This window comes from Stenotrophomonas sp. (genome assembly GCF_059505245.1).
Map to the genome: position 1 here is coordinate 1 of NZ_JCACKF010000016.1, position 56,686 is coordinate 56,686.

Sequence of the window (56,686 nt, forward strand, 5' to 3'; positions counted from 1 at the left end):
CGCGGCATCCATGCCGCGGACACCCCCGCAACCGGACCCACCCCGCCTTCGACAGGCTCCTGCGATCTGTCGGGACGGCGTTCTCCGCTGCTGCTGGTAGGTGTCGACCTTGGTCGACACGATGGATCCAAGCCATGCGTGGCTGAAGCGATCTCTGTAGAGTCAAGCCGACGCCCGGATCTTTTCGTCCGGGATTGCAGCTAGGCTGTGGCGATGAAGATCACTTCCATTGCGCTGGACAAAGCCGTGTCGGACGGCCCCATCGATGCCTTCAGCCATGCGTTGCTGGGCGATTCACCCACGCTGGATGAGGTGCTGGAATACCTGGCCTCGCGGCACGCGGCTGATCCCCGGTATCGCTACCTGTGCACGCTCGATGATGCCGGCCAGTGCCGCTACACCAGCATGCACGCGTCAGACGACGCGCGCATCGCGCTCTACGAGGACGAAGACCCGGCAACCCCCGACGATGCGTTGGCGGCACGCGGGCGGTTGCTGGCGCATGTGGTCGCGCAGCTCGAGCATTCCTCTCATCGGCTGGAATGGAGCGCGCTGGCGGGCACGCTGATGTGCAATGACGCAGACATCGAGGCATTGGTCGCGGCCAATGCCGCACCGGACCCCATCGTCGACGAGGTGGTCTGCGTGCAACAGGTGCCCGTGGATCGTGACGACCTGCTGATCGCCGCCCTGCCCAACGGCTACTTCAGCGCGGACTGGAACATCTTCCAGAACCACGCCCTGATCCGGCACCTGCAAAAGCACCACGACTACCGCCTGTTCGGGCTTGGCGCATCGTGGCTGGGCTTCCAGCGTGACAGCGCGCCGTCGCCTGCGGAAGCGGACGCTCTGGTCGCGGACCTGCAGCGCGTCTACGCTGCCGGAACGCACGACACCTGGTCACAACTGGCTGCAACGCTGTCCTCCCGCACCACGCTTCTATTGGGATACACCGAAGGCTTCAGCGAACAGCTGCCCTGAGCGCGGTTCTACACGCGCTCGCGCAGCGAGCGGCCCGCTTCCGCTCCTGATCTGTTTTCCGTGGTGGCCGCACCCGGCCAACCCCACTGAACCGTGCTTCCCGCGAACCACCACGAGGGGCACCGCCGTTGGCCGCGATCTCCGGCACAATCGAAATCCTGATTCCCCAGAACACGGTGAACGTGCAATGCGCATCCTGATCCTCGGCGCCGGCGGTACCGGCGGTTACTTCGGTGGTCGCCTGGCCCAGGCCGGTGTGGACGTGACCTTCCTCGTGCGCCCCGCGCGTGCCGCCCAGCTGGATCGCGACGGCCTGGTCATCCGCAGCCCGCTCGGCGATGCCAGCTTCCCCGTGCAGCATGTCACCGCTGATGCACTGCCCGCATTGGCCGCGCAGAAGCCGTTCGACCTGGTCATCCTCAGCTGCAAGGCCTACGACCTGGACAGCTCGATCGACGCCATTGCCCCGGCCGTGGGCGCAGGCACCACCGTGCTGCCGATCCTCAACGGCCTGCATCACTACAACGCACTGGACGCGCGCTTCGGCCGCGACGCCGTGCTTGGCGGCCTGTGCTTCATCAGCGCCACCAAGGCCCCCGACGGTGCGGTGCTGCACCTGGGCAAACCGGCCAAGCTCACCTTCGGCGAGCGCGACGGCGGCCTGGCTTCGACGCGCGTGCGCGCCTTCGCTGCGGTCTGCGCGCAGGCCCATCTTGATCACCTGGCCAGCGAACACATCGGCCAGGAACAATGGATCAAGTACACCTTCCTGACCGCGCTGGCGGCGGCGACCTGCCTGCTGCGCGCCGACATCGGCACCATCGTTGCCACCGATGATGGCGAGGCGATCGTGCGCGGCCTGTACGACGAATGCCTGGCCGTGGCCGAAGCCGCCGGTGAACCGGTTCCCGAGGCCGCGCAGGACACCGCGCGCGGCACCCTGACCCAGGCCGGCTCGGCACTGAAGGCATCGATGCTGCGTGACCTGGAAGCCGGCCAACAGGTGGAGGCCGAACAGATCGTCGGCGACATGCTGGCCCGCGCGCGCAAGGCCGACCAGGAAGCCCTGCTGCTGCAGGTCGCCTACAGCAGCCTGCAGGCCTACCAGGCACTGCGCGGCGCGTGAGCATCATCTCCGCCGCCAGTGCATCGCCCTCGCGGGTGCTGATCCTCGGGCTGGGCTGGAGTGGCTGTGCGCTGGCCCGACATCTGCAGGCATTGGGCGCACACGTCGCCGGCACGGTACGCGATCCCGCATCGGCACCACGCGATGGTCTGCGTCGCCATCCGCTGGGTGCCGATGCCACGCCATCGCCCGCCCTGCTCGATGAGATCGCGCAGGCCGAGGCCGTACTGTGCAGCGTGCCACCCGACGCCGATGGCGATCCTGCACTGCGCCTGCTGTTGCCCGCGCTGCGGGCCAGCCCGGCATTGCGCTGGGTGGGCTATCTGTCGTCCACCTCGGTGTATGCCGACCGCGCCGGCGGCTGGGTCGACGAGCGCAGCGCAGCCGATGCCACTGAAGCAGCCGGCGTGCAGCGCCTGCGGGCCGAAGCGCAATGGCGTGCGCTTGCAGGAGAACGCGGCATCGCATCGGCAGTGTTCCGCCTGCCCGGCCTGTACGGGCCGGGGCGCAATGCGCTGCTGCAGCTGGCGCAGGGACGTGCCCGCCACGTAGTGCGTCCCGGGCTGCTATTCAACCGGCTGCACGTGGATGACCTGGTGACGGTCGTTATCGCGTCGATGCAGCGGCCGTGCGTGGATGGCCTGTATCTGCCGGCCGATGACGAGCCGGCACCGCCGCAGGAGGTACTGGCCTTCGCCGCGCAGCTGGGCGGGTTTGCGATGCCACCTGCCGTGGCATGGGACGACCCTGCACTCAGCCCGACCCTGCGACGCTTCTACCAGAGCAACAAGCGCATCGACAGCCGTGGCACGCGTGAAGCACTGGCGTGGGCGCCGCGGTTCCCCAGCTACCGTGAGGGCCTGCGCGACCTGCTCCGGTAGTGCCGGCCGCTGGCCGGCAATCAACCGTGTTGCCGGCCAGCGGCCGGCAGTACCATCAACCTGCGCCGGGCAGGCGGAAGAACGTACGCGTCGCGGCCGTTGCATTCGCGGCGGTCACTGCCACGTCCTCGCCACGGTCACGCGCCAGTTCTTCCACGATGTGCGAGAGAAACATCGGTTCGTTGCGGCGGTCCTTCGGCATCGGCTTCAGCGTGCGCGGCAGCAGGTACGGTGCGTCGGTCTCGATCATCAGGCGGTTGGCCGGGATGTTCTTCACCAGTTCGCGCAGGTGCGCGCCACGGCGCTCGTCGCACAGCCAGCCGGTGATGCCGATGTACCAGTCCTGGTCCAGGTAGTCGAACAGCTCGTCACGCTCACCGGTGAAGCAATGCACCACCGCCGGGCCGATGCGGCCTTCGACGTTCTTCATCTGTGCCATGAAATCGGCATGCGCATCGCGCTGGTGCAGGAACAGGGGCTTGCCATTGTCCGCGGCCAGCTGCAGCTGGCGTTCGAACGCGCGGTGCTGGGCCGGGCGCGGCGAGAAATCGCGGAAGTAGTCCAGCCCGCACTCCCCCACCGCCACTACTTCCGGGTGGGCATGCAGCGCGCGCATTTCGGCATCGCATTCCTCGGTGTATTCCACCGCGTGGTGCGGGTGCACGCCGGCGGTGGCGTACAGGAAGCCGGGGTGCTGCTGGGCCAACTGCAGGGCCAGTGGCGAGTGCTCGCGGCTGGCACCGGTGATGACCATCTGCACCACGCCGGCCTGGCGCGCGCGGTCCAGCACGGCATCGCGGTCGCGGTCGAAGGAGTCGTGGGTCAGGTTGGCGCCGATATCGATCAGGTGCATGGTCATCGCGGGGGAAAAGTGCCCGCGCATTGTACCTGCGCCTGCCGTGGCCCCTTATCCTTTGCATATGAACGCCCCGCTCTTCCCGATTTCCCCGCTGCTGCCGCAGATCCAGCAGCAGCTGGCCGTGCAACCACGGCTGGTGCTGGAGGCCCCGCCCGGTGCCGGCAAGACCACCCAGGTGCCGCTGGCGCTGCTCGACGCGCCGTGGCTGCAGGGCCGCAGGATCATCCTGCTGGAACCACGCCGGGTCGCCGCGCGCAGCGCGGCGCTGTTCATGGCACGGCAGCTGGGTGAGGAGGTCGGCGGCACGGTCGGCTACCGCATCCGCTTCGAGAACAAGGTATCCGCGCGCACCCGCATCGAGGTGGTCACCGAGGGCATCCTGACCCGGATGCTGCAGGACGACCCGATGCTGGAAACCGTCGGCGCGATCCTGTTCGATGAATTCCACGAGCGCCATCTCAGTGGGGATCTGGGCCTGGCGCTGGCGCTGGACGTGCAGGCGCAGCTGCGCGACGACCTGCGCCTGGTGGTGATGTCGGCCACGCTGGACGGCGAGCGGCTGGCACGCTTCCTCGATGCGCCGCGGCTGAGCAGCGAGGGCCGCAGTTATCCGGTGGCGATCAGCCACTTCCCGGCGCGCCGCGATGAAGCCCTGGAACTGCAGGTGCGCCGCGCGGTGCAGCAGGCACTGGCCGAGCATCCGGGTGACCTGCTGGTGTTCCTGCCCGGCCAGCGCGAGATCGCGCGCGTCCAGGCCGGCCTGCAGGAGTCACTCGATGGCAACGTCGAGGTGCTGGCGCTGCATGGCGAGCTGCCGGTGGAACAACAGGCGCGCGTGCTGCAGATGGCCAGCGATGGCCGCCGTCGCGTGGTGCTGGCGACCAACGTGGCCGAGTCGTCGGTGACCCTGCCCGGCGTGCGCGTGGTGATCGACAGCGGCCAGGCGCGCGAGCCGCGTTATGACCCCAACAGCGGCTTTACCCGGCTGGACGTGGTGGCCATCGCGCAGGCGTCGGCCGACCAGCGCGCGGGCCGTGCCGGTCGCGTGGCCGAGGGCGTGGCCTGGCGGCTGTGGCCGCAGTCGCAGCGGCTGGAGCCGCAGCGCCGCGCGGAGATTGACCAGGTGGAACTGGCCGGACTGGCGCTGGAACTGGCCGCGTGGGGCAGCAGCGACCTGCGCTTCCTCGACCCGCCACCGGCCGGCCCGATGGCTGCGGCGCGCGAACTGCTGCAACGCCTGGGTGCACTGTCGGACTCGGGCGCGATCACCGCACTCGGGCGCCGTGTACTGGCGCTGGGTACGCACCCGCGGATGGCGGCGATGCTGCTGGCAGCGCCCGATGCCCGCGCGCAGGCGCTGGCCGCCGATCTGGCCGCCCTGCTGGAAGCGCGCGACCCGCTGCGCCAGGGCGGTGACGCGCTGGCGGCCCGCTGGCGCGCACTGGCCGCGTTCCGCACTGGCCGCGCGCCGGGCGATGCCAACCGCAGCGGGCTGGCCGCCATTGATGCCGCCGCCAAGCAGTGGCGTCGCCGCCTGCGCTGCGAGGCTACGCCGCCGGCCAGCATCGAGGCGCACGAACTAGGCGATCTGCTTGCACACGCTTTTCCCGACCGGATCGGTTTCCAGCATCCCGGCGATCCGCTGCGCTACCTGCTGGCCAATGGCCGCAGCGCGCGCCTGCACGAACTGAGTGACCTGCGCGGTGAGCCGTGGCTGGTGGCCAGCGAACTGCGCTTCGAGGCGCGCGATGCGCTGCTGCTGCGTGCCGCACCGGTGGATGAAGGCCAGCTGCGCAAGGCATGGCCGGAGCGCTTCGTCACCGAAGACGTGGTGCGCTGGGACAGCGAGCGACGCGCCCTGGTGGCGCTGCGCGAGACCCGTTTCGACCGGATCGTGCTGGACAGCCGCTCGGCTGGCCGGGTCGATCCGCAGCACGCCGCGCAGGCGCTGACCGATGCGGTGGCCGAGCTCGGCCTGCAGGCGCTGCCGTGGACCGAGGGCCTGCGCCAGTGGCAGGCACGGGTGGAATCGCTGCGGCGCTGGATGCCCGAGCTCGGCCTGCCCGACTGCAGCGACGATGCCCTGCTGGCCACGCGCGCACAATGGCTGCAGCCCGCGTTCGCCGGCAGGACGCGACTGGATGCGCTGGATGAATCCAGCTTCGGCGAGGCGCTGAAATCGCCACTGGAGTGGTCACAACGGCAGTTGGTCGAGCGTCATGCGCCGACCCGCATCACCGTGCCGTCCGGACTGGAGCGGCCGATCACCTATGCGCTGGACAGCGAGAGCGGCGATCCGCTGCCGCCGGTGCTGGCGGTGAAGCTGCAGGAACTGTTCGGCCTGGCCGACACGCCGCGCATCGCCGATGGCCGCGTGCCGCTGACCCTGCACCTGCTCTCCCCCGGCGGCCGCCCGCTGCAGGTCACCCAGGATCTGCGCAACTTCTGGGAAAGCACCTACGCCGAAGTGAAAAAGGAGATGAAGGGCCGTTACCCGCGCCACCCATGGCCGGATGATCCGTGGACGGCGACGGCCACGCACCGGGCCAAGCCGCGCGGAACCTGAAGCCCCCTGGCACCAGGCGGAGAGCATTGCCGGCCAGCGGCCGGCACTACCGGGTGCGGAGCCTGCCTGATCCTGAATGGCTACGCTAAAGTCACACCACGTGCGTCCCCGACTGACATACCGTTTACGGGCAACACGCGACACTGGACTTCGACCCGAGGCAAAGGACCCCCGCATGAGCAAGCTGACCGTAATCACCGACCGCGCTCTGGAGCGCGCCCTGGAGCTGGCCCACACCGCCGGCGATGGCCTGAAGAGCGCCGGTGGCAGCCTGCGCAACGCGGACTGGATCAAGACCGGCGCCGCCCTCGGCGCAGTGAAGACCGGCGGCAAGGTCGCCACCAAGTTCGCCCGCCGCAACCCGGCCGTGACCATTGCCGCGGCTGCCGTCGGCGTCGGCCTGCTGGGCTATGCGCTGTACCGCAAGCAGCAGAAGAAGAAGGCTGCCAATGGCCACGTGGTGAATGGGCAGGCGCAGCGCATCCACGCACGCGACCGCCGCAACGACACCGTGGTGGACGAGCACAGCGATATCGGCAGCGACGCGTGAAGCTGCCCGGGTCAGACCCCTTCCGCAGGAAGGGCTCTGACCCTACCAGCTACGAGGGCCGGATGCCGCGAGGTATCCGGCCCTTTCTGTTTCAACCGATCTGCCGCCACTGCCCCGGCTGCAGGTCGTCCAGCCGGTAGGGCCCCATCGCCACCCGCACCAGCCGCAGCGTTGGCAGGTTCACTGCCGCGGTCATCCGCCGCACCTGGCGGTTGCGGCCCTCGCGGATCGTGATCGCCAGCCAGGCATCGGGCACGGTCTTGCGGAAGCGCACCGGCGGATCGCGTGTCCACAGCGACGGCGCCGGATCGAGGCGCTCGATCTTCGCCGGCAAGGTCGGCCCGTCATTCAGCTCCACCCCATCGCGCAACCGTTGCAGCTGCTCATCGCTGGGCGTGCCTTCCACCTGCACCCAGTAGGTCTTGTCGGCCTTGTGCTTCGGGTCGGTCAACGTGTGCGCCAGCGTGCCGTTATCCGTCAGCAGCAGCAGGCCTTCGCTGTCATGGTCCAGGCGACCGGCGGCATACACGCGCGGCGGCAGGCCGAACCCGGCCAGCGTCGGCCGCGGCGGTACGCTGCGGTCGGTGAACTGGCAGAGCACGTTGAAGGGCTTGTTGAAGGCGATCAGCATTGCGGGCACGGCAGTCGGCGGGTGGCGCATTGTCCCATGCCGCGCCACGTGCCACTCGGCTGTAGAGCCGAGCCCATGCTCGGCTCATCGCGCACAGCACGGCGGAACGCAACAGCAGCCGAGCATGGGCTCGGCTCTACAGAGTCAGCATGCGCCAGCCCGGCACCCCTCTTACGGCTTGATGAAGCGCAGGGTCATGCGGTCGCTTTCGCCGATCGTCTGGTACTTCGCATCATCGGCCTTGTCGTGCTGGTTGGTCGGCGGCAGCGTCCACACGCCGTTCGGGTGGTCCTTGGTGTCGCGCGGGTTGGCGTTGACCTCGCTGCGCGCGTCCAACCTGAAGCCGGCGGCCTCGGCCATCGCGATCACCTGCTGCTGGCCGACATAGCCGGTGTCATCGTCGTCGGCCACGTCGGCCTTGGCGCGGTGCTCGACCACGCCCAGCACGCCGCCCGGCTTGAGCACGTTGAAGAAGCCCTGGAACATGCCCTGCGCCTGGCCGGCCTTGCGCCAGTTGTGCACGTTGCGGAAGGTCAGCACCACATCGGCTGAACCGGCCGGGCCGAACACCGGCTTGGCCGGATCGTAGGCCACCACGGCAGTCTTGCCGAACTGTGCCGGTGCAGCGGCGTACTTCTTTTCCAGGCTGTCGCGGCTGCGCTGCTGGTAGTCACGGCCGCGGCCTTCGGGCACCGCCATCGGATCGACCACCGCAGCAACGTAGTGGCCCTTGTCGTGCAGCAGCGGCGCCAGGATCTCCGAGTACCAGCCGTTGCCGGGGGTGATCTCGATGACGGTCTTTTCCGGCGTCACCTTGAAGAACGACAGCGTCTGCGCCGGGTGGCGGAAACCGTCGCGCTTGACGTTGTTGGCATCGCGGGTGGGCGCCTTCACCGCCGCGTCGATGGCCGGCGACACCTGGATCTTCGCCGGCGCGACCGTGGCCGGTGCGGCAAACGCGGGAACAGCGGCAAGCAGGGCCGAAGCAAGCAGCAGGCGGCAACCACGCAGGGACGAAGCAGGCATCATCGGAGCGACTCCAGCGGAAGATGCGGCGAGACTAGCAGCCGCGGCGCCCCAGGTGTTCACAAAACGTTAGCCGCGTGCGTATCGCGGAACACTGTTTTGTGGTCGCCGCCGCAGCACGGTCACACTACGCGTTTTATTCTGGAGCACTTCCCCCAAGGAGTCCGTGCCCATGACGGCAACCCGCGAACTGGGCCGTTCCGGCCTGCATGTACGTCCGCTCGCCTTCGGTGGCAACGTGTTCGGCTGGAGCGCCGATGAGAAGGCCAGCTTCGCCCTGCTCGATGCCTTCGTCGACGCCGGCTTCAACCTGGTCGACACCGCCGATGTGTATTCGGCCTGGGTGCCGGGCAACACCGGCGGCGAATCGGAAACGCTGATCGGCAAATGGTTCGCGCGCAGCGGAAAGCGCGACAAGGTGGTGCTGGCGACCAAGGTGGCCAAATGGGCCGAACGCCCCGGCCTGACCCCGGACAACATCAATGCGGCGGTCGAGGATTCGCTGCGCCGCCTGCAGACCGACGTGATCGATCTGTACCAGGCCCACGAGGATGATGAGTCGACGCCACTGGAAGCGACCCTGGCCGCGTTCGGCCGCCTGATCGAAGCCGGCAAGGTGCGCGCCATCGGTGCCTCCAACTACAGCGCCACGCGCCTGGCCGATGCGCTGAAGGTGTCCACCGACTACAAGCTGCCGCGTTACGAAACCCTGCAGCCGGAGTACAACCTGTACGACCGTGCCGGCTACGAGAAGGAGCTGGAACCGCTGGTGCAGCGCGAACAGATCGGCGTGATCGGCTACTACGCCCTGGCCAGTGGCTTCCTCAGCGGCAAGTACCGCACACCGGCCGATGCGGCCAAGAGCCCGGCACGTGGCGAAACGGTGGTGAAGCGCTATCTGAACCCGCGCGGCCTGCGCATCCTGCAGGCGCTGGATGACGTGGCCAGCAAGCACAACGCCAGCGCCGCACAGATCGCACTGGCATGGCAGATCGCGCGGCCGTCGATCACCGCGCCGATCGTCAGCGCCACCAGCGTCGAACAACTGCACGATCTGCTGGCGGCGGCCAACGTGTCGCTGAGCGTGCACGATGTCGCGCAGCTGGATGCCGCCAGCGCCGAAGCGTGAGGCCCGGTAGTGCCGGCCGCTGGCCGGCATTGCACACATACCGCAGAAAATAATTGAACAAAATGGTTGCGCACGACTAAATCGTGGTTTATCGTGCGCACCTCGTTTCAACAACCACTGGAAACTTCCCTTGAACGCGCATTCCGTCGCCATTGCCAAACTGCTGCCATGCCTGCGCATGGACGGGCTGGCGCGCGCGTTCGGCAAGGAAGACCAGCTGACAACGGCCTGATACCCGCCCTGCGGAGATCGGCCACCCCGATCTCCGAGGCCTGACGACGCCCTCGGAACGCAAGTCCCGGGGGCGTTTTCGTTTGCGTCGGCACAAGGACCCGCGATGCCAGAACTGCACCCCGCGCGGCAACCCGCCGCTCACTGACCCAGGTTTCTCCCGCCCCGCCGAAGGATTTACTTCGCGCGATCGGCTGCGCCTGGACATTATCTGCATCGCATCAAAACATTATCGCTCGTCGATAATGTCGGTGGCCTGCACCCTCGATTCTCCAACGGTCCCGTTTCCATCACGGGCTGGTGCGCGCGGCGTTGCCGTGGCGTATGCCGGAGGTCGCGGACATGCCATCGCCTGGATCGCCTGCTGGAGGCAGGCGCCGGTTCGCCGGTACGCGGTTCGATTCCGCGCGGTCCCCAACTGGATAGCTCAGTAGGGTAGAGCAACGGATCCTGATTCCGTCTGTCGTGGGTTCGACTCCCACTCCAAACCACATGACCTGTCACGTCATGACTTGAAGCAACACCCGGGGCGCGAGCCCCAGCGGCCATCGTCGCCGTCCACCGCCATCGCCTTCGGGCAGGAACGTGGAAGGCAACGGACCGCACGCCGGGCCCCGGCCCGCCGCCACTGCCAGCCACGTTCCGCCCCGGTGCTGCCTGCCGGGAACGGCGATGGCAGCACTGCCGGCGCACCGAAGGCTCCGCGCGCGGACCGTCCGCCGATGGCCGCCCTCTTCCGCTGCCTGCACGTGGTGTGCAGGCGGCCGCGCCACGACCTGATCGACCCGGGTCATGGCGATTCATCCGCAACGGGTCGAACCACCAGAGCCATACAAGGAGAGACTCCCATGTTCTGGACCATCAAGGTCGTGATCGGCGACGGCGAGCGCGGCCTGGTGTATCGCAACCGTCGTTTCCAGCAGATCCTGCTGCCGGGCGTGCACCGCCTGTCGCCGTTCGGCGGCCGGCCGCACGTGGACATCCACACTGCATCGAAGGGCGCGGCCTACACCGGCAGCGACCAGGACAGCCTGATCGAAGCGCTGGGCGCACAGCTGGACACGCACTTCGTGCTGGCCAACGTCGGCGCCAGCGAGGTCGGCCTGTTGCTGCGCAACGGCCGCATCGATGAAGTGCTGCCGCCGGGCAGCCGCCGTCTGTACTGGCGCGGTTCGGTCGATACCCAGGTGCAGGTAATGGCGTTGGGTGACGAGCCGCGCATTCCGGCCGACGTGCAGCAGCGGCTGGGTCAATTGGGCGTGCTGCCGCGTGTGGCGGTGATCAGCACGGTGCCAAGCGAGTCGGTCGGCCTGCTGTTCATCGATGGCACGCTGCGGCAGACGCTGGACGCCGGCCTGCACGCGTTCTGGAACTTCAACGGCAACGTGTCGGTGGAGCGTGTGGAACTGCGCGCACGTTCACTGGACGTGTCCGGCCAGGAACTGCTCAGCCGCGACAAGGTGACCCTGCGGGTGAACCTGGCCGCGACCGTGCAGGTGGTCGACCCGGTGCGTGCGCACCGCACGCTCAGCAATGCCGATGAGTTCGTCTACCGGCAGCTGCAGTTCGGCCTGCGCCAGGCAATTGCCGCGCGCAGCCTGGACGAGCTGCTGGGTGACAAGGCGGCACTGGACGGCGAGATCGCTGCGCATGTGCAGGCGGCGATCGAAGGCCACGGCGTGCGGTTGCTCGGCGTCGGCATCAAGGACGTGATCCTGCCGGGCGAGATGAAGGAGATCCTCAACGGCGTGGTGCTGGCCGAAAAGCAGGCCCAGGCCAGCGTGATCCGTCGCCGCGAGGAGGCCAACGCCACGCGTTCGCAGCTCAACACCGCAAAGCTGATCGAGGACAACCCGGTGCTGATGCGCTTGAAGGAGCTGGAGGCACTGGAGAAGGTCACCGAGAAGATCGACACGCTCACCGTGTTCGGCGGCCTGGATGGCGTGCTGAAGCAGCTGGTGACGATCAGGTAGGGGGTAGCGGTGGCGCAGGGACGCGCCGCCGGCCCATCAAGGACATTCAGGAAGACATGGACACTCAACAGAACTATCAATGGCTGCATGCCGAGGGCACCACGCCGATCAAGGGCTGGGTCAACGGTGTGCCGCTGGAAGCGCAGGCGCATGAGCAGCTGCGCAACATCGCCGCGATCCCGTTCGTCGGGCCGTGGGTGGCCGTGATGCCGGACGTCCACTTGGGCAAGGGCGCGACCGTCGGCTCGGTGATCCCGACCCGCGGTGCGATCATCCCGGCCGCGGTCGGCGTCGACATCGGCTGCGGCATGGCGGCGGTACGCACCACGCTGCGCGCCAACGACCTGCCCGATGACCTGCGGCAGCTGCGCAACAGCATCGAGCGCAGCATTCCGGTGGGCAACGGGCGCGGCGGCGAGCATCACCGCATGCCCGACAGCATCCACACCCGGCTGGTGCAGTCCGGGCTGGCCGCCGGCCTGGAGAAGATCAAGGACAAGCACCGCCGCATCCGCACCGACAAGCTGGACCGCCAGCTGGGTACGCTGGGCGGCGGCAATCACTTCATCGAACTGTGCCTGGACGAGACGGACACGGTGTGGGTGATGCTGCACAGCGGATCGCGCGGCACCGGCAACCTGATCGGCACCTACTTCATCGAGAAGGCGCGCGAGGAACTGGCCCGGCGCGTGCTCGGCTTCCACCTGCCGGACAAGGACCTGGCGTTCTTCATGGAAGGCGAGCCGCTGTTCGATGAATACGTCGAAGCCGTGTCGTGGGCGCAGGACTACGCCCGGCAGAACCGCGAGGCGATGATGTCGCGCGTGCTGGCCGAGATGCGCCACCGCTTGCCGAAGTTCCAGCTGGCAGCGATGGCGGTGAACTGCCACCACAACTACGTGCAGAAGGAGACGCACCACGGCCAGGAACTGCTGGTGACCCGGAAGGGGGCGGTGAGTGCGCGCGAAGGCGAGCTGGGCATCATTCCCGGCAGCATGGGCACGCGCAGCTACATCGTGCGCGGCAAGGGCAACGCCGACAGCTTCCACAGCTGCAGCCACGGTGCCGGCCGGGTGATGAGCCGTGGCACGGCGCGCCAGCAGATCACGCTGGCCCAGCACCGCGAGGCCACCGCGCACGTGGAATGCCGCAAGGACAGCGGCGTGCTGGACGAGTCACCGGCCGCGTACAAGTCGATCGACGATGTGATGGCAGCGCAGCTGGACCTGGTCGAGGTGGTGCACACCCTGCGCCAGGTGCTGTGCGTGAAGGGGTAACGGAGCGGTGCCGGCCAAGGCCGGCCTCTACCAGAGCAGCACGTCGCGTCGGGGGTCAGATCGCTTTCTGCGAAAGGGATCTGACCCCGGCACATTCAGCGCGGCACGCTGTCTTCGGCCACCAGCGCATGATGCACGCCGATGCCCGCGCGCACGCCTTCGGCCATGGCCAGGGTGATGTTGCCGACCGTCGTCGCATCGCCTGCGGCGTACACGTTGGGCACCGAGGTCTGCTTCATCATGTCGACCTCGATCAGCACCCCCAGCGGGCTCTCGACCAAGGCGCAGCCAAGCTGCTGCACCAATGGCGTGGCCATCGCCTGGGTGGCCGGTACGAACAGCGCACGCTGGGCGATGCGGCGGCCGTCGGCCAGCTCCACCTCCAGCCAGGTCGGCTGGTCGCCCTGCACGCCCAGCACCGGCGAGGTCTCGATCTGCACGCCGCGCTGCTGCATGGCAGCGCGTTCCTCATCAGTGATGTCCCGTCCCATGCTGAAGAAGGTGACATTGCCCCAGTCGGCAAACAGCGGCGCCTTGCCGGCGGACATCGGATGGCCGCCAAGCAGGCCGATGGCGCCGCCACCCACTTCGTAACCATGGCAGTAGGGGCAGTGCAGCACGGTGCTGCCCCAGCGCTCGGCCAGCCCGGGCAGTTCCGGCAGCTGGTCGGCGATACCGCTGGCCAGCAGCAGCTTGCGCGCGGCCAGCACCTGGCCATCGGCGGTACGTACTTCCACGCCCTCTGCGCTGGTGTTGGCCTGCACGGCCTCGGCATGCACCCAGCGCACCGTGGGGTAGTCCAGCAGCTGCTGGCGCGCGGTCTTCAGCAGCTCGGCACCACTGATGCCATCCAGCCCTGGCACCCCGTGCGAATGGCTGGCGAAGCGGTTGCGTGGTGAACCGGCATCGATGACGGTGACCGGCCGCCGGGCACGGGCCAGGATCAGGCCGGCGGCAATGCCGGCGTAGCTGCCGCCGACGATGAGCACATCAGGATTCATGGTGACCTTCCAGGGAACGGTGATGGGCGAGATGGCGTGCGAAGTCGGCGCCGAGCTGGTCCAGCGTGGTCGCCCGCAGGCGCGCCTCCAGCAACCGCTGTGCCTCGCGTGCCCCCTCCAGCAGCGCGCTGTTGACCAGCTGCTGGATCGGGCAGCCGCCGCCGGCGTCGCGGGCGCCGACCTGCACCAGCGGCGGTGCGCCCACGGCCAGATAGATGTCATGCAGGGTGATCGTTGCAGCGTCGCGGGCCAGCTGGCTGCCACCGCCATGACCGCGGGTGCTGCGTACCAGGCCGGCCTTGTGCAGCTGCGCCAGCAGACGGCGGATCACCACCGGATGGGTCGGCAGGCAGGACGCCAGCTGCCCGGAGGTGCGCGGGCCATCCTGGCCGACCAGATGCGCCATCACATGCAGGGCGTCAGAGAGCGGGTTCGCGGATTTCATGTAACTACATTAGTTACATTTATATCCCCTGTCCAGGGTCCGCATTTGTTCCATATGGACACATTTGTCCTATGAAACACTTCCTTCACATCACTAAACGAAACGCTAATGTGATGTTCGTCGCACTTCAGCGGAAGCGTAGCGGGTCGATACCGCATTGCCCCTTCCCGAGAGTGCTTCCCGATGAATGCGTCTGTCCGTGCTCCGCGCCTGCAGTCCAAGCTGCTCGGCGCGGTCTCTGTTGGCTTGGCCGTGGTCCTGCTGTGCGCGCTGGCAGGCCTGGCCTCCGCCTGGTTGAAGTTGTCCACCGAGGTCCCGCCCGAAGTCGCGCACAGCCGCGATGCCGAACGCCTGCAGCGTGAGTTCCGTGGCCAGGTGCAGGAATGGAAGAACGTGCTGCTGCGCGGGCACGACGATGCGCTGCGCCAACGCCACCTGGATGGCTTCGACAGCGAAGGCCGCCTGGTCGGGCAGCTGGCCAAGGGTCTGGCCACCAGCCCGGACCCGCGCACGCGTGAGCTGGCGCAGGCGTTCGTTGGCCTGCACGCGCAGCTGCAGCAGGACTATCACGCGGCGCTGCAGGCATTTGCCGCAGCCGGCTACGATCCCGCGGCCGGCGACAACCTGGTGCGCGGCAAGGATCGCCCGGTGGCGATGGCTCTGGATGCGCTGAGCACGCACGCCGCGCAGGTGGCTGAAGCGGCGGTGGCGTCCCGTTCGCAGCAGGCCCGGCAGACCCTGCTGCTGTGCGCGGCGCTGACCGTGCTGGCCGCCGTGCTGCTGCTGATCGGTCTGGCCTGGTGGCTGCGGCGTGCGGTGGTGCAGCCGGTGCTGGCAGTGGAAGCAGCGGCGCGCGCGGTGGCCGCCGGTGACCTGCAGCACGCAGTACAGGTGCGCAGCCGCGACGAGATCGGTCGCCTCGCGCAGGCCATGCAGGCGGTGCAATCCACGCTGCGCAGCGTGCTGGATGCACAGGCCGCGATGGCGCAGGCGCACGAAGCCGGCACCATCAGCCATCGCATGGACGCCGCTGCCTTCCCCGGCGCGTTCGGCACCATGGTGGCCGACTGCAACGCACTGGTCGATGCGCACATCCGGGTGAAGATGCGCGCGATCTCGATCATGGGCCGCTACGCGGTCGGCGACCTCAGCCAGGACATGGAACGCCTGCCCGGCGAGAAGGCGGTGATCACCGAAGCGCTGGACATGGCCAAGCACAACCTCGGCCTGATCAATGGCGAGATCCGCCGCCTGGCCGAAGCTGCCGGCGCAGGAGACTTCAGCCAGCGCGGCGACAGTGCCCGCTTCGAGCATGATTTCCGTGCAATGGTCGAAGGCCTGAACCGCCTGATGCAGACGACGGAGCTGAACCTGGGCGAGGTCTCCAGCATGCTGCGCGCGATCGCCGATGGCCGCCTCGGTGCACGCATGCACGGTGATTTCCAGGGGGTGTTCGCGCGTATCGCCGGCGATGCCAACACCACCGCCACGCAGCTGGCGACCATCGTCACCGACATCAAGCACGCCTCCGGCAACATCCACACCGCCGCCGCGGAGATCGCCGCCGGCAACAATGACCTGTCGCGCCGCACCGAGCAGCAGGCGGCCAACCTGGAGGAGACGGCGGCATCGATGGAGGAGCTGACCTCCACCGTGCGCCAGAACGCCGAACATGCGCGCCAGGCCAACCAGCTGGCGATCGGCGCCCATACGGTCGCCTCGCACGGTGGCAGCGTGGTCGGCCAGGTGGTGGCGACGATGGGCGCGATCGAGACCTCGTCGCGGCAGATCGCCGAGATCATCAGCGTCATCGATGGCATCGCGTTCCAGACCAACATCCTGGCGCTGAATGCTGCGGTGGAAGCGGCACGCGCCGGCGAACAGGGCCGCGGCTTCGCGGTGGTCGCCAGCGAAGTGCGTACGCTGGCGCAGCGCTCGGCGGCAGCCGCGAAGGAGATCAAGTCACTGATCGAAGCCTCGGTGGAACAGGTTGGCCATGGCGCACAGCGCGTGCGCGAGGCAGGCGACACCATGGCCGAGATCGTTGCATCGGTGCAGCGCGTGACCGACATCATGGCCGAGATCTCCGCGGCCTCGCAGGAGCAGAGCGCGGGCATCGAACAGGTCAGCCAGACCGTGATCCAGATGGACGGCACGACCCAGCAGAACGCCGCGCTGGTGGAAGAAGCCAGCGCCGCCGCGCGCAGCCTGGAGCAGCAGGCCAACCGCCTGATCGATGCGGTGGATGTGTTCGACCTGTCGACCACGGCGGCGGCGAAGGGCGGGCTGGCACGCGCGGCTTGATTGATCCGGTTGCCGGCCAGCGGCCGGCACTACCGTCGAGCGCAGACAGGGGGAGTGCCGGCCGCTGGCCGGCAGCGTCCAACGCTGCATGGGTGGCGGCATGAACAGTGCGGACCAACGGTCCGCACCCACCACTACCTGCCGTCGTACACGTCGATGCAATGCACCGTTGCCGGCATGCACACGGCCGCTGGCCTACCCTTTCGTGGACATTCCCGCCTCCCTCCCCCTCTGCTGGAGCCCCCATGACTGTCCCCGCCTTCGGTCTCGGCACCTTCCGCCTGAAAGACCAGACCGTGATCGACTCCGTGCGCAACGCGCTGGTGGTCGGCTACCGCGCCATCGATACCGCGCAGATCTACGGCAACGAAGCCGAGGTCGGCCAGGCCATCGCCGATTCCGGCGTGCCGCGCGACGACATCTACCTGACCACCAAGGTCTGGATCACCGCGTTCAAGCGCGATGCGCTGCTGGCCAGCCTGCGCACCAGCCTGGAAAAGCTGCGAACCGAGTACGTCGACCTGGCGCTGATCCACTGGCCATCGCCGAACGACAAGGTCGACGTGCCGATGGAGGAGTACCTGGCCGCACTGGCTGAAGCCAAGGCGCAGGGCCTGACCCGCGAGATCGGCATCTCCAACTTCACCATCGCGCAGACCCGCAAGGCGATCGGCATCCTCGGCGCCGGTGCCATTGCCACCAACCAGATCGAAATCCACCCCTACCTGCAGAATCGCCTGCTGGTGAAGTTCCTGCAGGACAACGGCATCCACATCACCGCCTACATGAGCCTGGCCTACGGCGAGGTGATCAAGGACCCGGTGATCCAGGCCATTGCCGGACGCCACCAGGCCACGCCGGCGCAGGTCGCGCTGGCCTGGGCGCTGCAGCAGGGTTTCTCGGTCATTCCGTCCTCGACCAAGCGCGAGAACCTGGCGAGCAACCTGGAAGCGGCAGCGATCCGCCTGACCGACGAAGACATGGCACAGATCGCCAAGCTCGACCGCGGCCATCGCCTGGCCAACCCGGAAGGCATCGCCCCGGCCTGGGATTGATTCCAACGACGGCGCGCGACTGCTCTGGTAGACGCCGACCTTGGTCGGCGCAGACGTCTGATCGATCGATGAAACACCGTGCCGACCAAGGTCGGCACCTGCCGGACGGTCAGCGCTCGGCAACACCGCGCAACATATCCAGCACGTCGTGGATGTCCAGTGGCTTGCATAGAAAACCGGCAGCTCCCAGCGCGCGGGCTCTTTCAATCACCTGTACCCGCGTATCCGCGCTCATTACAAGAACCGGTGGCGCGCCGGGGTCCCTGGCTAGCGACTCCAGCACCTCCCATCCGCTGCAGCCGGGCATGTGCAGATCCAGCAGCACCACATCAGGCTCGACTGCCGCGATTACTGCGCGCGCGTCGTGACCATCGTGGCGGGAGCTGAGGCGATGACCGGCGCTCTGCAGCAGGCGCTCTACCACGTCACGGTTGGTTTCCACGTCCTCGAACAGCAGGCAGTGCAGCGGTCGCACCGACGCTGCGTGTGACTGAAGAAGTTCTTCAAGGGAAGGAAGAGGGTCCACCTCCGTGGTTGAGGCCACCGTGAAGCGCCACGCGAATGAGGCACCGCCTGCTTCATTGCGGCTCACGCTGATCGTCCCACCCATGGCATCGGAAATCAGCCGCACGATGTACAGCCCCAGCCCGACACCCTGCTCGCAGCGTGCCTCACCTTGGCTGAGCTGTACGAACGGCGAGAAGATCATCTCCAGGTCCGCGGCTTCGATCCCCGTGCCGGAATCGCAGACCTCGATCTGAACCTGCCAGTCGTCACCCGATCGGACCGCAACGATGGATACCGACACCTCGCCCGCCATCGGGGTGAACTTGATGGCATTGCAGACAAGATTGGTCACCACCTGTTCGATACGGCCGCCGTCTGCCAGCATCCAGACATCGGGCTCACTCCCATCCAGCTGCAGAAGTACGCCCTTGTCGGCGGCAGCCGGCATGCAGGTCGCCTGCACGCTTTCAATGATCGACCGCAGCGAACAAGGATGAAGCCGCAACTGCAGCCGGCCACCATCGATGCTGGCTGCGTCCAGTACATCATCGATGCGGTGCCTGAGCGCCTGCGCCTGCGTTGCGACCGTCGCCAGTGCATGCCGTTGGGCCGTACTTGCCGTCCCCACTTCCAGCAGCTGGATCCCACTGATGATGGCGTTCAGCGGCGTCCGCAGCTCGTGGCTCATCGTACTGACGAATCGGCCCTGCGCCTCACGCGAAGCAATGGCACGCAGCGCTATGTCACGCATCGCGGCTACCAGCAACGCCGCTACCAGCGGCAACAGGATCGTCAATGCCAGCGCGTAGGCGAGGTAGGCGGGCCGAGAGACCCAGTAGCCTTCAGGCGCGGCCCACAGCAATGCCAGCGCAGTCGATGCAATCGCGGGAGCAATTGCCCTGCGGCCATACACCGCGGTCGCGGAGATCACGAGGAAAGGCAGGGCTGCATTGAGCGTCATCAGCAGGATGAACGCCGCGTCCACCTGGATCGCAACCATTGCCAGGCTGAGCAGAAGGCCTACCCCATCGCACCAGCGGTGGCAGCGCTCCATGCAGAGCCTTGCAACAAGTGCCCATGTCCCGGATACCGCGAGCAGTGCAACGGCCACCGGCAGCACGCGGGCCGCCTCATTGGCCAGAACCGGCTGCGGGCCATCCACCCACTGCCAGCACCACAGCACCACCAGTACCTGCAGCAGGACCCGGAACCCGCTGGCGCGTGGCTCCTGAAGGCACGACAGAAGCCAGGCCAGGCGGTGCATCTCCAGCGCACGGGCTGCCTGCAGCAATGCTGCCGGTGCGGAAGCCTGCGAGCACACACGGGGCTGGTGCACGTCAGCCTCCTTCCATCCGGAAATACGTCGTCGCACGATGCAGAAGACGCTGCGCGGACAGTGCCAACGCGCATGCCCGCCGCCGCACAGCGTACGCTTCTGTACCCGAGCGGAGACAGTCACTCAATGCGTCGCAGGCCAGCGTTACCTCGGCGCTGCCCAACGCCGAGGTCACGCTCTTCAAGGCATGCAGACGCGCCAGCTCCTGCTCCAAGCCACCGAAGCATTCGTCCTTCGCCTTGCTCATCCACTGCGATATCGCCGCGTCCAACGCTGCGGTGAATGAAGGCAGCTGGTGGGGCGACGTTGCCGCAATGAGACCTAGCATCGAGCGTTCCCCAAGCTCAGGCCGGTCCATGGCGTGTGGACCTGCGTTCAGCCCAAACCGGGACTTCAAGCTTTGCATCGCCTTCCTCCATCTGTCGCATTTAACACCTGAACGGATGTATTCCAGCGTCCTGTTACGCCTGACTGGAGACCTCAGGCGTCAGCATGCAGGACCCGCGAGCTATTGCATCCGCTGATGGATCTGTACGAAGAACTGCGGAAAGCAGCCACCCAGCAGATGCCCTGCAGCCACCGCGAGCATGATTCCGCCTACGATGGCAGCACATCGGGCCGGGAGTGACAGTCGCTTCAGATCCATGGCATCCAGCATGTAGGCAACGAATGCGCTACGCCATCGGAATTCTTTCAAACTTTCCTCATGGACCACCATGCTGACACTGACACTTCTCCTGCTGCTTTCATGCAGCGTGCTGGTCTGGAAACGCCGTCTGCACAGTGCTGCGTTTCTGGCGACGCTTCCGCTGGCCATGGCAGCCAGTGCCAGCGCCCCGGTCACGCAATGGTTGCTGGATCGCGCGCAGGGCACCCCTTCTGTCACTGAACATGCGCACCATCCACGTACTGTGATCGTAGTGCTGGGTGCCGGCATCGACCACGATGCCCAGGGCTCCAGGCCCGGGCTGGCCGGTTACAGCCGCCTGATGAGGGCAGCACAGCGTTACCACGAATGCGATCGCACGCGGGAGGTCTGTACGGTGCTTGCCAGCGGAGGCGTCACTGCCAAGGGCGATGTCGCTGAGGCCGATGTCTACGCACGCGAACTGATTGCGCTGGGCGTGCCCACCGAGAGGATTGTCCGCGAGCGTGCCAGCAGGAACACCTGGCAGAACGCCCGAAACAGCAGTGCGATCATCGGGCGCAACAGCCCGCGGGTGGTGCTGGTGACCTCGGGCCTGCATCTCACGCGGAGCCTGATCTACTTCCGACACTTCGGCGTCGTGGCCGAGGGCCTGCCCAGCGACCGCCTCCGTGCCACCCCGGGGTGGCTGCCCTCCACATTCAATCTATTGCTGGTCGAAGTGATGTTGCATGAGCGTATCGGCGTTCTGCGCTACCACCTCTACAACCGGATGGGCTGGAACGACGCCCCCATCGAGCCGGTCAGTGTCGCGCCTGCAGCAACCACCCACGCATCGCCGCACTGACCTCGTCCGGTTTCTCCATCGGTGCCAGGTGCCCGCAGTCAGGCACCACCACCAGCTGCGAGTGCGGCACCATCGCGTGCATTTCCTCGCTCACCGCCAGCGGCGTGATGCGATCGTTCGCGCCGCACACGATCAGCAGCGGATCGCGGTAACCGGCCAGCACATCATGGCCATCGCGGCGTTCCAGCGCGCTCTGGCGCAGGAACACGTCCGCGCCCAGGCGGGCGGTCATGTCGCGCACGCGCTGCACCAGCACGTAGTCATCCAGCCGCGACGCATCGATGTAGCTGCGCATCAGCACATCGCCGAAGCCGTGGAACTTCCCCGGCAGGCGCACGCTGGCGCGTTGGCTGCGGCGCTGCTCGGCACGTTCCGGTGAATCGGCGTGGATCGAGGTATCGATCAGCGCCAGCTGCAGCACGCGCTCCGGCGCAATGCGCAGGATCTGCTGGGCGACGAAGCCGCCCAATGAGAAACCGGCCAGCGCAAAGCGCTCCGGTGCCTGTGCGAGCACGTCCTCGGCCACCGCCTGCAGGGTCTCGCCACGGGTCTGGTCGCCTACTGTGCAGTCGGCGATGTCGGCCAGGTCGGCCAGCTGCGCGCGCCACAGCTCGGCATCGTTGAGCAGGCCGGGCAGCAGCAGCAGGGGAATACGGTCGGTCATGGGGGTATTGTCGCGCCAGCACGGTGACGGAACCATGCCGCAACAGGCGGTTGCGTTGTAGAGTCGCGCCATGCTCGACTACTGCACAGCCCGTCGAGCATGGCTCGACTCTACAGAAGGCGGCGATACGGACGCGACCATGGCAGACCCCTACAACAGCGGCACCCCCACCCCACCCGCGCTCCGCTTCGATGATGCGCTGGTCACCACCGCCTTCGAGCTGCCTGGGCACCGCGTCGTGCGCAACCTCGGTGTGGTGCGCGGCATCACCGTGCGCTCGCGCTCGATCGTCGGCAACTTCCTCGGCGGTATCCAGACGCTCTTCGGTGGCAACATCACCATCTATACCGAACTGTGCGAACAGGCCCGCGAGGAAACCTACCGCGACATGGTCAAGCATGCGCGGCAGCTGGGTGCCAACGCGATCATCGGCATGCGCTACGACGCCACCGATGTGATGACCGGGCTGACCGAAGTGCTGTGCTATGGCACGGCGGTGGTGGTGGAGCCGATGCGTTGAAGCTGTAGAGCCAAGCCCATGCCCGGCTCAGGCGTGCCCGTGTGATGCAAGGCAGCCGAGCGTGGGCTCGGCTCTACAGGAATCAGGCCACCGGCGGGACGTCGGGTACCTCGACCTGCTGCACCGGCAGGGTCACCATCATCACCGTCGGGTCGTCCGGGTCCAGCTTCGTCTTGAAGCCCAAGCTCTGGCACATCGCCAGCATGGTGCTGTTCTCGCGCAGCACCTGGCCTTCGACCACGTCCAGGCCCAGCCACTTGGCGTACTCGATCATGATCGCCATCAGCCGCCAGCCGATGCCGTGGCCCTTCAGGTCCGAGCGGATCAGGATGCCGTACTCGCCACGGTGGTAATCCGCATCGGCATGCAGGCGCACCGCGCCCAGCATCTCGCCGCTGCGCGGTTCGATCGCCACCAGCGCAATCGAGCGCGCGTAGTCGAGCTGGGTCAGGCGCGCGATGAACTCGTGGCTGAAGTGCTTCACCGACTGGAAGAAGCGCAGGCGCAGGTCCTCGTCGCTGACGCGGGCGAAGAACGCACGGAACAGCGCGTCGTCCTCCGGCCGCACCGGGCGCACGAAGGCGCGGCCGCCATCGGACAGTTCGATGGTGCGCTCCCACTCCTTCGGGTACGGGAACACCGAGAAACGTGGATGGCCGCGGCCCTTGTGCAGGATGCGCGACGGCGCCACCGCCACGCGGGCGTCGAGGGCGAGGATGCCCTTGCCGTCGACCAGCAACGGGTTGATGTCCAGCGTACGCACTTCGGGAATGTCGGCGGCCAGTTGTGCAAGCTTCACCAGCGCCAGCGCCAGTGCGCGCTCGTCAGCCGCCGGCACGTCACCGTAGGCCTTGAGGATGCGCGAGGCGCGGGTCTGGCCAATCAGCTCGTGGGCCAGGCGCAGGTCCAGCGGCGGCAGCGCCAGTGCCTTGTCGTTGATCACTTCGACGGCAGTGCCGCCGCGACCGACCACGATCACCGGGCCGAACGTCGCGTCATCGGCGATGCCGACAATCAACTCGCGCGCCTTCGGACGCACGATGGTCGGCTGCACCAGCAGGCCATCGACACGCGCATCCGGCCGCAGCTGGCGTGCGCGCGACAGGATCGCGTTGGCCGCGCTCTGCACCGCCGGCAGCGTGGACAGGTTCAGGCGCACACCATCCACTTCCGACTTGTGCGGAATATCCGGCGAGAGAATCTTCAGCGCGACCGTGGCACCGCGTTCCAGCAGCGGCTGCGCCAGGTCCATCGCCTCGTGCGCATCACGCGCATGCATCACCGGCGCGGAGGGAATGCCGTAGGCCTTGAGCAGTTCATGCGTAGCCAGCGGGTCCAGCCACTGCTGGCCGTTGGCCAGCGCGGCATCGACCAGTGCGCGCGCGGCGGTCGTGTCGACGCTGAAGTCCTGCGGCAGGCTGGGCGGCGTTTCCATCAACGCGTTCTGCGCTTCGCGGTAGCGCACCAGATGCTGGAAGCCACGTACGGCTTCGGCCTCGGTCGGATAGGTCGGCACCCGCGCCGCGTTGAGCGTGGCGGTGGCCTGGTCGTCGTTGCCCAGCCACACCGCGAACACCGGCTTGTCGCGGTGGTGGCGTGGGCGCAGGCCAAGCGTGCGGGTGAGTGCCTGCGCGGCGTCCGCCGATGAGGTGAACGCGGTCGGCACGTTGACCACCATCACCGCGTCATTCTCGTTGTCGGCCAGCAGCGCTTCGATGGCCGCGGCATAGCGGTCACCATCGGCGTCGACCACGATGTCGACCGGATTGCTGCGCGACCAGCCCTGTGGCAATACCGCATCGAGCTTCTGCACCGTGCTGTCGGACAGGGTGGCCAGCGTGCCACGCAGCGCGATCAGCTGGTCCACGGCAAGGCGGCCGACGCCGCCACCATTGCTGAGAATGGCCAGGCGGCGGCCAGGGAAGGTGCCCAGCCGCCCCAGTGATTCGGCGGCGGTGAACAGCTCGTCCAGCGCACCGACGCGCAGCAGCCCGGCGCGGTTGAAGGCCGCACCGTACACATCATCGGCGCGGGCCAGGGCCTGCACATGGGTATCGCGGCTGCCCGGCTGCACGCGCTCGGCGCGGCCGGACTTCACCACCACCACCGGCTTGGCGCGGGCGGCGGCACGCGCGGCCGACATGAACTTGCGCGCGTCCTTGATCTGCTCGACGTAGAGCAGGATGGCGCGGGTACGGTAGTCGGTGGCGAAGTAGTCGAGCAGGTCGCCGAAGTCGACGTCCATCGTATCGCCCAGCGAGACCACGGCGGAGAACCCGACCGAGCGCGCCACGCCCCATTCCACCAGCGCGGCGGCAATGGCCGAGGATTCGGAGATCAGCGCGAGGTCGCCCGCCTGCGGAAAATGTGCGGCGATGCTGGCATTGAGCCGCGCGTGCGGCGCGATCACGCCCAGGCAATGCGGCCCGAGGATGCGCAGGCCATGCTTGCGCGCCACCGCCTCTACCTGTGCAGACAACGAACCGGGGCCTTCGCCCAGGTGCGCGGTGAGGATGATCGCCGCCTGCACGCCACGTTCGGCGGCAGTGCGCACCACCTGCGGCACGATTGCCGCTGGTGCGGTGATCACCACCAGGTCGGGCACCCAGTCCAGGTCCTTCAGCCGCTTGACCGTGCGGATGCCATCGATCTCGGCATGCCGCGGATTGATCCACGCCACCTTGCCGGGGAAGCCGGTGCCACGCAGGTTGCGCATCACCGCGCGCCCGGCCGAACGCTCGCGCGGGCTGCCGCCAATCACCGCGACCGACTGCGGACGGAACACGGACTGCAGGTGGTAGGTACTCATGCGCCTACGGTACCCAAATTCCGTGGCGATGGGGTCGGAGGCGGGGTCGGATCCCTTTTCGCAGGAAAGGGCTCCGACCCCTGCTGCGGATATCCGGGGTCAGAGCCCTTCGCTGCGCGAAGGGATCCGACCCCGGCGTGCACGTTTTGTTACAGCAGCGTGCCGTGCAGGATCATCGCGGCGATGCTGAAGTAGATCACCAGGCCGGTCACATCCACCAGGGTGGCCACGAACGGGGCCGAGGCGCTGGCCGGGTCGAAGCCGAGCCGCTTCAGGATGAAGGGCAGCATCGAGCCGGACAGCGAACCGAAGGTGACGATGCCGACGAGCGCGGCGCCGATGGTGATCGCCAGCAGGATCCAGTGCTCGCCGTAGTCGTGCAGGCCGCCCAGCTGCCAGATCACGATGCGCACGATGGCCAGGCAGCCGAGGATGGCGCCCAGCACCATGCCGGTCGGCACTTCGCGCAGGGCCACCTTCCACCAGTCGCGCAGGCGCAGTTCGCGCAGTGCCAGGCTGCGGATCAGCAGCGAGGTGGCCTGCGAGCCGGAATTGCCACCCGAACTCATGATCAATGGGATGAACAGGGTCAGCACCACCGCGCGCGCCAGTTCGTCCTCGTAGTGCTGCATCGCGCTGGCCGTCAGCATCTCGCCCAGGAACAGCACGCTCAGCCAGCCGGCGCGCTTGCGCAGCATCTCGAAGAAGCCGATCTGCATGTACGGCTTGTCCAGCGCTTCCATGCCGCCGAACTTGTGCGCGTCCTCGGTGGATTCCTCGATCAGCGCATCGAGCACGTCGTCCACGGTGACGATGCCGAGCATCTGCTGCTGCGCGTCGACCACCGGAATCGCCAGCAGGTCGTGGCGGCGGATCAGCCGTGCCACCTCTTCCTGGTCCATCAGCGCATCCACGGTTACCGGCGGATTGACCTGGGCCACGTCCAGGATCGATTCCTCGGGCAGGCCGGTGATCAGCCGGCGCATGGTCACCACCTGCTGCAGCTGCTGGCTGGCCGGCTCCAGCACGTAGATCGCGTACACCGTCTCGCGGGTGCGCTCGACCTGGCGGATGTGCTGCAGGGTCTGCGCCACGGTCCAGCTGGCGGGCACCGCCACGTACTCGGTGGTCATCAGTGCGCCGGCGGTGTTCGGCGGGTAGCTGAGCAGCTTCTGGATGACCTGGCGGGCGTCGGTGCCCAGCAGCGGGATCAACCGCGCGCGCTCTTCCTCATCCAGCTCGTGGACGATGTCGGTGGCGCGGTCGTCGGCCATCAGGCCCAGCAGCGCCGCAGCCCGCGCGGGTGGCAGTGCGGCCACCAGCTCACCGCTGCGGTGCAGCTCCGGCGCTTCGAGCATCTTCACTGCACGCGGCAACGGCAGCGCAGCCAGCGTTTCCGCGGCGCGGGTCAGGTCCAGCGTGTTGAGGAATTCCACCGCGTCGGCGGTGTTGTAGTTCGCCAGCGGTGCGGCCAGTGCGGCGGCATCGGCCACCGGGCGCAGCAATTGCTTCTGGTTCATCGGTTTTGCCTTGTGGGGATGCGACCTCGCGCAACGCCAACGCAGGCAAACCGTCCCGGTGTCAGGCGGTGGCCATCGCTGGCGTCGAACGAGGTCGACTTCTACTGTCGCTGGACATGGGTTGGGGACTCCGGGATGCGTATGCCAACGGACGCGCCGCCAGCGGCGGGCAGTCTGGACCCGTGCGCCATGCAGGTCAACCTGGCCGCCCCGCGCTGGGCGCCCATCCGGTCGGTTGTTCTCGTGCATACACAGGCCGGCGCGCATAATGTCGTGGTGGCGCTCGCCACGCCCTCCCCCATCCGAACGGACGCACAGCGGGCTCCCCCGATGACCAGGTATTCCCATGCATAGCGGTGGTCTGGAACTGGCCCTGGTGCTGCTGCTGGCGGCGGTCATCGCCGTGCCGGTGTTCAAGAAGTTCGGCTTCGGCGCGGTACTGGGCTACCTGGCGGCCGGCGTGGTGCTGGGCCCGGACGGGCTGGGCTTCGTGCAGGACGCCGACCGCATCCTCGGTGCCGCCGAGATCGGTGTGGTGATGCTGCTGTTCGTGATCGGCCTGGAGCTGTCACCGGCACGCCTGAAGGTGATGCGGCGCTCGGTGTTCGGCGCCGGCGCGGCGCAGGTGGCGTTGTCCGGGCTGGTGCTGGGCGGCCTGCTGCTGCTCGATCACTTCCAGTGGAAGAGCGCGCTGGTGGTCGGCGTGGCGCTGGCGCTGTCATCCACCGCGGTCGGCCTGCAGCTGCTGTCCGAGCACAAGGCGATCAACAGCGACCATGGCCGGCTCGGGTTCGCCATCCTGCTGTTCCAGGACCTGATCGCGATCCCGCTGCTGGCGGCCATCCCCCTGCTGGGCGGAGTGAAGAACGAGACCCTGCGCTGGGAAGATGCGGCCGTGGCGCTGGGTGCGCTGGCGGTGGTGATCCTGTGCGGACGACCGGTGCTGCGCAAGGTGTTCAGCATCATTGCGCGCACCCGCAGCCCGGAAGTATTCACTGCCACCGCCCTGCTGGTGGTGCTGGGCACCGCCTGGTTCATGCAGGAAGCCGGCCTCAGCCCCAGCCTCGGCGCGTTCCTGGCCGGCGTGCTGCTGTCCGATTCGGAGTTCCGGCATGAGCTGGAAGCGCAGATCGAACCGTTCAAGGGGCTGCTGCTGGGCCTGTTTTTCATCGCAGTGGGCATGGGCATCGACCTGGACCGCATCGCCGCCGAGCCGTGGCTGATCGCCGCGGGTGTCGGCATCCTGCTGGTGGTCAAGTTCAGCCTGCTCTACGCGGTTGGACGTGTCGCCCGGCTCAGCTCGCGGCAATCGCTGCTGCTGGGCAGCGTGCTGTGGCTGGGCGGCGAGTTTGCCTTCGTGGTATTCAACGAGGCACAGCGCGCGCACCTGCTGGGCAACGCCAACCACGACCGGCTGGTGGCGATCGTCGGCCTGTCGATGGCGATCACGCCGCTGCTGATGATCGCGCTGCTCAAGCTGCTCGGCCAGGAAAAAGCCGCACCACGCGCGGCGGCCGAGGCCGACAAGGTGGCGCCGGACAACCGGCCCAAGGTGCTGATCGCCGGCATGGGACGCTTCGGCCAGGTGATCGCGCGCCTGCTGACCGCGCAGAAGGTGCCGTTCGTGGCGCTGGAAGCGAACCCGGACACCGTTGCCGACCTGCGCCGCTTCGGCAACCAGCTGTACTACGGCGATCCGACCCGGCCGGAGATGCTGCGTGCGGCGGGGGGCGAGCACATCGATGTGTTCGTGATCACCGTGGATGACCCGGAGACCAACCTGCGCGCGGTACGCATGGTGCGCCGGCTGTACCCGGACGCGACGGTGCTGGCGCGTGCGCGCAACCGCCAGCATGCGTGGCGCCTGATGGACATGTCGGCCGAGCCGTTCCGCGAAGTGTTCGGCACCAGCCTTGAGATGAGCGGGCGAGTGCTGACCGCGCTGGGCGTGGCACCGGACGTGGCCGAACGCCATGTGCAGCGCTTCCGCGAGCACGATGAGCAGCTGCTGCGCGACCAGTATCTGGTGTACGACGACGAGGCAGCGGTGATCCAGACCTCGCGCGACGCACGCAACGACCTGATGCATCTGTTCGAGGCCGACGCGGAAAGCGACGGCGACAAGGAGCGCTGACGGCGCCCACCCGATCGATGGTGGACCCGGTAGTGCCGGCCGCTGGCCGGCAGCCTCGGGATCCCGGAGGTCTCAGCAGGTTGCCGGCCAGCGGCCGGCACTACCCACTGCAGATTCCGGCAGCGCGGTGTTGGGGTCAGAGCCCTTTCCGTTGGAAAGGGATCCGACCCCGGCCTGTCAACCGTTGTCGCGCAGGAACCGCGCCATCGACGAAACGCCCGGCACGCGCGGTTCGAACTCTCCAGCGACGTCGATGAAGCCGCGCATCACCGCGATCTCGCGCGGGCTGCGGTTGAGGCTGTCGCGCACTTCCGGATCGGCACCGGCGCGCAACAGGCGCTGCACCAGCAGCGGCAGTCCATGCAGGGCGGCCAGATGCAGCGGGCCGAAGCCGCGCGGATCGCGCACGTCCAGGCTGACGTCCTCATCCAGCAGGCGCTCCACCGCCGCCATCACCACCTGCTCGTCGCAGGCGGTACCCGGCTCGGCGCGTGCGCCCAGCAGCAGCAGCAGCGGCGTGACCGAACCGGCGGCGGCCTGGTCCGGCTCGGCGCCCGCCAACAGCAGGGTGTCGAGCAGGGCCAGCAGGCGCGAGCGGTCGCGGGCACTGAAACCGTACAGCGCGGCACAGTGCAGCGGGCCCAGCTGCTGCGCGTCACCGGCATGCACGTCGGCACCGGCAGTGAGCAGGCGCGCGACGATGTCCGGCAGGCCCAGCGCCGAGGCCAGCATCAGCACGGTCACCCCGCCCGGCAGGCGATGTTCCAGCTTGGCGCCGGCATCGAGCAGGGCCGAAACGATGTCGACCTGGCGCATGCTGACCGCCGCCGACAGCGGCGTCGCACCGCTTGCAGCGGCGTGCTGCGGATCGGCACCGCGCGCCAGCAGCAGGTCGGTCACGGCCAGGTGGCCACCACCGGCCGCACGCAGCAGCGCGGTGCAGCCCTGTGCGTCGACCGCGTCGACGGCAAATCCCAGATCGATCAGGCGGCGCACGGCGTCCACATCACCGGCCATCGCAGCGGCCGGCAGATCGGCCTCGCGCAGGGTACGGCGTGGCAGCGGCCACACCCGCCAGTCCAGCCAGTCGGCCAGGTCACGGCGACCGATCGACAGCGCCACGCCCAGTGGCGTCTGACCGTCGGCGGCACGTGCTTCCGGCGAGGCACCGTGCTGCACCAGCAGCTTCAGCGCGCCTTCGCGGGCCAGTGCGGTGGCCAGGTGCAGTGCGGTCATGCCATGGCTGTCGCGCGCTTCGCGATCGACACCGGCCTTGAGCAGGGCCTGCTGCAGGCGCAGCCAGCCCAGGCGTACCGCCAGCGACAGCGGTGGGTCACCGGCCGGCGAAGCGGCGAACGGATCGGCGCCACGCTCCAGCAGTTCCAGCGCCAGTTGTTCCAGGCCGCGGGCGGCCTGGTCGTGCTGTGCGCAGGCGGCCAGGAAGCGTGCCAGCCCACCGCGCCCAGCCGGCGACAGGCCGCGCTGCAGCATGACCTGCAGCGCCGGCACCGCGTCGATGCCGCGCGACAGCAGCGCGAACATCGGCGTATCGGCGCAGGCGTCGCGCACATAGGGATCGGCACCGTGGGCCAGCAGCCAATCGACCGCGCGCGGCTCCAGGGCCAGCTCCGGATCGAGCAGCAGGCCGCCCAGTTCTTCCGGCTGGCACAGCCTGGCCAGCGCGGCCATGCCATCGGTGTTGCCGAAGCCCAGCGCTTCGCGCAGCAGGGTCAGCGGCGGACGGTCCGGCAACAGGCCGCTGGCGCTGGCCGCTTCACCGCGCTCGGCCAGGCCATCACTGACGGCTGCCGGCAGCGGATAGGACGGGTCCAGCAGGGCCACGATCGCCCAGCGGCCCGCTTCGGCCGCATAGTCCACCGCGCGGCGGCCAACCGGGTCGGTGGCGTCGGCGGCGATGCCCAGTTCCACCAGGCGCTTGATCAGCAGCGGCGAGACATCCTCGGCCATCACTGCCAGCTGCACCGCATTGCGGCCTTCGCCGTCCACCGCGACCAGGTCCGGCTTGTGCGGCAGCAGGTGCTCGACCACGGCGGCACGGCCGGCACGGGCGGCTTCCAGCCACGGCGTGCGGCCCAGTGCATCGCGCGCTTCCAGGTTGGCGCCGGCGCCCAGCAGCACGCCGATGATCTCCACGTGGCCGGCCAGCGCTGCCTCGTGCAGCGCGCTGCGGCGCTGGCGATCACGCGCGTCGGCGCGTGCCTTGTGCTTGAGCAGCAGCTGCACGCCGGCCGGATCGTCGTCCTCGGTGGCGGCGGCGGCCAGCAGCACCGGGGTGCCATCGGCCGGTTCGCTGCGTGCACCGCGCTCGAGCAGGAAGCGGGCCAGGCGCCAGTTGCCGACCTGGCAGGCCACCGCCAGCGGCGACCAGCCCTCGCGGTTCAGCGCATCGACTTCGGCAGCGGCATCGCGCAGCAGCGCGGCCACGCCCGGGTCGGAACTGCGTGCGGCATGGTGCAGCGGGGTGTTGCCATCGCTGTCGGTGGCACGTGAATCGGCGCCGTTGGCGAGCAGGGTCATCACCGCTTCGGGGCGGCCATGCCAGCTGTCGCGGGTGGCGGCCAGCAGCGGGGTCATGCCCCGGTGCGGCGCGTTCACATCTACGCCGCGGGCAATCAGCTCGCGCAGCAGGCGCAGGTCCGGCAGCACCGCCGCCAGCACCGCCAGGCTGCGCTGGTCACGCCAGTTCGGGTCCGGCAGCGCATACGGATCAGCACCGGCCTGCAGCAGCTGCAGGCCGCGGTCGACGCGGCCCTGGCGCGCGGCCTCATACAGGGCCGGTGTCAGTTCCTGCGGCGCCATCGCCTCCAGCGGCGCGGTTTCGGCCGCAGCGGGGAACATCGGTTCCTGTTCGCTGCTGGCAGCGGCGAACGGGCTGGGGCGCAGCGACACCAGCGGCGCGGGCGCAACCCGCTGCAGCAGCAGGTGCAGCGCCGGCGACAGCAGCACGACCGCCAGTGCGGCGGGCCAGCGTGCGCCGTCCGGCAACAGGCCCGGCCAGGCCGGCAGCACCACCAGTGCGGCCAAGGCGATCACCAGCGCGGCCACGCCAAGACCACGCCAGGCGGTCAGGTCGCGGCCGGCCAGCGCCTGCCAGTGCTGGGCCAGGCTGCCATCCAGGCGTTCGACATCGTTCCACAGCGGCCAGGTGCGCCAAGCCGCCAGCAGGCCGGCACTGACCAGCACGCTCAGGCCCAGCACCGCCGCCAGGCTGCCGCTGTCACGCAGGGCCGCCAGCGGCCAGGCCAGCAGCAGCGCCAGCAGCAATGGCGCGGCAGCCCACAGCGCCAGCAGTGCGGGCAGGTCCTGGCGTGCGACCACCTTCAGCGGCAGCAGCGCACGGCTGCGACGCCACCACGACACGCCCAGCGCGAACGCCGGCTGCGCCAGTGCGGCAAGGATGGCACCCGGCACACCGCCCACCGCGGCGCCCAACGCCAGCATGGCACCCACGGCGAAGGCGATCGACAGGGCACGCGGACGGGAGGTGTCAGTCATAGTGTCGCGGCATCAGGCTGGCCACCGACGGCGGTACCTGCAGGTAGAACCCGCGTTCGCTCATTTCGCTGCGGACCTTTTCAGGATCGGCCTGGGCCAGGCGGCGCTGGACATCCAGGGCCACCTCCAGGACGAAGGTGAGCGTCCCCAGCGAGGTGAGCAGCGGCGCGGGCAGCGCGCTGAAATCATCGCGTCGGGGAACGTAGACGTAGGTGTCCGGCTTGAGTTGGCTTTTATAGACGTAGGCGTGCATGTCCGCGGGACGATAACCCGGGAAGAGCCATGATTGTGTCGGAAAGCCGACACCGGGGAAAGCCGTCAGCCGACGATGGCGGCGCGATCGGCGGCGTTTCCCTTGCGAGGTTCAGCAATGTGGCGGCGACGTTCAGCCAACGCCGCCGCCACGCGGGCGCTTACTTGACCTTGGCGTAGGTGCCCTTCAGCGCGACACCGGCGAGGATGGTGCCGGCGTAGCACTCGTAATTGGTGCTGCTCTTGAACTCGTTCTTCTTGTAGTAGCTGACGATGTCGACCACGGCGTTGGCGCCGCGCGACCTGGCGCCGTCCTGCAGCGCGCGCAGCGCCGACAGCGCGACCCAGCGGCAGGCCTCGGCATCGCTCTTGTTGGCGGCGTTGGTCTTCTTGTTGGTCACGTCTTCACCCAGGCGCTGCTGCACGCTGACCGGCTGGCCGGCCAGGTAGAAGCGCACGCTGCCGTCGATGCCGGCGTCCTTGGCAGCCTGCGAGCTGACCAGCTCCTGCAGGGACTGCTCGACGCGGGTATCGCGGGCAGAGGCGGTGGAGGTCAGGGCCAGCAGCGCGGTGGCAGTGGCGATCATGAGAGTGCGGCGCATCGAAACTTCTCCTTGTCAGGGGTGCGGGTGGATGGCGGAAACAGTGCGGTGGGGCGGTGGATCACTCGCTCCAGCGGCGGAACACCAGTGAGGTGTTGATGCCGCCGAAGGCGAAGTTGTTGCTCATCACGTACTCGGCCTGCAGTTCGCGGCCCTGCCCGGTGATGAAGTCGAGCTGGCCACAGCGCGGGTCGACCTCGGCCAGGTTCAGGGTCGGCGCGAACCAGCCGGCGCGCATCATCTGGATGCTCAGCCAGGCCTCGAACGCGCCACAGGCACCCAGCATGTGGCCGACATAGCTCTTCAGCGAGCTGATCGGCACGCGGTTGCCGAACACCTGCGCGGTCGCCTGGGTTTCGGCGATGTCACCGTGGTCGGTGGCGGTGCCGTGGGCGTTGACATAGTCGATCTGCGCCGCGTCCAGGCCGGCATCCTCCAGCGCCAGGCGCATGGCCTGGGCCATGGTGTCGGCGCTGGGCTGGGTGACGTGCTGGCCATCGCTGTTGGTGCCGTAGCCGACCACCTCGGCAAGGATGGTGGCGCCGCGCGCCTGCGCGTGCTCCAGGTCTTCCAGGATCAGCGTGCAGGCGCCCTCGCCCAACACCAGGCCATCACGGCCGGCATCGAACGGGCGCGGGGTGGTCTGCGGCGCATCGTTGCGCACGCTGGTGGCGAACAGGGTGTCGAACACCGCCGCTGCGGTGGCATCGAGCTGCTCGGCACCGCCGGCCACCATCACCGTCTGCTTGCCACTGCGGATCGCTTCATAGGCCGCACCCACGCCCTGGCTGCCGGAGGTGCAGGCACTGGACGTGGTGTACACGCGCCCGGACAGTCCGAAGAACACGCCGATGTTGACCGGCGCGGTGTGGCTCATCATCTTCAGGTAGGTGGTGGCACTGATGCCATCGGTGGTGAACTCGTTGAGCATGCGCCCGAATTCACCGGTGGCCTCGTGGCTGCCCGAGGACGAGCCGTAGGCCACGCCGGTACGGCCGCTGCGCAGCACCGGATGCTCGTGCAGGCCGGCTTCACGCAGTGCCACCTCAGTGGCGCGCACCGACATGATCGCGACCTTGCCCATCGAGCGGGTGGTCTTGCGGTTGTAGTTCGGCGGCAGCTCGAAATCCTGCGCCGGCGCGGCCAGCTTGGTGTTCAGCCCGGCATAGACATCCCACTCGGGCATCGCACGCACCGCATTGCGGCAGCTGCGCAGGTGTGCCTCGATGGTCGGCCAGTCGTGGCCGAGCGGACTGATGGCGGCGGCACCGGTGACCACCACGCGACGATCGGCGGCCATCAGATCATGCCTCCGTTCACCGAGATCACCTGGCGGGTGATGTAGCCGGCCGGCTCGGACAGCAGGAACGCCACCGTGGCCGCCACTTCGTCGGGACGACCGACGCGGCCGGCGGGAATCAGCTTGAGCGCGTGTTCAACCACTTCATCGTTGAGCATTTCGGTCTCGATCAGGCCCGGGGCCACGCAGTTGACGGTGATCTGGCGGCTGGCCAGTTCCAGCGCCAGGGCCTTGGTGGCACCGATGATGCCGGCCTTGGCGGCACTGTAATTGACCTGCCCGCGGTTGCCGGCCAGTCCGGACACCGACGACAGGGTGATGATGCGGCCAGGCTTGCGCCGGCGCACCATCGGCATGATCAGCGGATGCAGTACGTTGTAGAAACCGTCCAGGTTGGTGTGGATGACCTGGTCCCAATCCTCCGCTGACAGTGCCGGGAAGGCACCGTCACGGGCGATGCCGGCGTTGCAGACCACGCCGTAGTACGCGCCGTGCGCTTCGACATCGGCCTCCAGCACAGCGCGTGCGGCCTCGCGATCAGCCACGTCGAACATCAGTACGCGGGCCTGCTGGCCCAACGCGTGGATCTCGGCCATCACGGCCTGTGCCTCATCCAGGCGGCTGCGGCAATGCACCACCACGTCGAAGCCGTCACGCGCGATGCGCAGCGCGATGGCCCGGCCGATGCCCCGGCTGGCGCCGGTCACCAGCACGCTTCGATTCCCTGTCATGCCTGTCCACTCTCCAGATAGGCCATCGCATCGGCCGGTTCGAACACCGACACGTTGGCTGTCGCCCATTCGTCCTCGCCTGCCAGGATGCGGCAGGCGAACATCCCCAATCCATTGTCACCCAACAGCTCGCAGCGCGCCTGTACGCGCAGCCGCGATCCGCTGGGAAAGCTGCTGCGCGGGCTGCTGTAGCGGCGGCTGCCAAGCAGGAAGCCCAACTGCGGCGGCTTGCCCGTCGCACGCGCACGGCAACCGGCCCAGGCCGCGATGGCCTGCGCCATGTATTCGATGCCGACCCACGCCGGCACCTGGCCCTCCTCGACGAACAGGCCCGCGTCGGGCACCACCAGTTCGGCCTCGATGGTGTCCTGGTCCCAGTGCGTGATGCGCTCCAGCAGGCACATGTCCTGGCGGTGCGGCACCACCTCTTCGATCGCGTACAGCGTGTTCATCGACGCTCCAGCGCCAGCACGGCATTGCTGCCGCCGAAGGCGAACGAATTGCTCAGCACCCGCCGCGGTGCCTGTGCCAGGCGGGTGGCCGGTGCGACCAGCGGCAGTGCCGGCAGCGCGGGGTCTGCCACGCCGTCCCACCAGTGCGGTGGCAGCTGCTGCTGCGGGTTCCCGGCCAGCACGATCCAGCACAGTGCAGCTTCGATCGCGCCTGAAGCACCCAGCGTATGGCCGGTCAGCGGCTTGGTCGAACTGGCCGGCACCTGGTTGCCCAGCACCTGCGACACCGCCAGGCTTTCCATCGCATCGTTGTGGCCGGTGGCGGTGCCATGCAGGTTCACGTAGTCCACTTCATCGGCCGCCCAGCCGGCGCGCTGCAGCGCCTGCTGCAGGGCATCGATGGCACCCAGGCCCTGCGGATCGGGGGCGGACATATGGTGCGCGTCGGCCGATTCGCCCCAGCCGGCCAGGCATACCGGGCCGGGTTCGCGGGTGAGCAGGAACAGCGCGGCACCCTCGCCGATGTTGATGCCGGCACGGTGCTGCGAGAATGGATTGCAGCGCAGGGCCGACACCGATTCCAGCGCGCTGAAGCCGGCCACGGTGAAGCGGCACAGCGAGTCCGCGCCACCTGCGATCACGGCGTCGACGATACCGGCCCGCAGCATGCGTGCAGCCGACATCAGTGCCTTGGCACTGGACGAGCAGGCGGTGGACAGGGTCCACGCCGGCCCCTGAGCGCCGCTGCGCTGGCGCACGAACTGCGCGGCAGTACCCATTTCCTGCTGGGCGTAATCGAACCCGGGCGGCCATTGGCCCTGTTCGGCATGGGTGCGAAGGGCCTGCTCGGATTCACCGATGCCCGAGGTACTGGTGCCCAGCACGACCGCCACGCGTTCGGCGCCGTGGCGGGCGATCGCGGCGGCCACCGCCGGTGCGATCTGCGCCAGTGCCACGTCCAGCAGGGCGTTGTTGCGCCCGCGCAGGGCGGCCGGCAGTTCTTCCAGCGTCGGCAGCGGTGTACGCACCTGCCCCAGCGCCAGGGTGTGCCCCGGCAGCAGGGTATCGTTGTCGCTGAGCCCGCCCGGCACGCCGGCGAACATCGCCGAAGCCACCGCGTCGCGGCCATCGCCGAGCGCGCAGACCACGCCCAGATCGTTCAGATAGATCGGTGCACTCATCGATCCGGCCCGGCCATGTCGATCGATTCGATGCGCAGCGCATAGCCTTCGGCGCGGTTGTCCAGCTGCACGCTGCCATCGTCCAGGCGCTGCAGCTGCAGCCACACCGTGCCGTCGCGCGACAGGCTGCGCTGATGGCCATCGTCACGGACCTGCCAGCCGGCTGGCAGCGCGGCCGCGATGGCTGCGGTCGGCCACAGCGCGAACTGCAGGTCATCCAGCACGCGCTCGGCGCGCACCTGCGGCGGCAGCCACGGCGCGCGCTGCTGGGTCAGCTGCCGGCCGTCCCACTGCAGGCGCACGCCGGTCTGGCCCATCGCCTGCACCGCCAGCTGCACCTGCTGCGCATCGGCTTCCAGCAGTGCATCCAGGTCGCGCTCATGCGTGCCGAACCGGAAATGCAACTGCTGCTGCAACGCCAGCGGCGCCGGCAGGCTGGCCGGCGACAGGCGCAGCGGCGGCAGTTCCACCAACGGCTTCGGCATGCGGCCGGCGCAGGCCACCAGCAGCAGGCTCAGCAGCAGTGCTGTCGCAGGGGCGATCAGGCGCCGCACAGCTGCTCCAGCACGCGCATGCGGCGGCCACTGTCATCGGCCACGTACGGGTTGTTGGTGTCCCAGGCGTAACCGGCCAGGATGGAGCTGATCATGTCGCGCACTTCGGGCTGCTGCTGCGGGTGGTAGATGATCTTCTGGAAACCGCCTTCGTACCAGCTTTCGACAAAGCGGCGGAAGGTCTTCACGCCCGCCCGCAGCGGGACCGAGAACTCCGCTTCCCAGTCCACGGCTTCGCCGGCATAGCGGCGCGCCAGACATGCACTGGCCAGCTGCGCGGACTTGAAGGCGATGGTCACGCCGGACGAGAACACCGGGTCGAGGAACTCGCCGGCATTGCCCAGCAGGGCATAGCCCGGCCCCCACAACGAACTGACATTGGCCGAGTAGCCGGTGATGCGGCGCACCGGCAGCACCGCCCATTCGGCATTGGCCAGCAGCCGGGTCAGGTTCGGGTCCTCGCCGACGATGGCCTGCAGTTTCTGCAGGTCGTCGCCCTCGTAGCGCTCGAAGAACGACGGTTCGGCGACCACGCCCAGCGAGCAGCAGCCGTTGGAGAACGGGATTGTCCAGTACCAGACGTCGACGTGCTCGGGATGGGTGGTGATCAGGATCTTGTTGCGGTCGAAGTCCGCTTCGGCCGGAATGTTGTCGCGCACGTGGCAGAAGATCGCCCCGCGCACCGGGAAGTTGGACGGCGATTCCAGCTGCAGCAGGCGCGGCAGCAGGCGTGCGAAGCCCGAGGCGTCGAGGATGAAATCGGCCTCGATGCGGTACTCGCTGCCGTCCGGGCGGCGCACCGTCACCGCCGGCTGCTCGCCGGCTTCGACCGACAGCACTTCATCACCGAAACGCAGCGTGGCCCCCATGCGCTCGGCACCGCGCGCCAGCACGTTGTCGAAGTCGGCGCGCTGCACCTGGTAGGTGGTGCCCCAGCCCGGCGAGAACTTCTTCCTGAAGTCGAATGCGGTACGCGCTTCGCCGTGCACGAAGGCCGCGCCGTTCTTGTGCTGGAAGCCGGCTTCGACCACGTCCTGCAGCAGGCCGGCGGCCTCGATGTACTCCATGCTCTGCGGCAGCAGGCTTTCGCCGATGGAGAAGCGCGGGAACTGCTGGCGCTCCAGCATCAGCACCTGGCGGCCCTGCTGGCGCAGCATCGCCGCAGCCACGGAGCCGGCCGGGCCGGCACCGATGATCAGGATTTCAGTACGTTCGACAGCATCCACAGCAGTATTCATCGGTGCGTCCCTGTTGCTCGATCAAGTGGAAAGAAGGAAGTCGGAAGCAGGCTCAGGCCCGCGGCAGATCATGCGGCGGCGGCCGGAACAGCGGCGAGATCAGCCAGACCAGGCCGATGCCGAACAGCAGGGTCAGGCCGAACGCGCGCAGCGCCGGGGTCTGCGACAGTCCCAGCAGGCCGAACGACAGCCAGGTGCTGGCCGCGCCCACGCACACCGCCAGCCAGGCACTGGCATCGCCGCGGTGCTCGATCAGGAAGATGCCGTAGTCGATGCCCATGCCCAGCAGCAGCATCAGTGCCAGCACGTTGAACAGCTGCAGTGGCTGGCCGAACAGGCCCAGCAGGCCCAGGGTCAACGCACCGGCAATCAGGGTCGGCGCGAACACGCGCCAGGCCTGGCGGCGGTAGCGCAGCCACAGCGCGCCGAACACCAGCACGATGCCGACCAGCAGCAGCCCCCCCATCAGCTTGCGGTAGTGGCCCAGCAGCTGCGAGAAGTCGGCGGTGCGGTCCACCCAGCGCACGCCGGGCAGGCCTTCGGCCGCCCCGCGCAGGGTCGCCAGCGCATCGGCGCGCGACAGGTCATCGACCATCACCACGCTGATCATCTGCCCACCGACCTCACCCACCCACAGGTGGCGGAACGGCTGCGAGGCCGGCGAGGCCAGGAACGCCTCCGCGGTCAGCGGCGTGGTGGCGAAGTCGGGGCGCGGCAAGGGTTCTCCGACCGCATCGGACACGGCCTGCAGCACGCCCGGTTCCACCTTGGCGGTCAGCGCCGCATCGGCCTGCTGGCGTGCCGGCGACGGCAGCCAGTCACTGATCGCGCGGTAACCGCCGATGCGCTTGTCGTTGGCCAGTACACGCAGGCGTTCGGTCAGTGCTTCTTCGCGCTGCAGCAGCTGTGCAGCGTCACTGCCCTGCACCAGATAGAACTGCGCCGGGCTGGGCATGCCCAGCAGCTGGCTCAGGCGGATCTGCTGGGCCATCAGTGCCGGCGGTGAGGACTGCAGGCTGCGCAGGTCGTCATTGCTGTGCAGGCGGGCGATGCCGATGGCAGACAGCGCCAGCGTGATCACCACGAACACCGTCACCGGCCGGCGGCCATGCAACCGCGGGAAGCGCTCCAGCGTGTTGCCCAGCCACTGCGAGAAACGGGTCTGGCGGATCTCGCCGCCATCCAGCCACGGGAACCAGAAGATCACCGTGAGGAAGGCGGCGGCCAGACCGACCACCGAGAACAGCGCCATCTGGCGCAGGCCCGGGAACGGGGCCAGGCCCAGGGCCAGGTAGGCCAGCGCGCTGGTCAGCAAGGCCAGCCACAGGCCCGGCAACAGGTGCCGCAGCAGCTTCCAGCGGCGATCGGCCGGCTCGGCCTGGCGCGAGGCAAACCAGTGGATGCCGTAATCCTCGGCCACGCCCACCAGCGACGCACCGAACACCAGGGTGAGCACGTGCACCTTGCCGAACACCAGCACGGTCACCGCCAGCGCCACGCCACAACCGATCAGCAACGACGCGGCGACCAGCAGGATCGGCCGCAGCGAACGGAACGCCAGCCACACCAGCAGCAGCACCGCGGCCAGCGAGCCCCAGCCGATCGTGTTGATCTCCTGGTTGGCCTGCACCGCGGCCGCCTCGGCGTGCAGCGGCACGCCGGCATGCAGGATTTCCAGCTCCGGCGCTGCCGCCCTGGCAGCCCGCCCGGCACGTTCCAGCAGGCCGTCGAGATGACGCTCACCGTCGAGCTGGAACGCCGAACCCGGTGTATCGAACTGCAGCACGGCCCAGTGCCTGCCCTCGGCTTCGAGCAGGCCGTCATCGCCCAGCCGCAACCCCGAACCCTGCGCCTGCTGCTGCCACCATTGCGGCCACAACGACAACGGGTCTTGCCGCCAGTCGGTCAGGCGCGGAGCGCCCATCGGGCCGTACAGCGCGGCCAACGCCTGCTCGGCCAACGCGCCCGGTTCGCTGCCCTGCAGCTGCTCGCGCTGGGCCGGCGTCAGCAGGCGGTCGCGGTACGGCGCGTAGAACGCGCGCGCCTCATCGAACCAGCCTTCGATCGAACCACTGGGCACCAGCAGGGCTCGGTCAGTGTCCTTGGCCATGGCCGCGGCAAAGGCCGCCTGCGCACGCTTGGCGGCGGCGCCGTCCCTGCTGCCCAGCAGCACCACCACCTGCCGCGAGCTGCCGTCGGCGATGCGCCGGGTGACGTCGCTCAACAGGCGGTCATGCGCATCCTGCGGCAGCAGCGCGAGGATGTCGGTGTCGATCCGCGATTGCTGGCTCCACAGGTGCCACTGCTGCGCGCCCAGTACCAGCAGCAGCAACAGCCAGGCGATGCCCAGCCAGTGCCACCAGCGCCGCAGCCGCTCCGGTGCGTTCGATGCGACGGCCTCACTCAAAGCGGCGTGCCTCGTCGGCGGTGAGCGTGGCCGGCGCCTCGCTCAATGCACTGAACTGGATCTGCGTACGGTCCTTGTTGGCCTCGACGATCTCGACCTGGCGCACGTAGCGGTCACCCTGCAGGGTCAGCGACTGGAACGCCTTGGCCAGCATCGCCGACTTCGGCGTCAGCCGCAGCCGCCAGCCCTGCCCTTCACGGCTGGCCGCCACGTTGAACTGGCTGGACAGCGCCTGCACGTCGCCACTCATCAGCGCGAACATGATCGCGTTCACCGAACGCATCGCCGGCTGCTGCCGTGCATCGAGCTCGACACGGGTGCTGCCATCGCGCTGGCGGCTCAGGATGCGGTCGGCGGTGACCACCACTTCGGAAGGGAACGGCTTGAGCGTGGTCCAGATCACGCCGTGCTGGCGCGCGACCACGAACTGGCCCTGCGAGCGCAGCGGGTTCCTGAAGCCGCTGACCTGCTTTTCCTGGCTGAACTGGCCACGCAGCACGTCCGGCCGCGCCACCGCCTGGGTGATCGCATCGATGGCGGGGTCGGCCGCCTGCACCTGCGGTGCGGCAACGAAGATCAGCGCGCACAGCAGCACGCTCGAAAGACGGACAAGGGGGTTCACGGCGCAGGCACTCCCAGGCGCTCCCACAGTACCGGCGGGCACTGGTACAGCATTTCCTTGCTGGCCGCGTCCACCGCGACCTGGATGGTCATCGCGCGGGTCAGCACCTGGCCGCTCTGCGCATCGAGGATTTCATACTCGATCTTCAGCCGGTTCTCCCATTCCACGATGCGCGCGACCACGCGCAGCGCCTGGTTGAACAGCAGCGGGCGCACGTACTTCACCCGCGCATCGACCACCGGCCACAGGTAGCCCGATTCGAGCATCTGCGGGTAGTCGTAGTCGTAGCGCCCGAGCAGCGCGCAGCGCGCGATCTCGAAGTACTTGAAATAGTTGCCATGCCAGACCACGTTCATCGGATCGCAGTCATGGAAGGCAGGGGTCAACGCAATTTCGCCAACCCGTTCGATGGCCTCATTCACTGGCATACAGCTCCCAACGTTGCGCGCGGATCTCCACCAGCAGTTCCCGCAGTTCGCGATCCAGCGCGCGGTCTTCTTCAACCAGGGCGATGCGCTGCCCCAGGTCGGCGTACATGTCGGCCAGACTGCCATGCAGCTGCGCGTTCAGGCCAACCCGTTCGCGCAGCGCCAGGCCCTGGCGGGCGGCGATCAGCATCGCGGCCACCACCTGTTCAGTCAGCTCGATCACGCGCAGGCAGTCGCGCGCGGCGATGGTGCCCATGCTGACCTTGTCCTGGTTGTGGCACTCGGTGGAACGCGAGAACACGCTGGCCGGCATGGTCTGCTTCAGCGCTTCGGCAGTCCAGGCCGACACGCTGATCTGCAGCGCCTTCAGGCCATGGTTGATGGCAGCGCGCGCGCCGGTGGCCGCCGACAGGTTGGCCGGCAGGCCATGGTTGTAGCGGGCATCCACCACCAGCGCCAGCTGCCGGTCGAGCAGGTCGGCAACGTTGGCCACGGTGTTTTTCAGGGTGTCCATCGCCAGTGCGATGTGGCCGCCGTAGAAGTGGCCGCCATGCAGGATGCGCTCGCCGTCGGCGTCGATCAGCGGGTTGTCGTTGGCACTGTTCAGTTCGGTTTCGATCAGCTGGCGCAGGAACGGCAGGCTGTCTTCCAGCACGCCGATGACGTGCGGCGCGCAGCGCAGCGAATAGCGGTCCTGCAGGCGCTGTTCGTTGCGCGGCGGGCGTTCGCTGTGCAGGTCGCTGCGCAGGCGCGCAGCGATGCGGCCCTGGCCCGGGTGCGGCTTGGCGGCGAACAGGGTTTCGTCGAAGTGGTGCGCGTTGCCGTCGCTGGCCAGCACGTTGAACGCGGTCAGGCGCGTGGCCATGCGCGCCAGGTAATCGGCGCGCTGCCAGGCCAGGCAGGCCAGGCCGGTCATCACCGCGGTGCCGTTCATGATCGCCAGGCCTTCCTTCGGCCGCAGCTTCAGCGGGGTCATGCCGATCTTCGCCAGCACTTCGGCCGCCGGCTGCACGCGGCCGTCATGCAGCACCTCGCGCTCGCCGCACAGCACCGCCGCCACGTACGACAGCGGGGTCAGGTCGCCGCTGGCACCGACCGAGCCTTCGGCCGGGATCATCGGCAGCACGTCGTGCTGCAGCAGCGTGGCCAGGCCTTCCAGCAGCGGCACGCTGACGCCGGACATGCCGCGCACCAGCGACGCCAGGCGCGCGGCCAGCACCGCGCGGGTCTCGACCGGGTCCAGGTAACGGCCCAGGCCGCAGCCGTGGTAGGTGTACAGGTGGTGCGGCAGTTCCGCCACCAGCGCCGGCGGGATGTTCACCGTGCACGAGTCGCCGTAGCCGGTGGTCACGCCGTAGATCACGCCGTCCTCGCGCAGCAGGCGGTCGAGGAAGTCGGCACCGCGCTGGATGTGCGCGCGGAACGCCGGCGCGTCGCTCAGTGCGGCCTCGCACTGGCGCTGGGCCAGGGCAACCACGTCTTCGATGGTCAACGGTGCGTCGCCAAAGCGGCACACGGGTACGGCGTCAGTCGTCATGCGGAGCCTGATCCCAGAAGGGGAAGAAATTGAACCAGTCCAACGGGGACTGGATGACCTGGAGTTCCAGCCAGCGCGCGAAGCGCTGTGCCTGTTCGGCCAGCGCGGTGTCGCGCGAGCCACGCGGCAGCACGATGCGTTCGGCGAACTGTTCGAATGCCACCCGATAGCCGTCGCCCTCGTGCAGGCAGGCCATGGTGTAGACCGGGCAGCCCAGCGCCGCGGCGAGCACATAGGCGCCGATCGGGAACGGCGCGCGGTGGCCCAGGAAATCGGCAGTGACGCTGCGGCCACCCTGTACCGGCGTGCGGTCGCCGACGATGGCAACGAAGCCCCCCGCCGCCACGCGCTCGGCCAGCATCACCGCGGTGGCCGGCCCCATTTCGGTCACCTGCACCAGTTCCACCGCCGCCAGCGGGTCCAGCCGCTGCAGCAGGCGGTTGAAGCGCTGCGCATGCGCGGTGTGCACCAGCACGGTGATGCGGAACCCCGGCACCTGTTCGGCCAGCACCTGGCACAGCTCCAGGCAGCCGATGTGCGCGGTGAGGATCAGCCCGCCCTCGCGGCGCGCGATCTTCTGCAGTACCAGGTCACGATGCAGGTGGATGCGTTCGGCCGGGTAGCGCCCGCCCAGGCCGAGGATCTTGTCCAGCATCGTATCGGCGAAGGCGAAGAAGTGGCGCAGGCTGTCACGCCGTGTCGGCGCGCGGCCGAGCACGCCGCTGTGCGCCTGCAGCCGCTGCAGGTACTGCATCGAAGCCTGGCGCCCTATACGGTTGCCCAGCCAATGGCAGGCCACCACCGGCCACACGCACAGGCGGAACGGCCAGCGCCCGAACCAGCGGTGCACCCAGCACAGGAACAGCACGCCGGCCACCGACGTCGATTCGCCGATGTCGGCCCAGTGCGGGGCACCCTGCGCGGCCGCCATCTCAGCGCTGCCCCCGCAGGCGGCGCCACAGCAGCCGCGGCGCACGCCAGAGCATGCCGAAGAACAGGCGGGTATGCATGCGGCTGATGCGCACGTTGTCGCGCCACACATCGAAGTGCGACACGCCATCGGATGGATAGGTCACACGCGTGGCCAGGTGCTCGACCGGCAATTGCCGCCAGTACAGCCGCACCATCACTTCGGTATCGAAATCCATGCGCCGGCCGATGGTCTCTTCACCGATCAGGCGCAGTACCGGCGGCAGCGGATACACGCGGAAGCCACACATGGTGTCGCGCAGGTGCAGCGACAGCGTGTTGATCCAGACCCAGATGTGGGTGGCGTAGCGGCCATACAGGCGCGCCTTGGGAACACTGGCGTCGTAAGCCGGAATGCCGCAGATCACCGCCTCGGGATGGGCGCGCGCGGCTTCGATGAAGCGTGGCAGGTCAGTGGTATCGTGCTGGCCGTCGGCATCGATCTGCAGCACGTGGCTGTAGCCACGCGCGCCGGCCTCGGCAAAGCCGGCCAGCATCGCCCCGCCCTTGCCCTGGTTGACGTCCAGGCGCAGCAGGTCGACGCCCTGGCGCTGTGCCAGCGCGCGCAGCACCGCCGCGCACCCATCGTGCGAACCATCGTCGACCAGCAGGCAGGGCAGTCCCGCAGCCTGCACGCCATCGACCACCGCCGCGATGGCGTGCTCGTGGTCGTAGACAGGGATCACCACCAGTGGCGCGAATGCGGCACCGGCAACGGCCGGATCAGTCCGCATCAGCGAAAACCACCCTGCCGCTGGCATGCACACCGTGGCTGGAGGTGTAGCGGAAGGCCAGTACGTTGCGTGCGGCATCCCAGTCCAGCTGCAGGGTCAACTCGTCACCGGGGCGGGCCACGTGCTGGAATTTCACCGCATCCATGCGCACGAACGCGCCCCGCATCACAAACGCCTGGCGGGCGAAGCGCACCGCCCAGTCCAGCTGCGCCACGCCGGGCAGGATTGCCGCCTGCGGGAAGTGGCCCTGGAACGGCCGCAGCGCCGGGTCCAGGGTCATGCGCAGGGTGGCGCTGGCGGCATCGCGGTGATCCCACGCCGGCACCGGCATCAACGGCTGGAACAGCGCCGCCAGCGCGGCCTGGGTCACCTTGCCCTGCGCATTGATCGGCAGCGCCTGCACCAGGCGCCAGCGACGCGGCCGGGTCACTGCGTCATGCGCATGCGCCAGGCGGGCGCCAAGGCGCTGGCCCAGCGCCCGCCGCGCAGCGTCGCCGCCCTCCAGCAGCGCCGGATCGGCCGGCACCACCACGGCGGCCAGCTGCTCGCGCTGCCCGGGCAGCACCAGCACGCGCGCGTCATCCACCTCGGCGTCTTCGCGCAGCGCGCGTTCCAGCGCATCCAGCGACACCCGGCGTTCCTCGATCTTGACGATGCGGTCGGCCCGGCCCAGCAGGCGGAAGCGGCCGTCGGCCAGGGCTTCGACACGGTCCTGGGTGCGCCACCAACCGGGGGTGTCCAGGTGCGCCGAGGCCACCGCCAGGCAGCCATCGTCGATGCGCCACTGCACGCCCGGCAGCGGCTGCCACGGCGGCAGGTCGATGTCCCAGCGGCGCCAGGCGATGCCGCCGGTCTCGCTGCTGCCATAGACCTCGGTCGGGGGCACGCCCAGCCACTGCCGCACCTGCCGCGCTGCGTCTTCCGGCAGCGGACCACCGGAGGAGAACACCGCGCGCAGGCGGCCATGCAGGCTGGCCCAGTCGAGCTGCCCGGGCAGGCGCTTGAGGTGGGCCGGCGTCGCCACCAGCACCGTATCGGTACCGGCCAGCGCACCCACCAGGTCTTCGTGGAAGAACCGGCGCGGATGAATCAGGCGGCCGGCGGCCAGCGGCCACAGCACGCGGAACAGCAGCCCGTAGATGTGCTGGTGGGACACCGTGCCATGGACCTGCACACCCTCCATCTGCGCACCGAACGCGGCCTGCAGCGCCTCCACCTCGCGCGCCAGCTGGTCCAGGCGCTTGCCGATCGCACTGGGCTGGCCGGTGCTGCCGGAGGTGAACACGCACAGCTCGCAGGCGCGCTCGTCCAGCGCCTGCAGCTCATCGTCCAGCGCGGCGTCCAGCGCCACCAGCGAGCGGTAGTCGGCGGACACGTCGCCTGCGAAGCCGCTCACCTGCGGCTGCAGCGCCTGCAGCGTGGCTGGCAGGTTGTCGGCGGCCAGGAACACCCGCTTGCCGGCATGCCAGGCACCGAACAGCGCGGCGGCAAAGGCCACGGCATCATCGAAGTACAGGGCCCAGTCGCGGCCTTCGGCGGCCGCAAAGGCGGCGCGCCAGGCCAGTACGCGCTGGCGGAAGCCGGCATGGTCGATCACCTCGCCGTCGCACAGGCCGACGCTGCGCTGCGGCCGTGCCTCCAGCAGCAGCCGGTCCAGGGCAATCCACTCAGCCATGCGCGTGCGCCGCCTTCACCTGCCGCCGCACCAGCCACTCCCCTGCGAACAACACGCCCATCATCACGTACGCCAACAATCCGTTGTAGAGCATCCAGACCCGGTCCGACGCGTACAGCGCGGTCAGCAGGGCCAGGCTGCCGTTGAGAACGAAGAAGCCGCACCACACCTGGGTGACGCGGCGGGTATAGGCCACCGCGAACGGCGGCAGGTCCGGCTCCTGCAGCCGCGCCAGGCGCTCCACCAGCGGCGGCCCGAAGCGCAGGCTGGTGCCGAACACCGCCAGCATCACCACGTTGACCAGCGCCGGGTACAGCTTCAGCGGCAGGGCCTGGTTGAGCACGGTGGCCAGCACCGCCAGCAGGCCGGTGCCAGCGGCGGCGGCCCACCACAGCGGCTGTCGCGTGCTCAGTGCACGCAGCAGGGCCAGGGTGAACAGCAGCAGCGACAGCCAGCGCGGCTCGAAACGGCCCATCGCCAGGTACACCAGCAGCGGGTAGGCAAGCGAAATCGCTGCCACCACGACGGTACGTGCGCGAGCCATGGCGAAGCCGCCGGCGCTGCGGTCAGGCGGCTGCCTGGTCCGGCAGCAGTCCATGCACGACATCGACGATGTCCTGCACGGTGCGCACGGCCTTGAACGCTTCCGGCTGCAGATTGCGGCCGAGCAGCGGCTTGAGCTGCACGATCAGGTCGACCGCATCGATGCTGTCGATGTCCAGGTCGTCGTACAGGCGGGCCTCGGGGGTGATCCGGGCGGTTTCGATCTCGAAGCTGTCGGTCAGGATGCTGACGATGCGTTCGAACAGTTCATTCTTGGTCATGGCAATTCCTGGCGCCGTTACGACTGGCGGGCGGCGACGAACTCGCCGAGCGCGCGCACGCTGGAGAAATGGCGACGGGTTTCTTCCGAATCGGCCGAGAGGCTGACACCGTACTTCTTCTGCAGCGCCAAGCCCAGTTCCAGCGCGTCGATCGAATCCAGGCCGAGGCCCTCGACGAACAGCGGCGCGGTCGGATCGATGTCCTCCGGCGTGATGTCCTCCAGCGAAAGGGAGGAAATGATCAATTCCTTGATCTCGTGCTCAAGTGCTTGCACGGGGCGGATCTCCAGACAGGTCGAAATAACGAGAAAGGTGCTCGGTGACGCGGCGTGCTGCCAAGGCATCCCCCCTTGGCGAGTCGTCATCGGCCAGGAAGGGCGCGATCGGGATATCTTCGCCGATCTGCAGCCGAACGTGAAAGCGACGTGAGGGGACACGATACCACTTCTGTCCCTTGGTCAACGTGGGCGGGGTGCAGGTGATCCGTACCGGGGTGATGTCCAGCCGGCCGCGGACGGCGATGTTGGCGGCCCCGCGCTGCAGCCGCGGCGGTTGGCCCGGCACGCTGCGGGTGCCCTCCGGGAAGATCACCAGGGTACCGCCGGCATGCACCGCCGCTACGCAGTCGTCGACCAGGCCGGCCCCGTCATCGTTGGCGATGTAGCCGGCCGCCCGCACCGGGCCGCGCATGAACGGGTTGCAGGCCACGGCCCGCTTCACCACGCAATCGGCGTTGGGCAGCAGCGAAATCAGGCAGACCACGTCGATCAGGGTCGGGTGATTGGCCAGAACCAGCAAACCGTCGCGCTGCAGGCGTTCCCCGCCCTCGATCTGGTAGGTCATCACCCCCAGCGCACGCATCAGGCGCAGGTGGCTGGCAAAGGCGACCTGGACCACGCGGCGGGCCCGGCGGCGGCGGACCACCGGGTCGCGCATCAGCAGCAGCACCGGCATCACCAGCACGCCCAGCAGCAGGCCGCCCACGCCAAATGCGGCGAAGCTCAGGCCGGTGCCGAACACCCGCCAGGCATGATCGAGGCGGCGCAGCGCCTCAGCCACGGCGTCCCCAGCGCCAGCGCTGGCCGTGGGCCACATGCTCCAGCGCCGGCGCGCCAGACAGCAGGAAGCGGTGCAGGTCCAGCGCGTGCGGCAGCGTGCCCGGGGCGGTGGCGGTGGCCTCCGGCGCCGCCTCCCATTGCAGCGAGAGCGTCGGCTGGCCCGCTGTCGGCGCGGTCAAACGCCAGCACCAGGCAAAGAACGGGTCGGGTTCGTCGGCAAACGTCGCGTAAATTTCAGGAAGCGGCGACTCATAGACCACCACCCGCACTTCGCGGGCACCATCGGCCAGCAGCCCGGCGGCCTCCAGGCAGGCGGTCTCGACCGTGGCCTGGCCGGCGGCCAGCGCCAGGTAGTTGCCGCGGTGGCCGCGGGCGATCGAGTACAGCGCCGCGATCGCGTTGTGCACCGACAGGCCGAACCCGGTGGGGGACAGGGGCTGATCGCTGGCCAGCGCCCCCAGCAGGTCCATCGAACGGGCCACGTCGCCGTGGCGGCTGGCGAACACCAGCGGCACCTGGCTGTCAGCGCCCTGCCCGTCCTCGCACCAGCAGGCAGCCTGGATCGCCATCCGGCCCAGCCGCTCGATGCGGCGGCGCTGCATCGCCGGGATCTCGGCCAACGCCGGCGTGTCTTCGCCCTGCGGCGGATACGGCGCATCGGCCCAGCCCAGCCACTGGCTACGCTCGCTCAGGCCGGGCGCCCAGGCGGCCCAGTCGACGATGGAGAATTCGATCATTTAGCGATGGTGCTTCAACGGGAGAACGATAGGCACGAGCCATTACGGCGACGCGCGGCGGCCCCCCATTCCTGCAGCCGTGCGTCCGTCCAGGACGTCGCCGGCTGCCCCCCTGGCCGCCGGAAAGGAGCGCACGCTAGCACGTCCTGCGCGGGGTGTGCAGGTTTCACATTCCCCAACGCGGGGGCCGGCACCGGCCGGCACCGCATTCAAACGATCAGTGGTAACCGGTGTCGGCGTGCACCTTGCCGCGGAACACCCGGTATGACCACGCCGTGTAGCCGAGGATGACCGGCAGCAGAATGACCAGCCCGACCAGGGTGAAGCCCAGCGAGGAGGCCGGCGCGGCGGCCTGCCACAGGGTCATCGACGGCGGCAGCAGGTAGGGCCACATGCCCAGCACCAGGCCAAGGAAGCCGAGCACGAACAGGGCCAGGCTGAGCAGGAACGGCGGCAGGTCGCGGCGCGGATGGGTCGCGCTGCGCCACAGCGCGGCCGCCACCGCCAGGGTCAGCAGGGGGACCGGCGACAGCCACCAGAAGTTGCCGTCGCTGAACCAGCGGTCCATCAACCGCGAATCGAGGAACGGCAGCCAGCTGCTCACCAGGCCCATCGCCGCGATCACCGCCACCACCAGCGGGCGGGTCATCTGCCGCGCCAGCGCCTGCACGCGCCCTTCCGTCTTCAGGATCAGCCAGGTGCTGCCCAGCAGCGCATAGCCGGCCACCAGCGCGGCACCGGTCAGCATCGCGAACGGGCTGAACCAGGCGAACGCGCCGCCCTGGTAGGCACCGTCCACCAGCGGGATGCCCTGCACCAGCGTGCCCAGGATCACGCCCTGGGCAAAGGTGGCCAGCAGCGAGCCCAGGCCGAACCCCACGCTCCACAGCCGGCGCGAACGATGTGCCTTGAAGCGGAACTCGAACGCCACGCCGCGGAACACCAGCGCCACCACCAGCAGCAGCACCGGCAGGTACAGCGCCGACAACAGCACCGCATAGGCTTTCGGGAACGCCGCCAGCAGCCCGGCGCCGCCCAGTACCAGCCAGGTCTCGTTGCCGTCCCAGATCGGCGCGGCGGTGTTCATCATCAGGTCCAGCTGCTCCTCGTCCTCGGCGAACGGGGCCAGGATGCCGATGCCGAGCACGAAGCCGTCCAGCACCACGTACATCAGCACGCCGAAGCCGATCACCGCGAACCACGCCACCGGCAGCCAGGTCATCAGGTCCATGTCAGCGCTCCTCCAGCGGTTCGTCGGCCGCCGACAGCGGGCGTGCCGGCGTGTGGCTGCCATGGTCCAGCGACGGCCCCTCGGCATACGGCTGCGGCCCGTGGCGCAGGATCTTCACCAGGTACCAGATGCCCCAGCCGAACACGAAGGCGTAGCCGACCACGTACACGCCCAGCGACAACGCCGTCATCCACGCGCTCTGGGGGCCAACCGCATCGGCGGTGCGCAGCACGCCGTACACCACCCACGGCTGGCGCCCCATCTCGGTGACGAACCAACCGGACAGCAGCGCGATGAAGCCACTCGGCAGCATCCAGTTCCATCCGCGCAGCAGCCACGGTGAATCCAGCAGCTTCCTGCGCCACAGCTGGAACGCTGACACCCAGGCCAACAGCAGCATCAGCGTGCCCAGCCCGACCATGATGCGGAAGGCGAAGAACACCGGCGTCACCGGCGGCCGCTCGCTGGCCGGTACCGAGGTCAGCGGGTCGAAGGTGCCGTCCAGGCTGTGGGTGAGGATCACGCTGCCCAGCTTCGGGATGGCCACTTCGAAATCGTTGCGCTCTTCCTTCTCGTTGGGCAGCGCGAACACCACCAGCGGCACGCCCTCGCCTTCCCGGGTTTCATGCCAGTGCGCTTCCATCGCCGCGATCTTCATCGGCTGGTGCTTGAGCGTGTTCAGGCCATGCATGTCGCCGACGAAGATCTGCACCGGCACGGTCAGTGCGGCGAACGCCACCGCCGCGATCAGCATGCGCCGGCCCGCTTCCACGTGCGTGCCCCTGCGCAGGTACCACGCACCGACGCCACCAATCACGAAACAGGTGGTGATGAACGAGCCCAGCGCCATGTGCGCCAGGCGGTACGGGAACGAGGGGTTGAACACCACCTGCCACCAGTCCACCGGATGCACGATGCCGTTGACCATCTCGTAGCCGGCAGGCGTATGCAGCCAGCTGTTGGACGACAGGATCCAGAACGTGGAGAACAACGTGCCCAGCGCCACCATGCAGGTGGACAGGAAATGCAGGCGCGGCGAGACCCGGCCCCAGCCGAACATCATCACGCCGAGGAAGCTGGCTTCCAGGAAGAACGCGGTCAGCACCTCGTAGGTCAGCAGCGGGCCGATGACCGTACCGGCCACCTCGCTCAGCCGCGGCCAGTTGGTGCCGAACTGGAAGGCCATGACGATGCCGCTGACCACGCCCATGCCGAACGACACCGCGAAGATCTTCTGCCAGAAGAAATACAGCTCGCGCCACACGGGCAACTTCGTGCGCAGCCAGCGCCATTCGATGAAGGCCAGCCAGCTGGCCGTGCCGATGGTGAAGGCCGGGAACAGCACGTGGAAACTGATGACGAATCCGAACTGGATCCGGGACAACAACAACGCGTCCAAGGGACGCCTCCTGCCTGCGACCGGTGGGATACCGGACCACTTTAGGAGGATTTCGTTAAGGTGGGATGCGACCGGGTGACGCGCTGCTTCACTTTGTCGCAGGGGTCAACCGTTCTGGTAGCTGCCAGCCTTGGTTGGCACACACGCCCAACCGCCGACCCAGGTCGGCATCTGCCAACGGCGACTGGAACGGCCCACCGCCCGGAGGGCGCCTCAGAGCCAGAAATACCAGGCCGCTGCAGCCAGCAGCGCGCCAAACAACAGCACCTGCACCACCACATAGCCCACGCCACCGTCGCGCGACTCAGCGGCAATGCGCTTCTGCAGCGCCTCGCTCACATCCGGCGTTGCTTCCTGCTGCGCCTGCTCGCGCAACGCCTGTGCCAGCACGCGCGCTTCCGCATCGCGAGGATCGGTGGGTGGGTTCACAGCAGCTCTCCGACAGTGGCATGCCGCGTCAGTTCCTGCTTCAGGACCTGGCGCGCGCGGTGCAGGTGGCTCTTGATGGTACCGCGTGCCAGTCCGGTCACCTGCTCGATCTCGGCCAGATCGAAATCCTCCAGGTAATGCAGGCCGACGATCAGGCGCTGCGGCGCGCTCAGCCGTTCCAGTGCCGCGCCGAGCTGGCGCCCGGCCTGCAGCGCCTCGCTCAACTCGGCGGGCCCGGGGCCTTCATCGCCGATCCCCAGTTGCTCCGGCACCTCCACCGCCACCATCCATTGCGCCTCCAGCCGCCGCCGGCGCAGGTGCTGTAGTGCAGTGGTGTAGGCCACCCGCGAAACCCAGGTACGCAACGAAGATTCAAAGCGGAACCGGTGCAGCTGGCGGAACACGGCCAGGAAGGTTTCCTGCAGCAGGTCAGCCACCTGGTCGCGGTCGCCCACCATGCGTCCGATCACATGCGCGCAGGTGCGCTGGTGGGCTTCAACCAGTTGCGCGAAGGCCGACTGCGAGCCATCGATGATGGCCCGCACCAGGGCCTGGTCCGCGTCCAGCGGCTCGGCGGGCGGTGCCGCCGATACTGCATCGTGGCGGCGACGGCCCCGCAGTGCCGACAGTGCTTCGCCGAGCAGGCTCATCTACGGGGCGCCCCCTGTGCCCGTGGCATGCGCCGGCTCAGCCCTTGCGTGCGGCCGGACGGGTGAAGTGCCAGGCCAGCAGCTGGCCCAGGCCGGCACTGCCGACCAGCGCGGCAGCGGCACCGAAGGTCAGGTCACGCGCACCGATGGCCTCCAGCAGGGCCATGGCCAGGGCCAGGCAGACCAGGCTGATGCCCCAGCGCAACGCCCCTTGGCGGCGCCGCTCTTCTTCCAGCACGGCCAGCGAGCGGATCACTTCCTCCGGCACGTGCGGGGCCACCAGCTTGCTGCGCGCGCGCGCATCGGCAATGGCATGGATCGCGTAGGCGATGCAGATGAAGAGGGTGATCGGGATCAGTTCCTGCATGGTCGGGCTCCTGTTCGATGGATGATGCGGGTTCAGGAGAATGGATGCGCGACCACGGCAACCGGTTGCACCACTTTGCCAATCCCGCTGCCATGACCTGTGGCCCCTGCCCCGGGCCCGTGCGGCTGCTACGCTTGCCCGGTTTCCTCTACTGGTGCCGTCCGCCCATGTCCCGAGTGCTGCCCCTGTCCTTCCTGCTGTCGGCCGTGCTGGCCGCACCGGCTGCGCATGCCGCGCCGACGCCGATCACCATCGAACAGGCCATGGCCGACCCGGACTGGATCGGTCCGCCGGTCGAGAAGGCCTGGTGGTCGTGGAACAGCCAGCAGGTGGAGTACCAGCTCAAGCGCAACGGCAGCCCGGTACGCGATACCTTCCGCCAGCCGGTAGCCGGTGGCGTGGCCGCGCAGGTGGCCGATGACCAGCGCGGCACCCTGGACGTGGCCGAGCCGGTCTACGACCGCAGCCGCAGCCGCAGCGCCTTCGTGCGCAATGGCGATGTGTTCGTGCGCGACCTGCGCAGCGGCGCGCTGACCCAGCTCACCCGCAGCAACGAGCGCGCGGGCAACGTGAACTTTGCCGCCGACAACGGCGTGATCTGGCGCGTCGGCCAGAACTGGTTCCACTGGACCGCCGCCAGCGGCGTGCAGCAGGTGGCCAGCCTGAAGGCCGAGAAGGACCCGCGTACGCCGCCGAAGGCCGACGTGCTGCGCGACCAGCAGCTGCGCACGCTGGAAACCCTGCGCCGCGACCGCGAGCAGCGCGAGGCATTGAAGGACCAGGACCAGCGCTGGCGCCAGGCCGACCCGACCCGCGCACCGGGCCCGGTGTACCTGGGCGCCGACGTCGAGATCGGTGACAGCGTGCTGTCGCCGGACCTGACCCACCTGATCGTGGTGACCAAGCCGAAGGACTTCGACGACGGCCGCACCAGCAAGATGCCGCTGTACGTGACCGAATCGGGCTACGAGGAAACCGAGGACACCCGCACCCGCGTCGGCCGCAACGGCTTCGAGCCACACACCCTGTGGTACGTGGACGTGCGCACCGGCAAGGCCGAGAAAGTCTCGCTGTCCAGCCTGCCGGGCATCAGCACCGACCCGCTGGCCGAGCTGCGCCGCAAGGCCGGCAAGGATGCGCTGAAGGGCGAGCGCAGCGTGCAGGTGATGAGCGACTTCATGGGCGGCGGCATCCGCTGGAGCGCCGACGGCCAGCAGGCCGCGGTGATGCTGCGTGCCAACGACAACAAGGACCGCTGGATCATCAGCGTCAACGCCGCCGACGGTCGCGTGCAGAACCGCCACCGCCTGACCGACAACGCCTGGATCAACTGGGGCTTCAACGATTTCGGCTGGATGGCCGATGGCCGCACGCTGTGGCTGCTGTCCGAGGAATCGGGCTTCTCGCACCTGTACACCCAGGCCGGCACCGCCAAGCCGCAGGCGCTGACCAGCGGCAAGTGGGAAACCTCGGCACCGGTGCCGTCGGCCGATGGCAAGGGCTTCTATTTCCTGTGCAACCAGCAGGCGCCGCATGACTACGAAGTCTGCGCGGTCGACACCGGCAACCGCCAGGTGCGCGAGCTGACCAGCCTCAACGGCGTGGAAGACTTCTCGCTGTCGCCGGATGGCCAGCAGCTGCTGGTGCGTTACTCCGGTGCCTACCTGCCGCCGCAGCTGGCGGTGCTGCCCAGCACCGGCGGCCAGGCACGCGTGCTGACCGACACCCGCACCGCCGACTACAAGGCACGCCAGTGGATCCAGCCGAAGCTGGTCGCGGTACCGTCCAGGCACGGTGCCGGCGTGGTCTGGGCCAAGTACTACGAGCCGGAAAACAAGGAACCGGGGAAGAAGTACCCGATCGTGATGTTCGTGCACGGCGCCGGCTACCTGCAGAACGTGCACCAGCGCTACCCGGCCTACTTCCGCGAGCAGATGTTCCACAACCTGCTGGTGCAGAAGGGCTACATCGTGCTGGACATGGACTACCGCGGCAGCGAGGGCTACGGCCGCGACTGGCGCACGGCCATCTACCGCAACATGGGCCACCCGGAACTGGAAGACTACAAGGACGGCCTGGACTGGCTGGTCGACACCCAGCAGGGCGACCGTGACCACGCCGGCATCTACGGCGGCTCCTACGGCGGCTTCATGACCTTCATGGCGCTGTTCCGTTCGCCGGGCACGTTCAAGGCCGGCGCCGCGCTGCGCCCGGTGGTCGACTGGCACAACTACAACCACGGCTACACCAGCAACATCCTCAACACCCCGGACATCGATCCGGAGGCGTACCGCGTGTCCTCGCCGATCGAGTACGCGCAGAACCTGCAGGACAACCTGCTGATCGCCCACGGCATGATGGATGACAACGTGTTCTTCCAGGACTCGGTGAACCTGACCCAGCGCCTGATCGAACTGCACAAGGACAACTGGTCGATCGCACCGTACCCGCTGGAACGCCACGGCTACGTGCGTGCCGATTCCTGGCTGGACCAGTACAAGCGCATCCTCAAGCTGTTCGAGCAGAACCTGAAGTGAGCAACGCCGCGGCCATGATCCGGATCGTGGCCGCGGTCATCCTGGATGACCGCGGCCGGGCACTGCTGGTGCGCAAGCACGGTGCCCGCCGCTTCATCCAGCCCGGTGGCAAGCCCGAACCCGGCGAAGCACCGCTGCAGGCGCTGGCCCGCGAACTGCACGAGGAACTGGGCGTGCAGCTGTGCACCGGTGCCGCCATCGCACTGGGCACGTTCGAGGACTGGGCAGTGAACGAGCC

Annotated in this window: 51 protein-coding genes and 1 tRNA gene (1 of these 52 cut by a window edge); 16 read left to right on the forward strand and 36 right to left on the reverse strand. The window is 68.4% G+C overall.

From position 1 onward, the window contains the following. The first annotated feature begins 213 nt into the window (after positions 1-213). The 3 genes from AC5JLE_RS06485 to AC5JLE_RS06495 all read left to right on the forward strand — a co-directional run bounded on the left by AC5JLE_RS06485 (position 214) and on the right by AC5JLE_RS06495 (position 2,988). A complete protein-coding gene (locus AC5JLE_RS06485; protein WP_049406681.1) occupies positions 214-981 on the forward strand; it encodes a hypothetical protein in 768 nt (255 codons plus the stop codon). A gap of 187 nt (positions 982-1,168) precedes the next feature. Further along, the gene (gene panE, locus AC5JLE_RS06490; protein ID WP_053496507.1) at positions 1,169-2,107 is read left to right on the forward strand and encodes a 2-dehydropantoate 2-reductase; all 939 of its coding nucleotides are present in this window, start codon (positions 1,169-1,171) and stop codon (positions 2,105-2,107) included. Beyond that, complete coding sequence (locus AC5JLE_RS06495) at positions 2,104-2,988, forward strand: Rossmann-fold NAD(P)-binding domain-containing protein (RefSeq protein WP_032961506.1); 885 nt, start codon at positions 2,104-2,106, stop codon at positions 2,986-2,988. The genes panE and AC5JLE_RS06495 overlap by 4 nt, the downstream gene beginning before the upstream one ends. A gap of 55 nt (positions 2,989-3,043) precedes the next feature. On the opposite strand, the gene AC5JLE_RS06500 is transcribed toward AC5JLE_RS06495, so the two are convergent. After that, the gene (locus tag AC5JLE_RS06500) at positions 3,044-3,841 is read right to left on the reverse strand and encodes a TatD family hydrolase (protein WP_041864321.1); all 798 of its coding nucleotides are present in this window, start codon (positions 3,839-3,841) and stop codon (positions 3,044-3,046) included. Positions 3,842-3,908: 67 nt separating this feature from the next. Here AC5JLE_RS06500 and hrpB point away from each other — a divergent pair, with 67 nt between their 5' ends. Both hrpB and AC5JLE_RS06510 read left to right on the forward strand, forming a co-directional pair. Next, complete coding sequence (hrpB, locus tag AC5JLE_RS06505) at positions 3,909-6,413, forward strand: ATP-dependent helicase HrpB (RefSeq protein WP_496065132.1); 2,505 nt, start codon at positions 3,909-3,911, stop codon at positions 6,411-6,413. Positions 6,414-6,588: 175 nt separating this feature from the next. After that, a complete protein-coding gene (locus AC5JLE_RS06510) occupies positions 6,589-6,963 on the forward strand; it encodes a hypothetical protein (protein ID WP_014648816.1) in 375 nt (124 codons plus the stop codon). Between the two features lie 91 nt (positions 6,964-7,054). Here AC5JLE_RS06510 and AC5JLE_RS06515 read toward each other — a convergent pair whose 3' ends face one another. Together AC5JLE_RS06515 and AC5JLE_RS06520 are read right to left on the reverse strand one after the other, a co-directional pair. Beyond that, on the reverse strand, positions 7,055-7,594 hold the full coding sequence (locus AC5JLE_RS06515; RefSeq protein WP_014648817.1) for a pseudouridine synthase: 540 nt from the start codon (positions 7,592-7,594) through the stop codon (positions 7,055-7,057). 171 nt (positions 7,595-7,765) lie between these two features. Beyond that, the gene (locus AC5JLE_RS06520) at positions 7,766-8,623 is read right to left on the reverse strand and encodes a class I SAM-dependent methyltransferase (protein WP_100450782.1); all 858 of its coding nucleotides are present in this window, start codon (positions 8,621-8,623) and stop codon (positions 7,766-7,768) included. Between the two features lie 169 nt (positions 8,624-8,792). Between AC5JLE_RS06520 and AC5JLE_RS06525 the strand changes: the two genes are divergently transcribed. The 4 genes from AC5JLE_RS06525 (at position 8,793) to AC5JLE_RS06540 (ending at position 13,230) form a co-directional block, all read left to right on the forward strand. After that, on the forward strand, positions 8,793-9,749 hold the full coding sequence (locus tag AC5JLE_RS06525) for an aldo/keto reductase (protein ID WP_032961500.1): 957 nt from the start codon (positions 8,793-8,795) through the stop codon (positions 9,747-9,749). Positions 9,750-10,398: 649 nt separating this feature from the next. Next, positions 10,399-10,471, forward strand: a tRNA-Gln gene (locus AC5JLE_RS06530). Between the two features lie 357 nt (positions 10,472-10,828). Beyond that, positions 10,829-11,953 (forward strand): slipin family protein, encoded by a 1,125-nt coding sequence (locus tag AC5JLE_RS06535; RefSeq protein WP_005411579.1) that lies wholly within the window; start codon positions 10,829-10,831, stop codon positions 11,951-11,953. Positions 11,954-12,009: 56 nt separating this feature from the next. After that, entirely contained in the window at positions 12,010-13,230 is a 1,221-nt protein-coding gene (locus tag AC5JLE_RS06540; protein ID WP_496065133.1) for an RtcB family protein, read from the forward strand. Between the two features lie 95 nt (positions 13,231-13,325). On the opposite strand, the gene AC5JLE_RS06545 is transcribed toward AC5JLE_RS06540, so the two are convergent. Both AC5JLE_RS06545 and AC5JLE_RS06550 read right to left on the reverse strand, forming a co-directional pair. Continuing rightward, positions 13,326-14,231, reverse strand: coding sequence for an NAD(P)/FAD-dependent oxidoreductase (locus AC5JLE_RS06545; RefSeq protein ID WP_049406697.1), 906 nt, complete (start codon positions 14,229-14,231; stop codon positions 13,326-13,328). Then, a complete protein-coding gene (locus tag AC5JLE_RS06550; protein WP_100450786.1) occupies positions 14,221-14,676 on the reverse strand; it encodes an Rrf2 family transcriptional regulator in 456 nt (151 codons plus the stop codon). The genes AC5JLE_RS06545 and AC5JLE_RS06550 overlap by 11 nt, the downstream gene beginning before the upstream one ends. Positions 14,677-14,859: 183 nt before the next feature. Here AC5JLE_RS06550 and AC5JLE_RS06555 point away from each other — a divergent pair, with 183 nt between their 5' ends. Both AC5JLE_RS06555 and dkgB read left to right on the forward strand, forming a co-directional pair. Next, positions 14,860-16,980, forward strand: a complete 2,121-nt coding sequence (locus AC5JLE_RS06555; RefSeq protein WP_496065134.1) for a methyl-accepting chemotaxis protein — start codon at positions 14,860-14,862, stop codon at positions 16,978-16,980. Between the two features lie 245 nt (positions 16,981-17,225). Continuing rightward, a complete protein-coding gene (gene dkgB, locus AC5JLE_RS06560) occupies positions 17,226-18,035 on the forward strand; it encodes a 2,5-didehydrogluconate reductase DkgB (protein ID WP_496065135.1) in 810 nt (269 codons plus the stop codon). Between the two features lie 109 nt (positions 18,036-18,144). Here the strand turns inward: dkgB and AC5JLE_RS06565 are convergent, their stop codons facing one another. Both AC5JLE_RS06565 and AC5JLE_RS06570 read right to left on the reverse strand, forming a co-directional pair. After that, on the reverse strand, positions 18,145-19,878 hold the full coding sequence (locus AC5JLE_RS06565) for an ATP-binding response regulator (protein WP_238381494.1): 1,734 nt from the start codon (positions 19,876-19,878) through the stop codon (positions 18,145-18,147). 1 nt (position 19,879) lies between these two features. After that, positions 19,880-20,284, reverse strand: a complete 405-nt coding sequence (locus AC5JLE_RS06570) for a hypothetical protein (protein WP_164167279.1) — start codon at positions 20,282-20,284, stop codon at positions 19,880-19,882. Between the two features lie 310 nt (positions 20,285-20,594). On the opposite strand from AC5JLE_RS06570, the gene AC5JLE_RS06575 reads away from it, so the two are divergent. Next, positions 20,595-21,371, forward strand: a complete 777-nt coding sequence (locus AC5JLE_RS06575; protein ID WP_329856807.1) for a YdcF family protein — start codon at positions 20,595-20,597, stop codon at positions 21,369-21,371. Here AC5JLE_RS06575 and AC5JLE_RS06580 read toward each other — a convergent pair. Then, entirely contained in the window at positions 21,328-22,035 is a 708-nt protein-coding gene (locus AC5JLE_RS06580) for an alpha/beta fold hydrolase (protein WP_046433177.1), read from the reverse strand. The genes AC5JLE_RS06575 and AC5JLE_RS06580 overlap by 44 nt on opposite strands. Positions 22,036-22,174: 139 nt before the next feature. On the opposite strand from AC5JLE_RS06580, the gene AC5JLE_RS06585 reads away from it, so the two are divergent. Next, positions 22,175-22,555, forward strand: coding sequence for a YbjQ family protein (locus tag AC5JLE_RS06585; RefSeq protein ID WP_014648827.1), 381 nt, complete (start codon positions 22,175-22,177; stop codon positions 22,553-22,555). Between the two features lie 82 nt (positions 22,556-22,637). Here AC5JLE_RS06585 and AC5JLE_RS06590 read toward each other — a convergent pair whose 3' ends face one another. After that, on the reverse strand, positions 22,638-25,364 hold the full coding sequence (locus AC5JLE_RS06590) for a bifunctional acetate--CoA ligase family protein/GNAT family N-acetyltransferase (protein ID WP_496065136.1): 2,727 nt from the start codon (positions 25,362-25,364) through the stop codon (positions 22,638-22,640). 149 nt (positions 25,365-25,513) lie between these two features. Beyond that, positions 25,514-26,884 carry a magnesium transporter gene (gene mgtE, locus AC5JLE_RS06595; protein ID WP_014648829.1) on the reverse strand — a complete coding sequence of 457 codons (1,371 nt, stop codon included), beginning with the start codon at positions 26,882-26,884 and terminating at the stop codon, positions 25,514-25,516. 346 nt (positions 26,885-27,230) lie between these two features. Between mgtE and AC5JLE_RS06600 the strand changes: the two genes are divergently transcribed. After that, complete coding sequence (locus tag AC5JLE_RS06600; RefSeq protein WP_032960599.1) at positions 27,231-29,018, forward strand: monovalent cation:proton antiporter-2 (CPA2) family protein; 1,788 nt, start codon at positions 27,231-27,233, stop codon at positions 29,016-29,018. A gap of 177 nt (positions 29,019-29,195) precedes the next feature. Here AC5JLE_RS06600 and AC5JLE_RS06605 read toward each other — a convergent pair whose 3' ends face one another. From AC5JLE_RS06605 to AC5JLE_RS06730, 26 genes are all read right to left on the reverse strand, one after another. Then, positions 29,196-32,534 (reverse strand): ankyrin repeat domain-containing protein, encoded by a 3,339-nt coding sequence (locus AC5JLE_RS06605; RefSeq protein ID WP_032960601.1) that lies wholly within the window; start codon positions 32,532-32,534, stop codon positions 29,196-29,198. Further along, entirely contained in the window at positions 32,527-32,787 is a 261-nt protein-coding gene (locus AC5JLE_RS06610) for a YcgL domain-containing protein (RefSeq protein ID WP_049404015.1), read from the reverse strand. Before AC5JLE_RS06610 ends, AC5JLE_RS06605 begins: the two co-directional genes overlap by 8 nt. Positions 32,788-32,947: 160 nt before the next feature. Next, positions 32,948-33,388 carry a hypothetical protein gene (locus AC5JLE_RS06615; RefSeq protein ID WP_032960605.1) on the reverse strand — a complete coding sequence of 147 codons (441 nt, stop codon included), beginning with the start codon at positions 33,386-33,388 and terminating at the stop codon, positions 32,948-32,950. A gap of 61 nt (positions 33,389-33,449) precedes the next feature. Beyond that, the gene (locus AC5JLE_RS06620; RefSeq protein WP_014648835.1) at positions 33,450-34,688 is read right to left on the reverse strand and encodes a beta-ketoacyl-ACP synthase; all 1,239 of its coding nucleotides are present in this window, start codon (positions 34,686-34,688) and stop codon (positions 33,450-33,452) included. Next, entirely contained in the window at positions 34,688-35,419 is a 732-nt protein-coding gene (locus AC5JLE_RS06625; RefSeq protein ID WP_032960607.1) for a 3-ketoacyl-ACP reductase FabG2, read from the reverse strand. The genes AC5JLE_RS06620 and AC5JLE_RS06625 overlap by 1 nt, the downstream gene beginning before the upstream one ends. Further along, entirely contained in the window at positions 35,416-35,871 is a 456-nt protein-coding gene (locus AC5JLE_RS06630) for a hotdog family protein (RefSeq protein WP_069117654.1), read from the reverse strand. Before AC5JLE_RS06630 ends, AC5JLE_RS06625 begins: the two co-directional genes overlap by 4 nt. Further along, on the reverse strand, positions 35,868-37,052 hold the full coding sequence (locus AC5JLE_RS06635; RefSeq protein ID WP_014648838.1) for a beta-ketoacyl-[acyl-carrier-protein] synthase family protein: 1,185 nt from the start codon (positions 37,050-37,052) through the stop codon (positions 35,868-35,870). Before AC5JLE_RS06635 ends, AC5JLE_RS06630 begins: the two co-directional genes overlap by 4 nt. Then, the gene (locus AC5JLE_RS06640; RefSeq protein ID WP_014648839.1) at positions 37,049-37,606 is read right to left on the reverse strand and encodes a DUF3261 domain-containing protein; all 558 of its coding nucleotides are present in this window, start codon (positions 37,604-37,606) and stop codon (positions 37,049-37,051) included. The genes AC5JLE_RS06635 and AC5JLE_RS06640 overlap by 4 nt, the downstream gene beginning before the upstream one ends. Further along, complete coding sequence (locus tag AC5JLE_RS06645; protein WP_014648840.1) at positions 37,594-38,844, reverse strand: NAD(P)/FAD-dependent oxidoreductase; 1,251 nt, start codon at positions 38,842-38,844, stop codon at positions 37,594-37,596. The genes AC5JLE_RS06640 and AC5JLE_RS06645 overlap by 13 nt, the downstream gene beginning before the upstream one ends. A 52-nt stretch (positions 38,845-38,896) precedes the next feature. Then, on the reverse strand, positions 38,897-41,251 hold the full coding sequence (locus tag AC5JLE_RS06650) for an MMPL family transporter (RefSeq protein WP_032960614.1): 2,355 nt from the start codon (positions 41,249-41,251) through the stop codon (positions 38,897-38,899). After that, positions 41,244-41,873 (reverse strand): LolA family protein, encoded by a 630-nt coding sequence (locus AC5JLE_RS06655; RefSeq protein WP_032960616.1) that lies wholly within the window; start codon positions 41,871-41,873, stop codon positions 41,244-41,246. Before AC5JLE_RS06655 ends, AC5JLE_RS06650 begins: the two co-directional genes overlap by 8 nt. Beyond that, positions 41,870-42,301 (reverse strand): acyl-CoA thioesterase, encoded by a 432-nt coding sequence (locus tag AC5JLE_RS06660; protein ID WP_032960618.1) that lies wholly within the window; start codon positions 42,299-42,301, stop codon positions 41,870-41,872. Before AC5JLE_RS06660 ends, AC5JLE_RS06655 begins: the two co-directional genes overlap by 4 nt. Continuing rightward, entirely contained in the window at positions 42,288-43,838 is a 1,551-nt protein-coding gene (locus AC5JLE_RS06665) for an HAL/PAL/TAL family ammonia-lyase (protein ID WP_496065137.1), read from the reverse strand. Before AC5JLE_RS06665 ends, AC5JLE_RS06660 begins: the two co-directional genes overlap by 14 nt. Beyond that, on the reverse strand, positions 43,828-44,769 hold the full coding sequence (locus AC5JLE_RS06670) for a lysophospholipid acyltransferase family protein (RefSeq protein WP_496065138.1): 942 nt from the start codon (positions 44,767-44,769) through the stop codon (positions 43,828-43,830). Before AC5JLE_RS06670 ends, AC5JLE_RS06665 begins: the two co-directional genes overlap by 11 nt. 1 nt (position 44,770) lies before the next feature. Beyond that, the gene (locus AC5JLE_RS06675) at positions 44,771-45,541 is read right to left on the reverse strand and encodes a glycosyltransferase family 2 protein (RefSeq protein WP_014648846.1); all 771 of its coding nucleotides are present in this window, start codon (positions 45,539-45,541) and stop codon (positions 44,771-44,773) included. Further along, the gene (locus tag AC5JLE_RS06680) at positions 45,531-47,216 is read right to left on the reverse strand and encodes an ApeI family dehydratase (RefSeq protein WP_496065139.1); all 1,686 of its coding nucleotides are present in this window, start codon (positions 47,214-47,216) and stop codon (positions 45,531-45,533) included. The genes AC5JLE_RS06675 and AC5JLE_RS06680 overlap by 11 nt, the downstream gene beginning before the upstream one ends. Continuing rightward, complete coding sequence (locus AC5JLE_RS06685) at positions 47,209-47,760, reverse strand: COG4648 family protein (RefSeq protein WP_046433259.1); 552 nt, start codon at positions 47,758-47,760, stop codon at positions 47,209-47,211. The genes AC5JLE_RS06680 and AC5JLE_RS06685 overlap by 8 nt, the downstream gene beginning before the upstream one ends. A gap of 22 nt (positions 47,761-47,782) precedes the next feature. Further along, entirely contained in the window at positions 47,783-48,040 is a 258-nt protein-coding gene (locus tag AC5JLE_RS06690; RefSeq protein ID WP_005411609.1) for an acyl carrier protein, read from the reverse strand. Between the two features lie 17 nt (positions 48,041-48,057). Beyond that, entirely contained in the window at positions 48,058-48,315 is a 258-nt protein-coding gene (locus AC5JLE_RS06695) for a phosphopantetheine-binding protein (RefSeq protein ID WP_005411610.1), read from the reverse strand. Beyond that, complete coding sequence (locus AC5JLE_RS06700) at positions 48,302-49,099, reverse strand: lysophospholipid acyltransferase family protein (protein ID WP_014038937.1); 798 nt, start codon at positions 49,097-49,099, stop codon at positions 48,302-48,304. Before AC5JLE_RS06700 ends, AC5JLE_RS06695 begins: the two co-directional genes overlap by 14 nt. Continuing rightward, positions 49,092-49,835, reverse strand: coding sequence for a beta-ketoacyl synthase chain length factor (locus AC5JLE_RS06705; RefSeq protein WP_329856798.1), 744 nt, complete (start codon positions 49,833-49,835; stop codon positions 49,092-49,094). Before AC5JLE_RS06705 ends, AC5JLE_RS06700 begins: the two co-directional genes overlap by 8 nt. A 217-nt stretch (positions 49,836-50,052) precedes the next feature. Beyond that, entirely contained in the window at positions 50,053-51,066 is a 1,014-nt protein-coding gene (gene cydB, locus AC5JLE_RS06710) for a cytochrome d ubiquinol oxidase subunit II (protein ID WP_032960627.1), read from the reverse strand. Between the two features lies 1 nt (position 51,067). Next, on the reverse strand, positions 51,068-52,465 hold the full coding sequence (locus tag AC5JLE_RS06715) for a cytochrome ubiquinol oxidase subunit I (protein WP_053494556.1): 1,398 nt from the start codon (positions 52,463-52,465) through the stop codon (positions 51,068-51,070). 213 nt (positions 52,466-52,678) lie between these two features. Continuing rightward, entirely contained in the window at positions 52,679-52,894 is a 216-nt protein-coding gene (locus AC5JLE_RS06720; protein WP_014648852.1) for a hypothetical protein, read from the reverse strand. Next, on the reverse strand, positions 52,891-53,544 hold the full coding sequence (locus tag AC5JLE_RS06725; protein ID WP_049404032.1) for an RNA polymerase sigma factor: 654 nt from the start codon (positions 53,542-53,544) through the stop codon (positions 52,891-52,893). The genes AC5JLE_RS06720 and AC5JLE_RS06725 overlap by 4 nt, the downstream gene beginning before the upstream one ends. A 37-nt stretch (positions 53,545-53,581) precedes the next feature. Beyond that, the gene (locus tag AC5JLE_RS06730) at positions 53,582-53,911 is read right to left on the reverse strand and encodes a hypothetical protein (protein ID WP_005414880.1); all 330 of its coding nucleotides are present in this window, start codon (positions 53,909-53,911) and stop codon (positions 53,582-53,584) included. A gap of 167 nt (positions 53,912-54,078) precedes the next feature. On the opposite strand from AC5JLE_RS06730, the gene AC5JLE_RS06735 reads away from it, so the two are divergent. Continuing rightward, positions 54,079-56,448, forward strand: coding sequence for a prolyl oligopeptidase family serine peptidase (locus AC5JLE_RS06735; RefSeq protein WP_197562194.1), 2,370 nt, complete (start codon positions 54,079-54,081; stop codon positions 56,446-56,448). After that, positions 56,445-56,686 carry the 5' portion of an NUDIX hydrolase gene (locus AC5JLE_RS06740; RefSeq protein ID WP_032960632.1) on the forward strand. It continues 178 nt past the right edge of the window, so 242 of the gene's 420 nt are visible here — the first part of the coding sequence; the start codon lies at positions 56,445-56,447; its stop codon lies beyond the right edge, outside the window. The genes AC5JLE_RS06735 and AC5JLE_RS06740 overlap by 4 nt, the downstream gene beginning before the upstream one ends.

Bases quoted from the DNA above. Each gene is read 5' to 3' on its own strand.
- AC5JLE_RS06485 (WP_049406681.1), top strand. From the start codon at position 214: ATGAAGATCACTTCCATTGCGCTGGACAAAGCCGTGTCGGACGGCCCC.
- panE (WP_053496507.1), top strand. From the start codon at position 1,169: ATGCGCATCCTGATCCTCGGCGCCGGCGGTACCGGCGGTTACTTCGGT.
- AC5JLE_RS06500 (WP_041864321.1), bottom strand. From the start codon at position 3,841: ATGCACCTGATCGATATCGGCGCCAACCTGACCCACGACTCCTTCGAC.
- hrpB (WP_496065132.1), top strand. From the start codon at position 3,909: ATGAACGCCCCGCTCTTCCCGATTTCCCCGCTGCTGCCGCAGATCCAG.
- AC5JLE_RS06510 (WP_014648816.1), top strand. From the start codon at position 6,589: ATGAGCAAGCTGACCGTAATCACCGACCGCGCTCTGGAGCGCGCCCTG.
- AC5JLE_RS06515 (WP_014648817.1), bottom strand. From the start codon at position 7,594: ATGCTGATCGCCTTCAACAAGCCCTTCAACGTGCTCTGCCAGTTCACC.
- AC5JLE_RS06520 (WP_100450782.1), bottom strand. From the start codon at position 8,623: ATGATGCCTGCTTCGTCCCTGCGTGGTTGCCGCCTGCTGCTTGCTTCG.
- AC5JLE_RS06525 (WP_032961500.1), top strand. From the start codon at position 8,793: ATGACGGCAACCCGCGAACTGGGCCGTTCCGGCCTGCATGTACGTCCG.
- AC5JLE_RS06535 (WP_005411579.1), top strand. From the start codon at position 10,829: ATGTTCTGGACCATCAAGGTCGTGATCGGCGACGGCGAGCGCGGCCTG.
- AC5JLE_RS06540 (WP_496065133.1), top strand. From the start codon at position 12,010: ATGGACACTCAACAGAACTATCAATGGCTGCATGCCGAGGGCACCACG.
- AC5JLE_RS06545 (WP_049406697.1), bottom strand. From the start codon at position 14,231: ATGAATCCTGATGTGCTCATCGTCGGCGGCAGCTACGCCGGCATTGCC.
- AC5JLE_RS06550 (WP_100450786.1), bottom strand. From the start codon at position 14,676: ATGAAATCCGCGAACCCGCTCTCTGACGCCCTGCATGTGATGGCGCAT.
- AC5JLE_RS06555 (WP_496065134.1), top strand. From the start codon at position 14,860: ATGAATGCGTCTGTCCGTGCTCCGCGCCTGCAGTCCAAGCTGCTCGGC.
- dkgB (WP_496065135.1), top strand. From the start codon at position 17,226: ATGACTGTCCCCGCCTTCGGTCTCGGCACCTTCCGCCTGAAAGACCAG.
- AC5JLE_RS06570 (WP_164167279.1), bottom strand. From the start codon at position 20,284: ATGCAAAGCTTGAAGTCCCGGTTTGGGCTGAACGCAGGTCCACACGCC.
- AC5JLE_RS06575 (WP_329856807.1), top strand. From the start codon at position 20,595: ATGCTGACACTGACACTTCTCCTGCTGCTTTCATGCAGCGTGCTGGTC.
- AC5JLE_RS06580 (WP_046433177.1), bottom strand. From the start codon at position 22,035: ATGACCGACCGTATTCCCCTGCTGCTGCTGCCCGGCCTGCTCAACGAT.
- AC5JLE_RS06585 (WP_014648827.1), top strand. From the start codon at position 22,175: ATGGCAGACCCCTACAACAGCGGCACCCCCACCCCACCCGCGCTCCGC.
- AC5JLE_RS06590 (WP_496065136.1), bottom strand. From the start codon at position 25,364: ATGAGTACCTACCACCTGCAGTCCGTGTTCCGTCCGCAGTCGGTCGCG.
- mgtE (WP_014648829.1), bottom strand. From the start codon at position 26,884: ATGAACCAGAAGCAATTGCTGCGCCCGGTGGCCGATGCCGCCGCACTG.
- AC5JLE_RS06600 (WP_032960599.1), top strand. From the start codon at position 27,231: ATGCATAGCGGTGGTCTGGAACTGGCCCTGGTGCTGCTGCTGGCGGCG.
- AC5JLE_RS06605 (WP_032960601.1), bottom strand. From the start codon at position 32,534: ATGACTGACACCTCCCGTCCGCGTGCCCTGTCGATCGCCTTCGCCGTG.
- AC5JLE_RS06610 (WP_049404015.1), bottom strand. From the start codon at position 32,787: ATGCACGCCTACGTCTATAAAAGCCAACTCAAGCCGGACACCTACGTC.
- AC5JLE_RS06615 (WP_032960605.1), bottom strand. From the start codon at position 33,388: ATGCGCCGCACTCTCATGATCGCCACTGCCACCGCGCTGCTGGCCCTG.
- AC5JLE_RS06620 (WP_014648835.1), bottom strand. From the start codon at position 34,688: ATGGCCGCCGATCGTCGCGTGGTGGTCACCGGTGCCGCCGCCATCAGT.
- AC5JLE_RS06625 (WP_032960607.1), bottom strand. From the start codon at position 35,419: ATGACAGGGAATCGAAGCGTGCTGGTGACCGGCGCCAGCCGGGGCATC.
- AC5JLE_RS06630 (WP_069117654.1), bottom strand. From the start codon at position 35,871: ATGAACACGCTGTACGCGATCGAAGAGGTGGTGCCGCACCGCCAGGAC.
- AC5JLE_RS06635 (WP_014648838.1), bottom strand. From the start codon at position 37,052: ATGAGTGCACCGATCTATCTGAACGATCTGGGCGTGGTCTGCGCGCTC.
- AC5JLE_RS06645 (WP_014648840.1), bottom strand. From the start codon at position 38,844: ATGAATACTGCTGTGGATGCTGTCGAACGTACTGAAATCCTGATCATC.
- AC5JLE_RS06660 (WP_032960618.1), bottom strand. From the start codon at position 42,301: ATGCCAGTGAATGAGGCCATCGAACGGGTTGGCGAAATTGCGTTGACC.
- AC5JLE_RS06665 (WP_496065137.1), bottom strand. From the start codon at position 43,838: ATGACGACTGACGCCGTACCCGTGTGCCGCTTTGGCGACGCACCGTTG.
- AC5JLE_RS06670 (WP_496065138.1), bottom strand. From the start codon at position 44,769: ATGGCGGCCGCGCAGGGTGCCCCGCACTGGGCCGACATCGGCGAATCG.
- AC5JLE_RS06675 (WP_014648846.1), bottom strand. From the start codon at position 45,541: ATGCGGACTGATCCGGCCGTTGCCGGTGCCGCATTCGCGCCACTGGTG.
- AC5JLE_RS06680 (WP_496065139.1), bottom strand. From the start codon at position 47,216: ATGGCTGAGTGGATTGCCCTGGACCGGCTGCTGCTGGAGGCACGGCCG.
- AC5JLE_RS06685 (WP_046433259.1), bottom strand. From the start codon at position 47,760: ATGGCTCGCGCACGTACCGTCGTGGTGGCAGCGATTTCGCTTGCCTAC.
- AC5JLE_RS06690 (WP_005411609.1), bottom strand. From the start codon at position 48,040: ATGACCAAGAATGAACTGTTCGAACGCATCGTCAGCATCCTGACCGAC.
- AC5JLE_RS06705 (WP_329856798.1), bottom strand. From the start codon at position 49,835: ATGATCGAATTCTCCATCGTCGACTGGGCCGCCTGGGCGCCCGGCCTG.
- cydB (WP_032960627.1), bottom strand. From the start codon at position 51,066: ATGGACCTGATGACCTGGCTGCCGGTGGCGTGGTTCGCGGTGATCGGC.
- AC5JLE_RS06725 (WP_049404032.1), bottom strand. From the start codon at position 53,544: ATGAGCCTGCTCGGCGAAGCACTGTCGGCACTGCGGGGCCGTCGCCGC.
- AC5JLE_RS06730 (WP_005414880.1), bottom strand. From the start codon at position 53,911: ATGCAGGAACTGATCCCGATCACCCTCTTCATCTGCATCGCCTACGCG.
- AC5JLE_RS06735 (WP_197562194.1), top strand. From the start codon at position 54,079: ATGTCCCGAGTGCTGCCCCTGTCCTTCCTGCTGTCGGCCGTGCTGGCC.